Here is a 52764-nt window from a genome sequence, read left to right as displayed (position 1 = left end):
GATTATATTAAAAAGAATTCATCCTGAATATAACTCTACAGATAAATTAGTAGAATATTTAAAAGATAATTCTAATATAAAAATCATATATACTAAAAAAGAATTATTGAAATATAAAGAATCAAATTTACTATATTATAAATATGATGCCCATTGGAATAGACTTGGTGCATATATAGGTTATGTGGAATTAATGAAATCTATGAATAAATCCTACACTGATTTAAAAGATATTAATATTGTTAGAAATGATATGGGAACTCCTATTTACAGGTTAGCTGGTATGATAAGTTTGTCTGAGAGTCAATTATATAAGTATGATACAGAATATAGTATATCAAATTTTACTTCCAATAATTATGTATTAGTAAATATGTATAATACAAATTCAACTACTATTGAGCATTTTAATTCTGATTCTTCTGATAAGAGACGTGTTGTTGTACTTAGAGATTCTTTTTCTCAAGCAATGCTTGATTATATATCATCAAACTTTTATGAAGTAATTTTTATATCAATAGCGTATGATGATTTGAATGTATTGGATTATGCTATTAAATTAGATCCTGATATAGTAGTGTTTCAGACTGTTGAAAGATATTTGAAAGGTAGAGTTTTAAATATATTACCAAATTATAAAATAGAATAAATAAACAAATATTTATAAACTAATTCTACTAAATCTAATAATTAAATTGACAAATATTTTTATATTTAGTATTATATAATCATAGAATTTTTTATGGGGTTATAGATATTGAAAATAAGAGATATAGGTTTTGATGAATATTTTGAAAAATTGGTATTAGATAGTTTGAATATTAATTCTTTGGAAGAAATTGATAATGAAGAGCTTGTGCCTGCAAGAGTAATAAGAATTAATAAAAGATACTATACTCTTTTTTCCGATGAGGGTGAGTTTTTAGCTAGGATTAAGGGAAAAATTAGATATAATTCTGAAATACAAAGCGAACTTCCAGTTGTAGGTGATTGGGTGCTTATGAAAAAGTCGGATAACAATGCCTTTATTGATACAATACTCACTAGAAAAAATATTTTATACAGAAAAGCTAATATTAAAAAAAATGATATTCAAGCTATAGTAAGCAATATTGATTATGCATTTATCATAGTAGGTATTGATAATGAAATGCCTATGTCTGCTATAGCAAGATATTTGTCAGTGGTTCACACTTCTAATATAAAACCAATAATAGCCATAAGTAAAATTGATTTGTATGAAGATGAAGAATATAAAGAATTATTAGCAACTATAAAAGAAACTTATCCTAATGAAACAGTTTTTGCCTATAGTTCAAAGACTGGTAAGAATGCTGATATATTTTTAAAATATATTAAAAAATATACCTCATCAGTATTTATAGGAGCATCAGGAGCTGGAAAATCTACCATTATTAATTATCTATTGAAAGATGAAAAGATGAAAACTCAGGAAGTAAGAGAGTATGATTTTAAAGGAATGCATACTACAACTCACAGAGAGCTTTTAGTACTAGATAGCGGCGGAGTAGTAATAGATACTCCAGGATTAAGAAATTTAGGGCTTTGGGAAGATGATAAAGGTATAAAGAAAACTTTTGAAGATTTAGAAGAATATGCTAAAAGATGTAAGTTCAAAGACTGTACGCATCAGCATGAACCAGACTGCTATATATTAGAACTGCTTGAAAATGATGAGATACCATATGATAGATATGATGCTTATGTAACACTCCTTAATGAAAATAGACAATTGCAAAAAAGTTCTATAGAAATAAAGAAAGACAGAAAAGAGGCTTTAAAAAAAATAACAAAACATGGAAATAGGAATAAAAAAGTTAATAAGTAGTGTTTGCCTAATGCTATAAACGATTAGTTTACAACTGACAAATGAAGTTGTAAGCTATTTTTTGGCGAGTTTATAGGTAGTAATAATAAAAAATGGCATTAAAGAAAATTACGAAACATAAAAACCAATAGCTAGTTTTTATATTTTGAAGCTATACAAATTTTATATTAATTGAATTATTTTTCTTTAATATAAATATTACTATTGATTAATATGTAGTTAGTTATATAATATTAGCGTTTAAAAAAATAATAACTATACGTACTATATATAAAGAGGATAAAATATATGACTACTGCAGAAAATGATATATCATTTCATAAACAAAATAGAAATTTTATAATAAGCGGAGAATTAGCTTTAATTATTGTTGTTATTATCAATAGTTTTGGTGTAGTATTAATGCTCTATTCAGGTTCTGGTATATCAGCTATTTCAAGCGTACCTTATGCTTTTTCTGAAGTAATAACAAATATATCTCTTGGTACTTTCACATATATTTTTCAGGGTATATTGGTATTAGTGCTTATGATACTTAGAAAAAAGTTTGTGGGTGAATATTTGTTTAGTTTTATAGTAGGGTTTTGTTTCGGTAAATTTATTGATATACATGAATTATGGATAAGTCATCTGCCATTAACTATTACATATAGAATAATATATTTTGTAATAAGTTATTTTATCCTATGTTTCGGTATAGCGTTATCAAATAGATGTAAACTTCCTATTATACCTACTGATTTATTTCCTAGGGAGCTTTCAAATATAATAAGTATTCCATATTCCAAAATAAAGATAATTTTTGATGTAACTTGTCTTTTTACTACAGCGGTAATTACATTTATATTTTTAGGTCATATAAAAGGACTTGGAATAGGTACTGTACTTGCTGCTTTTACAATGGGAAAGGTTATAGGAATTATGGGGCAGTATATGGATAAAAGAATAGAATTTGTATCTTTAATAAAACAAAAATTTAATATTGATAAATAGAATTAATTTAATAATTCTTATCATATAAAAATTATTTATCTTTATTTATCTTTATAATTTTAGGAGATTTGCTTCTTCTAACATAAGTTCTTTTTTTACTGCTTTTATTATTTTTGAAATTGGCTTCTGTAATGCTCATATTATTTTGATTATTCTCATTTTTTATATCTTCATTATTTTCTATTTCATTAATTTTATCGCTTTCTATTTCTAGTATAGTATTTTTTATTTTTCTATTTTCCAATCAAGATCATTTTCTTTTTCATGTATAACTGGTATTATTAACTGATTGAGATTATCTTTATCAAAATATACTCCTGAGTTTTTTGTGTTTATAAGCTCTATAAGTTTATTAGTGTCTATTTTAGAATATTTATCAAGTTTTAAATATATATTATACTGACCTTCCATTACTGATAATACTCTTATTCTTTTTAATATTACTTTAAGTCTTGCTATATCAAAAATATCTTCCAATTCTTTAGGGAGTTTACCGTATTTATCAATCATATAATCTTTAGCATAGTCAATATCTTCATTATCCTGAGAACGCATTATAAGTTTGTATGCTGATATTTTCTCTTTTGAATCTGCTATATAGGAATCTGGTATAAAGAGATTATGTTTTAAATCTATTACTGTATCAAATGTAACTTCTTTTATTTCACCTTTATATTCATTTGTAGCCTCTTCAAGCATTTGAGTATAAAGTTCATAACCAACTTGATATATCATACCAGACTGTTCTTTTCCTAATATATTACCCGCTCCTCTAATTTCTAAATCACGCATAGCTATTTTAAAACCAGCTCCTAAATCTGTGTGTTCTGATATAGCTTCTAGCCTTTTATAAGCAACTTCTGTTAATGCCAAATCGCTAGGATAAAACATATAAGCATAAGCCTCTCTGTCACTTCTTCCTACACGTCCCCTTAATTGATAAAGCTCTGACAAACCTAATCTATTGGCATTATCTATTAATATGGTGTTGGCATTAGGTATATCTATCCCGTTTTCTATTATTGTAGTTGAAACTAAAATATCATATTTATGATTAATAAAATCTTCCATTATTTTTTCTAACTGATGCCCTGTCATTCTTCCATGTGCTACACATATACGTGCTTTAGGACATAGTTTTTTTATCATCAATGCAAATGATTCTATAGTATCTATTCTATTGTATAAATAAAATACCTGACCATCTCTTTTAAGCTCTCTTTCTATTGCATTTACAACAGCCTCTTCGCTGAACTCTGTAACAAAAGTTTTTACTGGTATTCTGTTTAGTGGAGGAGTTTCTATTATGCTTATATCTCTTATTCCAGTTAAAGCCATATTTAGTGTTCTAGGTATAGGAGTAGCTGAGAGAGTAAGAACATCTGTTTCTAATCTTAATCTTTTTAAAGCCTCTTTATGCTTAACTCCAAAACGCTGCTCTTCATCTATAACTATAAGCCCTAAATTTTTAAACTCTATGTCGTCGGATAAAAGCATATGAGTACCTACTATCAAATCACAGGAACCATTTTTTAATAATTCCTTGTTTCTTTTAGCCTGCTTACTTGTAACAAATCTGTTTAAAACTTCTATACGTATAGGAAAATCTTCAAATCTTTTTTTGGCATTGTTATAATGCTGCTGTGAAAGTATAGTAGTAGGACATAGTATAGCACATTGTTTGCCAGCCATTATAGCTTTAAAAACCGCTCTAAATGCCACCTCTGTTTTACCAAATCCCACATCTCCGCATACAAGCCTATCCATCATCTTTCCGCTTTCCATATCTTCTTTTATATCATTTATAGCCCTTAATTGATCAACTGTTTCTTCATATTTAAATGAAGCCTCAAAATCGTCCTGCCACTGAGTATCCGCACCATAAACATTTCCCTGAATATTAGACCTTATGGCATAAAGTTTTATCAATTCTCTTGCAGTAGCTAGTGCATCTTCTCTTGCCTTACTTTTTATCTTATCCCAAGCACTTCCGCCAAGCTGAGTTAATTTAGGCGCTTCTCCATGACCTGATATGTATTTCTGTACAAAGTTCATCTGCTCAACAGGTATATATAATTTATCACCCTTAGCATATTCCAAAGTGATATAGTCTTTTTCTTTTCCGTTGGATAATTTTCTTGTTAGTCCTAAATACTTTCCTATACCGTAATTTACATGCACAGCATAATCGCCTACATTCAAATCAACAAATGTTTCTATTAGATTTTTATTTACTTTAGGTATTTTTCTAACCTTTTTTCTTTTTCTTCCAAATACTTCCCAGTCTGCTATAAATATAGTTTTTATGTTATCTTTTACAAATCCTGAAGATGCCTGAGCCGTTATAATATAAAAATTGTTTTCATTTTTTGAATAGTCTTCTTTTTCTTCTGCTATGTTTTCTTCTGATATGCTGCTTTTATCTTCTAAAACTATCTCTTTATGATTTTCTTCTGTGTTTTTTATTTTTTCTTTATTTTCTTTGTTCTCATCATCATTTTCTTTTTTATCAATATCTTCTTTGGCTTCTTTAACACTTTCTTTCTTATTCTCCTCTTCTTCTGGTGCTGCAATTATAGGAGATAAATCCTGCATTATTTTATAGAATCTTAAAGCCTGATCATAATGTCCAGTAGAGAGAACTATTAAATAGTCTTTTTTCCTATATTCTTTAACATAATCAAGAAAGTCTGTTAATCTTGATTTGAAAGAAATACCCTCTAAAAAATTAAATTTGTATATATCAATGTCAGTTATAAAAGGTGATATATTAATTGATTTTTTTACTATTTCATTAAAATAATCATTGTTAATATATAGTTTTTCAATATCACCTATAAGAGAAAATATATTATCTATATCGTTAAAATTTTCTCTTATAGTATCAAGTATTGTTATTAATTTTGTCTTTAATTTTAAGGCATCGTCTATAAATACATATCCGTAATCAAAATAATCAAATATAGTTTCTAAATTTGAATAAAACATAGGAAGCAGATTTTCACTTCCAGCAAAATATTTTCTTTTGATTATATTATCTTTAATTTCATCTTCTGTACTATTTTTATTTAAAAAAACTTCTACATCTTCATCGCTGTAAACAACTTCACGTACTGGATAAATTATTATATTATCAATACTTTTAAATGATCTTCCGTCTTCTATATTAAATAACCTTATACTTTCAATCTCATCATCAAACATTTCTATTCTTATAGGGTTATCATATTCTACAGAAAATACATCTACAATACTTCCTCTGACAGATGCGGTACCTTTTTCAGCAACTTCTCTCTCTATAACATATCCTAAATCATATAATTTTAATCTTAAATTATCCAAATCTAATTTGTTGCCTACATAAAGTTCTATATAAAGTTTTTTTAAGTCTTTTCTGTTTGCTATTTTTCTTGTTACGGCATTTATGGTTGTTATTATAATGCAGTGTTCTTTATTTATTAATCTGTATAAAATATTTATTCTCTCCTGAGCTATATCGGTTATAGGAGACATTTTTGTAAAAGGCACTGTATCATAATCTGGAAAATAATAATTAGGTATGTTATAAAAGTTTAATGACTGGCTAAGGAGCATTGCTTCACTTTCATTTTCTTTTATTATCAAAATACTGTTTTTCTGAAAAAGTGCTGCAAATAATAATGCATCGCTTCCGCCTTTAATGCCTGTTATACTTTTTGTGTTTTCTATATCAAAATTTAAATACTCTTCGCTTTTAGTAAATCTTTCTATTAATATGTCTGATATGATTTCGCTACTGTACATGATGTTTTTACCGCTTATAAAAGGTATAAAATATTTTCGTATAAATATAAATAATATTCTATTAAATAGCAATAGCTTATAATAAAAGATTATACAAACTTTTATATATATATTTGTTTCAAAAACTATTGAATTACAATTTTTATAAATTTCTTATTTTATATTGAAAATTTTTAAGTTTGTCAATTTTTTATTTAACTTTTTTGGAATCCAGCCGTACACCATACTTAACAGTATTTCCTTAGGTCGCAGGCGTACCCTCAAATATCAAAATTTAAAAAATTAATTTTTGACAAACTATAGTTGTTTATGTATATATGAAATTATTAATTATTTTTAATAGAAATGTTTTATATGTTAAATAATTTATATATAATATAGGCATTTCAATTTTGAATTTTTAGAATATATAATGTTCTTTCGTACATACCAAAAAGTGTTAATTATAAATAATTTTTTAATCTATTTATTATTAATGTCGAGAATTTGTCAAAGAGGTGCCTTATGATAAGACTATATAGTATATCAATTTTTTTATTTTTAATAACAGCATGTGCTTCTAATGATAAAGTGGCAGACAGCAATTATAATAATGTTTGGATAAAAAAAGTTCGCGGAAAAAGTGTAATGGCACCAAACGGATATTTGTATACTTTTAAAGAAAATGGAAATGTTGAATACAAAATTAATGGTATGGTAAGAGGTAAGGGGGTATTTTTGTATGCAGAAACTGCTACAAATGCATATTATTATGAAAAAATGCCTTTGAGCTATGTTGCTTATAGTGTAAGAGATTCAATACCAAATACTAATGTAAATATGTTTGTTGGTTTTGTACTTGACGATAACGGGAAAATAAAAATGACTTCTGGATATACTAAAGAATATCAAAACAGATTAGCTGATTGGAAAAAGAGTAATTTAACTATATATAATACTTTACGTGAAGGTAAAGATATGTCGGAGTATCCAATACCTTATGTAGAAGAAGTTAATACTTTAAATTTAATAGAGTTTGGAGTATTAAGATAATATATTAAATTAATATAAATATTTTTTATTAATAAATAAATCATAAAATAAAATTCTAAATACTTATATTTATTATTTTACCCTATATAAAAATTCCTTTTGACAATTATCATTATTTGTTTTATATTATAAAAAGATATTTATAAATAATTATAGTGGGATTTAGTTATGTTTTATTTACAAAAAGAAACTGAATTTAGAGATGAATATAAAGACATTGCCTTTATAATAGGCTCTCCAGACTTTTTAGGGGCAAAAACAGAAGATGATGATAAAATAAATGTTCTTATTATATGTATTGCATATAAAGATATGGAGACTAACTATATAGAAAAAATAAAAAAATACTTGTCAGAATGAAAATAGATGAAAAAGAAATGGATTATTATAAATCTATTCTTAAAAGGGAGTCTGTTGTAAAATTAAAGGTGAGATACGAAAAAGAGCAGGGAGAGGAATTAGCAGAGTTTTTACTTGCAGACATTATAGATAGTAATTACAAAGATGAAGATTTAACTCCTATGCTTAAGGAATATTTAGAGCCTATTTATTATAAAGATGAAGTTTTGGGTGATTTTTTGTATAACAGAATGGTAGGTTCTTTTGATAAAGAGTTTGATTGGGTTAATAATAGAAAGATACTTGTAGCCTTTGACGATGCAGATGAATACTATAAAGAAAGGGCTGTTAATTTTATTAGAAATATATTTTCTGATATAGAATATTGGGATAATAAAATTAAGGATTACTCAGCAAGAAGTATAATTAATCAAGGCAATAAGGCGGCTTCAAAGAGGGGGGAGAATAGAGTTGATGAAAGAGAATTTGTCAAAGAGTTTGCTAATAAAATAGATCTTATTGAGATTATAATACATGAAAAAGAAAATTATGTTAATTACAGATTGGGCAATAAAAGAGTTTTTCCTTTAGATGTTATTGTTGAAGGTGATTTAACAGCTAAATTCACAAATGCATTCGTAAGCCAATTCTAATAATTAAGTTATAAATGTATAAAATGTATAATATATTTAATAATAGTTATAGTATATAATAACTATTATTAATAAATATCTTTAATTATAATATTGACATTTTTTTGTCATATAAGTAAAATATTTGTAAAAATAAGTTAATAATATAATAAGAAAAGATTATTTTTTGGATTTATTATTATTATGATGAGAAGTATTATAAAGTCTAAGATACACAGACTTACGGTAACAAGAACTGATTTAAATTTTAAAGACTCAATAACAATAGATGAAGCCTTGATGGATAAAGCTAATATACTAGAAGGGGATAGGGTATCTATTATTAATTTGAGTAATGATAAAAGGTTTGAAACAGTTGCAGTTAAAGGCATACGCGGAACAGGAGTTATAGGTATTAATGGAGACAATGTTCATTATGCCAAAAAAGATGATACTATAATAATACTTTCTTATGGACATGCAGCTGAGGATAGTATAAATAACTTTAAAACTAAAGTAATATTTGTAAATATGAAAAATTTTATAATAGATTGAAATACTTAATATTTAGGAGAGATATTATGGAAAAAATTTTCAAAGCGGGTATTGATATAGGATCAACTACTGCTAAAATGGTTGTATATGATGATAAAAATAATATGATATTTAAAACTTATGTAAGACATAATGCTGACATAAAAGATACATTATTATCCATACTAGAAAATCTTCAGGCTATGCATGGAGATTTAACTCTTGCTTTATCTATGACAGGTACTGCAGGTATGGGGGTATGTGAAAAGACTGGCATTAGTTTTGTACAGGAAGTAATTGCTTCTTCAACTGCTATTAGAAAGATTTATCCTTATGGAAGGACATTGATTGATATAGGAGGAGAAGACGCAAAGATTATAGTATTTGATGATAATTTCAAAGCTGATATTAGAATGAACGGCAACTGTGCAGGCGGTACTGGAGCTTTTATAGACCAAATGGCTACACTTCTTAATGTTCAGCCTTCTGAGCTTTCTACATTGGCAGAAAAATCAACTTCTATTTATCCTATGGCAAGCAGATGCGGAGTATTCGCTAAAACAGATGTACAGACACTTATAAGCCGTGATATTCCAAAAGCTGATATTGCTAAGAGTATATTCCAAGCTGTAGCGGTTCAGACAGTTAATACTTTAGCTAAAGGTTTTGAAATAAAGCCTAAAATATTATTTACTGGAGGTCCTTTAACTTTCCTTCCAGAATTAAGAAGAACATTCCTAGCACTTTTAAATGCCACCGAAGAAGATATGTATACAGTTGAACACCCAGAATTAACTGCTGCAATAGGTGCTGCTTTCGGAGAAAAGGAAGATCAAACTATAATAAAAGTTTCTGAGTTTACAAGATTAGTTGAAAATATTTCTGCTGAAGTAAAAATAACTAATTCTAAAACAAGAGAAGCATTATTTACAAGTCAGGAAGAATATGATGATTGGAAAGAAGAGCATAGCAAAGATAAAGTAAGATCTGCTGATGTATCTACAGTTAATGGAAAAAATACATTTTTAGGTATAGATTCAGGCTCTACTACTACTAAAATAGTTATTATTGATGAAGACGGACAGGTAGTTTTAAGACATTACAGAAACAATAATGGTAATCCAGTAGGTGCTGTTACTGAAGGTCTTACAGAGATAAAAAAAGAACTAGATGAAAAAAATATTAAAATAAATATAGCAAGAACTGCTGTTACAGGATACGGTGAAGATTTAATAAAAGCAGCATTCAATATGGATGAGGGTATAGTAGAAACTATGGCTCATTACAGAGGTGCTAAGGCTTTTGATAAAGATGTAAGCTTTATACTTGATATAGGCGGACAGGATATGAAAGCTATATTTATTAAAGACGGTATTATAGAAAATATTGAAATTAATGAGGCTTGTTCTTCGGGCTGCGGTTCATTTATAGAAACATTTGCAAGAGGAATGGGGTATAAAGTAGCTGATTTTGCCAATATAGCATGCGAATCTGCAAGTCCTTGCGATTTGGGAAGCCGCTGTACAGTATTTATGAATAGTAAAGTTAAACAGTCTTTGAGAGAAGGCTCTTCTGTTGCGGATATTTCTGCAGGACTAGCTAAAAGTGTTACATTAAACTGTTTCACTAAAGTATTAAAAATTACTGATACTTCTATTTTAGGAGATCATATAGTTGTTCAGGGAGGTACTTTCAAAAACTCTGCTGTTCTTCGTTCTGTAGAAAAGTTCTTAAATAAAAAAGTTATTCGTCCAGATATATCCGAGCTTATGGGAGCATACGGCTGTGCATTGCTTGCTTTGGATACTTATAACACTAAAGAAGAAGATACCACTTTTATAGGTTTGGATAATTTACAGGAAGCTAATGATTATGAAAGAAAACAGCTTACTTGTAAAGGCTGCGAAAACCTTTGTACTGTTACAAGATTAAAATTCAAAGATAATAAATCATTCTATACTGGAAATAAATGTGAGAGAATATTCACCAATAAAGGAAACAAAGAAAGAAATTATGGAATGGATATTACTCAGAAAAAACTTTCTCTTCTTTTTGACAGACCTTTAGCTCCAGCATCAGATGAAATAAAAGGTACTATTGGTATACCTCGTGTACTTAATATGTATCAAAATTTCCCATTCTGGGCTACTATACTTGTAGAATGCGGATATAGAGTACAGTTATCTTCACCTTCTAGTATGGCTATAGCAGAAAAAGGTTCTGGTACTGTTATGAGTGATAATATATGTTTCCCTGCTAAAATAGCTAACGGACATATATATGATTTGATAGAATCTAAAGTAGACAGAATATTCTATCCTTCAGTTGTACTTGAAAAAAGTGAAGATGACGGAAGTGCCAATAGCTATAACTGTCCTGTAGTAACAGGATATCCAGATGTAATAGACAGTTCTATCAGCCCATTAACTAAATACGGCATACCTTTCGATGCTCCGACAATTTCTTTTTTGAATGAAGATTTATTATACAAAGGCTGTAAGGCATATTTTGTTAAAGGACTTGGCATAAACAAAAAAGATTTTGATAGAGCTTTCAAAATAGCTTTGCAGGAACAAGTAAGAGTAAAAAATGAATTAAAAGCTGAAGGCAAAAAGATAATAGAACATGCCAAAGAAACTCAGACACCTACTATACTTATAGTAAGCAGACCTTATCATATTGACCCATTAATTAATCATAAAATACCAGAAACTATTGCTTCATTTGGTATTAATGTACTTACAGAGGACGGACTTGATATCAATGATACTAGTCTTGGAGATGTACAGGTATTAACTCAATGGTCTTATCCTAATAAAATGTTTAAAGCTGCTTTATGGGCTTGCCAGCAAAAAGATATGAAACTTGAAGTAGTTCAGATTAACAGTTTCGGATGCGGTCCTGATGCTACTACTTCAGATGAGATAAAATCTATACTTAATGCTTATGGAAAAAATCCTACTTTGGTAAAAGTTGATGAAATTTCAAGCCCCGGAAGTATTAGATTAAGAATACGTTCTATGATAGAAAGTATGAGAATGAAAGGTGACTTTACAGTTACTGATAAACCAAATAGAACTATCATTAAAAGATATGAAAAAAATGACAGACGTGCAATACTTGTTCCTAAATTCGGTCAATTCTATGATCCTATGATTTTAACTCTATTAGAAAGAAGTGGGTATGATACAATTCCTCTTCCAGAACCAGATGTTGAATCAGTTGAACTTGGTTTAAGATATGCAAATCAGGATATATGTTACCCTGCTACTATTGTTATAGGAGATATTATAAGAGCTGTGCAAAGCGGCAAATATGATCCTAAAAATATAGCTGCTGGTATTACTCAGACAGGCGGACAATGCCGTGCTAGCAACTACGCTTCTCTTATAAAAAGAGGATTAATCAATGCAGGTTATCCAGATGTTCCAGTAGTAACTGTAGGGCTTACTGTTATTAATGATCAGCCAGGTTTTGAGCTTTCAAAAATTGATTTGATGAAAGAGGGTATTATAGCTATGCCTTATGCTGATGCTATATCTACAATGTATTATTACACAGCAGCACGCGAAGTAAAAAGAGGCGAATCTTTGGCACTTGCTAATAAATATATAGCTTTACACCCTAAAGATTTTGCTCTTAAAGCCACTGATAAATTATTAAAACAAGCAGTAGCTGAGTTTAATGCTATTGAAACTAATGATGATTTAGAGCTTCCTAAAGCTGGTTTGGTAGGCGAGATTTATGTAAAATATAATAAGTTTGCTAACGGTGATGTTTGTGATTGGCTAATGGCTAAAGGAGTAGAGGTAATAGTTCCTCCTGTATTTGACTTCTTCGTACAAAAAGTTATAAGCGAACAGGTAAACAAAGAAACTAATGCAAGAGATGTATCATTCCTTGGATATTACGGCTCTAAACTTTCAGAAAAAGTTATTGATGTAAGGGTAGATTCTATCAATCAGATAATGTCAAAATTCAAAGGTTTCAGACCTGCTCATCATATACGCCAAATAGCTGAGAATGCTGCTAAAGTTACTGCTATGACTAACCAATTTGGAGAGGCTTGGCTTTTACCTGGTGAAATAGCTACTTTTGCTGAAGAGGGTGTTAATAATGTACTTTGTTTGCAGCCTTTTGGTTGTATTGCTAATCATATCATAGCACGCGGTATTGAAACTAGACTTAAAACTAGATATCCTAATTTGAATCTTCTTTATTTGGATATGGATGCTGGTGCTAGTGAAGTTAATACTATAAACCGTTTAGAGTTCTTCGTACGTTCTGCTAAAGATAGTATGAATAGTGTAATGGTTGAAGATACTATAAAAGATGAAATAGGTGCTTATGCTAAATAATTAGTATAGTTGCTTAAAAATAAAAAAGATTAATAATGAAAGGCTTGCAGATTATGATAATTTGTGAGCCTTTTTTATTGCATACACTGAAATGATTTTATTTTATCAATTTGTGTATTTTTGTAAATGTATTATAATTTTTTTGTTGCAATAAAAAGATTACAATCTTATATTTTAAGTATATGCATTAAATGTAAAGTAATATTGCCACAACTGTATGCTTCAAGGAGATAATCCCAACAATTATAAATAAAATTACTTTTTAAACAAGTATATTTTCTAATTATATTTCTTTGTCTTAAATGTAGTATTCAGCAAAATTTTATTATAATAAATTTAAAATAATGTATAAAAATACATTATAGATACTTGTAATTAACTTAAATTTAGTATATATAGTATTCTTATACAGTATAAAAATATACTGTTTTAGGAGTTCTAAGATGAATAAATTTCAAAGCAATATCTATTACAAAAAAATAATAAAAAACATATTAGATAATATAGGGGAGGATGATTATTTCTACAATAAAAAAACTAATTGGGAGGAATGGGTTATAATGCGTGTTGATATTAATAGTGCTATAAGCAAATTAGATGATATTGACATTTCTAATTATAATCAGGAAGTTTTGGATAGTATATTAAATATATTAAAGGAGTATTGATAAGAATGTGTAATTTATGTCCTAAATACGACACCTGCAAAAAACTTTGTAATGATGTTTTGAAAGAGATTAATAAGAGTTTGGGTACTAGGAAAGTTAATTCTGATAGAACAGACAGCAGAGAAACAGTATTAACAAATGATGATTTGGATAATATACTTTATTCAAATGCTCTAACAGAAAGTGAGTACAGCAGAGTATCAAATTTAATAATAGCAATACTTACCCCAAAGCAGAAAAAGATAATGAAGCTTTTTTCTGAGGGCAGAACTCAGGAAGAGTTAGCAGTTATGCTTAATGTAACACAGTCTGCAGTATCTCAGTATTTAACAGCTATAAAAAAAGAGATATCAAAGCAGTTTAATATGGTTATTAATGCGTAGAAATAATTAAGAGTAAAAATTAAAAGGGAGGCACTCATTAAAGAGTGTCTCCCTTTATATGGTTAATATTACAAAACTAATAATTGAAGATTAATTATTGTAATAATCTAAGAGCACCTTGTGGTAACTGATTAGCTTGAGCAAGCATAGACAAGTTAGCTTGGTTAAGAATTTGGTCTTTAGCAAGTTTAACTGATGCTTCAGCCATATCTGTATCACGGATTCTGCTTTCAGAAGCCTGCATGTTTTCGAATCCAACCATTAAGCCTTGAGCTGTCATTTCTAATCTGTTTTGATAAGCACCTAAGTCAGATCTTTGTTTTAATACTTTAAGAAGAGCTTCGTCTACCATACCTATAACAGAGTTAGCTTTAGCTGGGCTAGAAACACTGATGAATGTAGCACTAGTAGCTGGACCAACTGGATTTTTAAGTCCAAGAGCTTGGCTGTTCATAGTACCTATATAAACACGTTTTCTTTCATCCATGTTAGCACCAATATGCAACCACATAGAAGCTGTAGGAGTGTTTTCACCTGTAGATCTAGCGAATCTACCAGTTAACATGTTAAGCTTGTTGAATTGAGCTTGTGAAGCAACTCTGTCGATTTCATCTACTAATTGAGAAACTTCAATTTGTACATAAAGTCTGTCTTCATCAGTATAGATACCGTTAGCAGCTTGTATAGCTAATTCACGGATTCTTTGAAGAATGTTAGTAGTTTCTTCTAAGTATCCTTCTGTAGTTTGTATGAAAGATATACCGTCTTGAGTATTTCTTTCAGCTTGGCGTAAACCACGAATTTGTGTACGCATTTTTTCAGATACTGCTAATCCACTAGCATCGTCTCCTGCTTGGTTGATTCTTAAACCGCTAGAAATCTGAGCAGCGTCTTTTCTTAAATCTACTTGGCGAAATTTAAGAGTGCGTTGTGCATTAATAGCACTTATATTATTGTTGATAACCATATGGTTCCTCCATGAATTAATTATATGTATTCTTCCTTGAACACATAATTATTATCGGTTAGTGCTTATTAATTATTAATTTTTTTTGTTAAAAATAAAATTTTTTTTCTTCAGCTTTACATAAAATATTAGTATAATATTATGTTAATTAAGTTATGTTAATATCTATTACCTGTCTTTAATTTATTTTTTACTATTATATTTTAATTGTATTAATAAATACTTATAGTTAATAAAAATTTTGGGGTAAATAATAGTTATAATTTCTTTTTAAAGTAATAAAAGAGCGGCGTATGTAGCTATATTTCATTATATAAAAATATTTATAATATTTATTTTAAAACATTTACACAATATAACATATCTTAATTTTCGATTGATTAATTATACAGTTTTTGATATACTTTATAAAATAAAAAATATTAGAGGTTTATGATGTTTACAAATAAAGAAAAGATTGAATTTTTCAATGCTGTAGAAGACGGCAATATTCAGCATATAAAATATTTATTAAATAAAAATGATTATATAAATATAAATATATTTTCAGTAGCAAAAATATTAATTGAAAATAAAAATAATAAAAAATGTTGCTTCAGAAAAAGATATTGAAATTGACTTTAAGAATAAAGACGGATATACCCCTTTAATGATTGCTTCTTACAAAGGAAATGTTGATATAGTAAAACTTTTATTAGAGTATAATGCTTCTGTAAATATAACTAATCATTATAATTATACTGCTTTGATATATGCATGTATTTATGGCAATGCAGATGTAGTTAAAATTCTTCTTGAACACAAAGCTGATATGTATATAGAGACTACATTAGAAAATAATTATTTAACTGCATTGATGATAGCTTGCAGCGGAAATCATGCTGAAATAGTGAGAATATTACTTGAAAACGGCTATGATCCTAATTATAAAAATCAAAAAGGAGAAACGGCATTAATATATTATGCCTTAATGGAAAATAATAAACCTAGTAGAGAAATAATAAAAATATTATTAGAGTATGGAGCAGATATAAACGCAAAGGATAATAGAGGCTTTACAGCATTAATAGGGGCTTCTTATGCTGGAAAAACTGATTTTGTAATAGCTTTATTAGAGAATAATGCTGATACAGAAATAAAAAATAATGATGAAGAAAATACCGCCTTAATATATGCATGTGAAAGTAGAAATATTGATATGGTTAAAGCTTTACTTGAATATAATGCAAGTCCTAATGTACAAGATAAATGGGGCAGAACTCCTTTGATAATTGCATGTGATGATAGTTCTTATGATATAGCAAAAATATTGTTAGAGCATAATGCTGATATTAATTTATCCGATCATAGAAAAGAAACCCCTCTGATGTATAGTGTAAATGGACATAATATAGAGATTGCTGAGCTTCTTTTGAAATATAATCCTGATTTGACATTAAAAAATAACTATGATGAAACTGCATTAGATATAGCACATAATAAAAATATTTATCAAGAGAAAATGGTAAAATTAATATTAGATGCTTCATCTAAGGAAATAAAATTTTTATATGCAGTTATTGAAAATAAAATAGATGATGTTTTAAAATATATTTCTGAAGGAGTTGATATTAATAATGCTGTATACGGGAAATTCGGATTTAATGCATTGCTTTTAGCTTCACGCAGTCATTATAAAGAAATAATAAAAATATTATTAGAACATAATGCTGATGTTAATTTTAGAAATTATTTAAATAATACAGCTTTAGAATATATTTCTAATAATGACAATAACTTTGATATAGCAGAAGAGTTTATAAAAAGAGGAGCCTATGTAAATGCTATGGACAATGACGGTATTAGTCCTTTAATGTGTGCTGCTTCTTATAATGCTGAAAAAATATTAAACTTATTAATAGCAAATAATGCTGATATTAATATTCAAAGTAAATTAGGTTCTAGTGCTTTAATTCTTGCTGCTATGCATAATCATATTAATATAGTAAAAATTTTAATAGAAAATAAAGCTGATGTATTTGCAAGAGATGTTTATGGAAGAAGAGCATTATATTATGCGAGTAAAAATGAAAATTATGATATGTTTAACATTTTTAAAAGTTATCATGATAAAGAATATAAGAGAAATTCCAAATTTCTTAATAGTGTTTCATATGGAGAAATTGAAAAAGTATCAAAATATATATCAAAAGGAATAGATGTTAATTTTCAAGATGATTTTGGAGATACGCCTTTAACTCTTGTTGAAAAGAGAAAAATTGCAAAAATATTATTAGATAATAATGCAGATATTAATAAAAGAGGAAAAGATGGATATACTCCTCTAATGGCTGCTATTAAGAAAGAACATGTAAAACTTGCAGAGTTTTTTATAAAAAATAATGCTGATATTAACATGACAGACCCTGAAGGAAATACTGCATTAGTTATAGCAGCCAAAAAGAAAAATGCTTACATATTTGAGCTTTTACTAAAAAATGGAGCAGATTTATCTATGAATAATGAATATATAAAGTGGTCAATAATCTTTGATGATGAAATAAAAAGCATATTCGAAAAATACAGCAAGTGATTTTTTTATTAGTGGTTATATAAATAGTTTTTTATTTCTTGTTTATTTATATTATACTTGTTTCAAAACTAATTTTTTATAATTTTGTGGGTACTAGCCCTGCGAAGCACACAGTCGTGCACCGCTCTGCTTACTACGTAACCCCCCCACTTCTTTTGTTGGCACAAAGAAGCATACGCTGTACACCTTCAGTGAAAGACTGCATATTTATATACTAGAATGATAAATGATACAACATATAAAACATTGCTTTTATAATTTATAAATTATAAAAATTTTATATATAATCTTGTCAAGTAGTTTTGAAACAAGTCTATTAGAAATTATAACTCCCACACAAGCTTTTTTAAATTTAGAGTATAGTTAATAAACTATTTGTGATTAATTATTATATTAAATTAATTTTTTATTAGATTAAATTATTTATAATGTAATTTTTCCTTATTAAAATAAAAATATTATTTTAATTATTTGATTTTTTGTAATTTTTATATTATATTATAATATATGAAAAAAAATTAGTTTTTTAAAAAATATCTAAATTTTTTTTAGTTTATTTTTTATGTGGTTTGTATATTATGAAAATAAATAATCTTTCATTTAGAATACCTTTTATAATTTCAATTACTTTTATATTATGTATGTTTGTTATAGTGCTTATAATTACAATAGTAAGTTCCAAGTCTATAGAAGATACTGCTATAAAGGGATTAAGAGTTGCTGCTAAGTCGTATTCAGATATGATTGATTTATATTTTTCAGAAAAGAGACTTGTTATGGATTTATACTCTAAAGATCCTAATTTATCAAGATATTTAGTTAATCCTACAGAAGAAAATAAACTTGCAGCTGAAGCTTCTTTGAAAGAGTTTACAAGAGAAGTAGCAGATACAGAAGTTTTTTATAATTATTCATTAGTAAACTTTAATGCCAATATAATACTTGATTCTATAGGAGGTAAACTTCTGCATATTAATTACGGAGCTAACTCATCAGACTGGACTAGATTTAAAGAAACAGGCTATGATTTTGCAGGAAGAGATTTGATACAGCCTTCTTCAGCTAATCCTCTTAATGCTATATGTGTTATATGGAAAGGTGTTAAAGATGAGAATGGTAATGTAGTAGGTGTATTAAATAGTTCTATTAATTGGATGAAGTTTATAGCAGATTATATTATGCCAAGTCAGTTGGGAAGTACAGGTTCTATAGCTATTATAGATAAAAATAAAAATATAATAGCACATAATGATACAAATAAACTCTACATATATGAAAGTAATATAATAGGAACATCAGCCTATGAGAGAAAACCAGAAACTATAAGAGAAAGAGAGGATGAATTTTTTCAGTATGTTTTGGATAATAAAGAAGGTATTTTAGAATATGTAGATGATAATAATGTGTCAGAGATATCTTTATTTAATCCTATAAATAATACACCTTGGTATTTGATAGTAAGCTACAGTCAAGATGAAATTTACGGTGATAAAAATAGACTTACAAAAATAGTTATAGTTATAGCTTTGATTATGTCTTTTATAATTTGTATAATAGGAAGATTAATAGCAAAATCAATAATAAAACCTTTAAATATTGTTGTAAAAGAGGCGGATAATATATCAAATGGTTATATAATAAATAGTGATGTTACCTGCGGTACTAGAAGAGATGAGATAGGTAATTTGATGTGCAGTTTTTATAATATGAAAGAGGCACTTACAGATGCAGTTAATGTAGTAAATGTTATTTCTGCAGAGGCAAAAAATAGGGCTGGAGAGATATCTTCAAAAAATGATAAACTTCATAGTGAAACAGAAAATAATTTTGATAAGATGCATACTGCTTTTGATATTACTAATAATATAGGCAATTCTGTATCAGAGACGGCAAATTATGCTAATGAACTTATAGATATAATGAAAGAAGCTAATGCTTATATAGATATGGCTGATAACAGTATAAGCGAGGCAGCAGATAATTCTAATTCAGTAAGTGAAGTAAGTAATAAAATAAAAGATATTACTAAAGTTATAGAACATATAGCTTTTCAGACTAATATATTAGCATTAAATGCTTCAGTAGAGGCAGCACGTGCTGGTGATAATGGTAGAGGATTTTCAGTAGTTGCTAATGAGGTTAGAAATTTAGCCCAAAATACATCAGGTTCAGTTAAAGATATATCTTCTCTTATAGAAGAAAGTCAGAAACGTATAGAACTTGCTGCACAGTCTGCTAATAAATCAAAAGAATTATTTTATGATATGAAAGAGAAAATAGAAAAAACATATTCACTTTTATCTAATTTTACTGAGGCTTTAAAACTTCAAAAAGAAGGCATAGATTCTATAAGTATGCATATAAGCGACATAGAAAAAAGTTCAAAAAGTAATACCAAATTGGCAGAAGATGTAAGTGAAATTTCTAAGGAACTTGAAGAATTATCCATAAATTTAGAGGAAGCAGTATCATTTTTTAAGTTAAAATAGGTTATCATTAATAAAAAGTACCTATAATGTGTATATATTTATGATATTACTTGAAAAATCTTGCAGTTTATGATATAATATATAAGTGTATAATCTTAATTAAATCAAGGTTAAATTATTATGAAAAATTCTCAAGTATTTATGGAAGGTGTATGGAAAAATAACCCAACCTTCGTTCAGGTTCTTGGTATGTGTCCCAGTTTAGCAGTAACCAGCAGTGTTATGAATGCTATAGGTATGTCAGCAGCTACTATCTTTGTATTAGTATGCTCATCTGCTTTAATTTCACTTATAAAAAAGATTTATGCTAATGAAGTTAGAATTATGGGATACATTGTAGTTATAGCAGCTTTTGTTACTTTAACTGATATAGTTATGAAAGCTAAGTTTTATACTTTGTCTTTAGCTTTAGGTCCTTATATTCCTCTTATAGTTGTAAATTGTATTATATTAGGAAGAGCTGAGGCTTTTGCAAATAAAAACGGTATTATACCTAGTATATTTGACGCTTTAGGCAACGGTGTAGGTTTCTTCTTTGCTTTGACACTTCTTGCATCTGTTAGAGAGATATTAGGAAATGGTACTTGGCTTGGTTTTGATATAGTAGGAAGCATAAGAGGTTTTGTAGAATCTGCTATGCCTTTTGCTTTGAATGCCTATAACGAAATTACAACTCCTTGGGTTGTTATGATTATGGCTCCTGGTGCTTTCTTTACTTTGGGTACTTTAATTGCTATAAAAAGGGCTATAGATGCTAGAGGAGGAAAAGCTAATGGTTAATTTAATTTTACTTTTTGTTGCTACTGTATTAGTTAATAATTTCGTACTAACTAAATTTTTGGGTATATGTCCTTTCTTGGGAGTATCAAATAAATTAGATTCTGCAATAAGTATGGGTATTGCTGTTACTTTTGTACTCGTACTTACTGCCGCTGTAAGCTGGATGATTCAATACTATATATTAGTTCCTTTTAAAATTGAATTTCTTCAAACTATATTATTTATTATAGTTATAGCAGCTTTGGTTCAGTTCGTTGAAATGGTTGTTAGAAAAACTAGTGAAAGTTTGTATTTATCTTTAGGTATTTATTTGCCTCTTATAACTACTAACTGCTGTGTATTAGGTTTGGCTTTATTTGGTGTATTATACAAATATAATTTTATACAGAATATAGTATTTGCTTTGGGAGCAGGAGTAGGATTTACATTGGCATTAGTTATAATGGCTAGCATAAGAGAGCGTTTATCTACTGCTGATATACCTCAGGCATTCAGAGGACCTGCTATGCCTTTCATAACTGCAGGAATACTTGCTCTTATATTCTATGGTTTTTCTGGTATAATCAAGATATGATTATTATTAGTGTGTTAGAAGTTATTTAAAAGGATAATAAAAATGATGACATCTGTTTTAGTAGCTTCAATATCTTCAGGCTTAATTGCTTTGATATTGGCTGTTTTATTGATATTTTCTTCTAAAATTTTTAAAGTTGAAGTTGATGAGAGAGTTACTCAATTAACCGAAATGCTTCCGGGTGCTAACTGCGGAGGATGCGGTTTTCCGGGCTGTGCTCAGTTTGCTAAGGCTTTAGTTGATGACAAAGCTCCTGTAGATGGCTGTTCTGTTGGAGGAGCTAATACTGCAGCTAAAGTTGCAGACTTTTTGGGTAAAGTAGCACCTCCTCAAAAAGAAAGAACAAGAGCTTATATTTTCTGTCATGGACATAATGGTATAGCCAAATCTGATAAAGTATATAATGGTGCTGATACTTGTGTTTCTGCTGTTATGGCTGGAGGAAATAAGAACTGTTCTTATGGCTGTGTTGGTTTTTATGATTGTATGAAGGCATGCGAGTTTGGTGCTATTATTAAAGATGAAAAGACTGGAATGCCTGTTATTGTTGAAGATAAATGTGTATCATGTAATGCATGTGTTAAGGCTTGTCCTCAAAAACTTATAGAAATACACCCTGTTTCTCAAGAATTCCATGTATATTGTAAGTCAAAAGATAAAGGTCCTATTGCTAAAAAGGCATGTGATAGAGCTTGTATAGGATGCAGTATCTGTGTTAAAGCTACTAAAGAGGGCGGTATGAAAATAGATAATTATCTTGCTATAGTTAATTATGATGATTATTCTATTACAAATGAAAGTATAGCTAAATGTCCTACTAAAGCTATTACTAATGAGAGAGTAAATTCTGTAAAAGATCTTTCAGAAGTTAAACAGGCATAAAATTAATTAATTTGTGAATATAAAAACAAGAGTTTATATAATTATAGGCTCTTGTTTTTTTATTGCATTTTTTTAATATTAATAATTTAATCCAATATCAAATCTATCATTAATTAATGGTATTATATTCATTACTGGCTCTTCATATGGGTGAACTTCTTTCATAACCTTAATAATATTTTCCACATTTTTTATATCAGTTGAAAACTCCACCTTATCTTCAGGAGCTTTTGATATTTTATCAACTTCTCCGTCAAAAGGATTAGCTCCTTTAAGAGGACGCCAATACCCAGTAATTTTTGTTACAGACATAACATTATCATAGTTGCCAACACCTAAAGCTCCTATATTATTTAAAGCCTCTCTTAATTTATCAGTATATTCTTCTGGTATATATATTTCTATTTTTACTTTTTTAAAATCCATAAAATGTTATCCTTTTTTATTAATAATAAATTATAAATCTATATAATAAAGTACAATATCTTCATATTCATTATTTTTATTAAGATATCCTTTTTTTACTATTCCTATTTTATTAAATCCAATCTTTTCATATAATTTATGAGCTGCATTATTGGATATTACAACGGCATTAAACTGTAGTATTTTATATCCAAGCTCAGCACCTTTTTTTATAGAATCTCTTACTAAAGCCTCTCCTATACCTTTACCCCTTGCATCTTTACTTACAGCATATGAGGCATTAGATATATGTCCGCATCTTCCTATATTATTTGGGTGAAGTATATAAACTCCGTAGATTTTATCATCTTCATATGCAATAGCAGTATAATCCTGTGAACTAAAGTATTTATGAGCCTCTTCTTCATTTTGAAGAGTTTCTATTTGAGGAAAATATATTCCTTCTTTTATTATTTCATTCCATATATTTAATGCTTCTTTAATATATTTCTTTTCGTATTTTATTATTTCCATTTTTTATTTCCTTTATTATTTTAAAATTTATTTAATATTGTTTTAGCCAATTTTTTCCTTTAAATATTCTAGCCATAATCATTCCAACTCCTACATCATTAGTGGCATTTATTGTAGTAGCTGGTGCGTCTGTTATTGTTCCTATTAATACCATTATAGGTATAGCCTCCTGTGGGAAATTGAATGCTGATATTATAAAAATCTCTCCTACATATCCTCCTGCAGGTATTGCTCCCATAACAGAAGCAGCAAGCACCGATACTAATACGGCAGTAATAATATTTTGAGGCTCTAATATATTAACATTAAACATGCTGCACATAAAAGTAATTTTTAGTACAGTTATCAATGCAGCTCCAGATTTATGAAGATTGCATCCCATAGGTATAGTTAAGTCATTAATATCATCTGGTATTCCTATATTTTTTCCAGCTATCAAATTGGTAGGTATTGTAGCTGCTGATGAGCAGGTTCCAAGTGACACTAAAGAAGGAGGTATAATATATTTCCAAAATAGTTTTACTCCTTTTATTCCAGCCCCAAGATATGCAAATATTGTATTTGATAAAAAATAAAATACAATAGCAGCTATAAAGTATATTATCAAAGCCCTAGATAAAGGTCCTGATAATGCAGCACCATTTTGTCCTACCAAAACAGCAAAAAAAGCACCTAGTCCTATAGGAGCTAAATACATAACATATGAAACTACTTTAGATATAATCACAGTTAAAGAACCAAATAATTTTATTACAGGTTTAGCAGTATCTCCTGATTTAACTGCAGCAATTCCAACAAACATAGCAAATACTATTAATGCCATTAAATTTTGTCTTGACCATAAAAGATTGAAATCACTCACAGTAAACATAGATAATATATTTGAATTGCTTTTAATATTATTTACAGTTTCATTCATCACTATATTATAACCTTCTGCAGGGTTAAAGATTATAGTTATTATTAGCATATAAATTGAGGCTATTATCTCTGCTAATAAAAAAATGATAAGCATAACAGATAGCACTTTTCCTAATTTGTTTGTATTTTCCATATTTGATATGGAATACACTAATGAAACAAATATCATAGGTACAACACAGCAGTATAGCAGATTTAAAAATACATCTGCTATAGGCTGAAGTACAGCTGCTTTTTCTCCAAACACTGCCCCTATAACTGTACCTAATATCATTGAAAAAATCAATATAAATGAAAACTTATAATTTTTTAAAATATTCATATATAATACTCCAAACCTATTATATTACTGTAATAGGTTACATGAAAAAAATTAATAAGTCAATATATTTTATATCTTTACATCAAATAAGGATTATACTGAAAATTTTTAAGTTTGTTAATTTTTTTGTTGTTATTTTCCAGCCTTTGCTCTGCGGGCTTCGCCAAAATAACCTTATATCCTCGACAAGCTCGGATACACTTCGAGAAAGTACAAGTATTGAAATTATTATAAAATCGTACTAATTATGTTTTATATGTAGGATAAATTGCTAAATTCAGCATAAAATGTAGCCTTTTTGCTTTTTTGTGGCACACCAAAGGCGGACAGCGTCACAAAAGAAGTAGGGTGCGGTACGGTAGTGAAGCCTTGAAAATATTTTGACAAACTGTATTAGGTATATATTGAAAATAATATATTATATGTTAATCTTATTGAAATAATAATTAGAGCATATATATGAAATTTAGCTTAAAAAATATAGAATTAATTAAATTTGAATGGGACTATACATATTTAAAAGCTGTATTAAATATAAAAAATAATTATCCTCTAAAAATTAAAGTAAAAAATGTTAAAGCAGATTTAATAAGTATAACAGAAAAGGTTTTTACCAATATTGAATGCGAAGACTTTTCTATAAAAGCTATGAATTTAGATGATATAGTTTTAAATATTACAATACATAATAAAGAATTATCAGCATTTATACATAATTTTATATATCATAAAAAATCTGTTTTTAATGTACAATTTATAAGCGGTAAATTATATCTATTTTCTTTAATACCAATAAATTTATCAAATAAGAAAAAAAATATCGATATACTTGATATTATCAAACATTTATATCATTCTTAAAAATATTACTATTTATATTTATATCTGTTATTATTAAATATAATATATAAAAGGTATAATACATGTTAAAAAACACACTATATTTTGCATTAATATTTAGTATAATGTTTTTTGTATTGTCTTGTGAAACATTACAAAAGTCAGCAACAGAAATTACAAGAAGTTATATAGAGGAGCATAAACCAGATATAAAAATAAAAAAAGCCTCTATTTCTGAAGTTAAATTAACAGATATGACTTTAACTACTCTTTTAGAAATAAAAAATAATCTCCCGCTTGAAGTTCCAATAGACAAAGTTCAGATAGATTTAGTTAATACATCTGGTAAAACATTTGCAACAGCAAGTTCTGTAGAAAATTTAACAATACCTGCAAATAAGTCTAAAGAAATTAATATTAATTTTAATGCCAAATATTTAGATGTATTTACTACAGCATTTAATGCCGTAAAAAGTAAAAGTTTCAAATGTACTGCTGCAACAACTTTGACATTTACAATATACGGAATGTCATTTAGTTTCCCTTATGATAAAGAAATAACATTTGTAGAATAAATTTTGTAATATACCTAAACAAGTATAATTTGTCAAATTTTAGTTATTTATAAATGTAATTATAATTTATAAATAATATGAAGTATTATTTAGTATTAATAAAATATGTTAAAAATGTATTACAATAACTATATTTTAGTAAAAAATGCAGTCTTTTTGCTTCTTTGTGCCACACCTACGGTACGCAGAGCGAGGCGGACAGCGTCAAAGAAGCTTATATCCTCAATAAGCTCGGATACGCTTCGCGAAAGTGCAAGTATTGAAATTATTATTAAATCGTACTAATTATGTTTTATATATTGTATAAATTATATATTTGAACTACAAAATGCAGTTCTTTTGGTTCTTTTATATCAATAAAAGAACTGGGGTTTGGGGCAAAGCCCCAACTATAATAAAAAATATTAGATTAAAAATTTATAAATATTAATAAATTTAGTTTTAAAACAAGTCTAATAAATTTTGTAAATAAATAACAAAAAAGAGTGCTTTTTTTAAGCACTCTTTTTTTGATACAATTAATTTTTTTAGCTCATTTTATTATTATCAAGCCAATTTTCATTAATTTTTATCACTTCTAAAACAGCATTTTCATTAGGGCTTCCCAACATAGTTTTATTAGCAATCTGTGCCTCTGGAGTTATAAAAGAATATATATCATCTTCAAATAGGCTGCATTCTTTTTTATATTCTTCTATACTTAGAGAAGAAAGATTTTTATTATTATTAATGCAGTATACAACAAGCCTTCCAGATATGCCATGAGCATCTCTGAAAGGAATACCTTTTCTTACAAGATAATCAGCGACCTCTGTAGCATTCAAAAATCCTTCATTAACAGAGTTAAGCATATTTTCTTTATTAATCTTCATAGTTTTTAATACATTAGGAAGTATAGATAAACAGTTTTCAACATTTTTTAAAGAGTCAAATATTCCCTCTTTATCCTCCTGCATATCTTTATTGTATGCCAAAGGAAGAGATTTCATTACTGTTAATATAGAAAATAAGTTTCCATATACTCTTCCAGTTTTTCCACGAATAAGTTCAAGTATATCTGGGTTTTTCTTTTGAGGCATAAGGCTTGAACCTGTTGTAAACTCATCATCAAACTCTATAAACTTAAACTCAGAAGTGGAATATAAAATAAGCTCTTCAGAAAATCGGCTTAAATGCATCATAATTATTGATAAATCAGCTTCAGTTTCAATAACAAAATCTCTGTCAGATACAGCGTCCAAAGAGTTAAGCATTACATTTTTGAAGTTTAATGTTTCAGCAGTTTTTTTATTGTCTATATTGTAAGTGGAACATGCCAAAGCACCAGCTCCAAGAGGCATTACATCTATACGTTTATAAGCGTCATTTAATCTTTCAAAATCTCTTTTAAACATCTCTACATAAGCCCCTAAATAATGTGCAAATGTAATAACCTGTGCTCTTTGAAGATGAGTATAGCCACTCATATATGTTTTTGTATTTTCTTTTTGAATGCTTATTAAAACAGAAATTAAATTTAGTAAAAGAGATTTTATATTTTCTGTTTCGTTTTTTAAATACATTCTAAGGTCAAGGGCTACCTGATCATTTCTGCTTCTTCCAGTATGTACTTTTTTACCAACTTCGCCTACTTTTTCTATAAGCCATTTCTCTATTTGAGTATGTATATCTTCAAGTTCAAAATCGAATTGAAGTTTATTATTTTCTATTTCTTCTAAAATTTGTTTTAAGCCGTTTATTATAGTTACGCTTTCATCAAGAGGTATAATAGAACATTCGCCAAGCATTTTTGCATGTGCTATGCTTCCTAATATATCCTCTTTATACATCTTACAGTCAAAAGATAATGATGAATTAAAATCATTAGCTTCTTTATTAAGAGCTTTTGAAAAACGTCCCCCCCATAATTTTTCTTTCATAAATTAATTATTTAACCTCATTTATTTTATTTTGTTCTTTCATTAAGGCATTAACTTTCAAAGGAAGTCCGTATAATGTTATAAAGCCTTCAGCATCTTTGTGATTGTATAATTCGCCTGTGGTAAAGCTAGCCAAACTCTGATTATAAAGAGAATAAGGAGAAGAAGCTCCTGCAGGTATAATATTTCCTTTATATAGTTTTAATTTTACTTTTCCAGTTACAGTTTCCTGAGTTTTATCAACAAAAGCACTCAAAGCCTCACGAAGAGGAGTAAACCATCTTCCGCTGTATACAAGGTCTGTTAATTTATTTGCAACTATAGCTTTGAATGATAAAGTTTCTCTGTCTAAACATAGATGTTCAAGCTCTCTATGTGCTGCATAAAGAATAGTTCCGCCCGGAGTTTCGTAAACACCTCTTGATTTTATACCTACTACACGGTTTTCTACCAAATCAACTATACCTACTGCATGTTTTCCGCCTATTTCATTTAAGTATTTTACCAAATCTGAAGGTGAAAACTCTTTACCATCTGCTTTAATAGGTATTCCTTTTTCAAACTCTAATTCTACAAATTGTGCCTCATTAGGAGCATTTTCAATAGTATTTGATAATTTCAAAAGTTTTTCGTAATTAGGCATATTAGCAGGATCTTCTAGCTCTAAACCCTCATGTGATAAATGCCAAAGGTTTTTATCTCTGGAATAAGAATCATCTTTTTTCATAGGTACTGGTATATTTCTTTCTTCCAAATACTTTATTTCATCTTCACGTGATGATATATCCCATATTCTCCAAGGGGCTATTATTTCAAGATTAGGTGCTAATGCTTTTACTGTTAATTCGAATCTTACTTGGTCATTTCCTTTTCCTGTAGCTCCATGTGCTATAGCAGAAGCTCCTTCCTTCAATGCTATTTCAACAAGTTTTTTTGCTATTAAAGGACGTGCTGCTGAAGTACCTAAAAGATATTTATCTTCATAAACTGCATCAGCTTTTAATATAGGGTAAATATAATCTGTAACGAATTCATCTTCGCATTTTACTAGATAATATTTTGAAGCTCCTGTTTTTATAGCTTTCTCTTCTAGTCCGTCTGTTTCTGTTCCCTGACCTACATCCACACATGCAGCAATGATATCATAGTCATAATTTTCTTTAAGCCATGGTATAATAACTGTAGTGTCTAATCCGCCTGAATAGGCTAGTACTAATTTCTTTTTCATAGTGAATTTCCTTTTTTTAATTAAATAAAATATTTATAAAATTGTTTAAATTACAATATTTCTATTATTATTTTTTATTATTCTTTTATTATGCTGCTCATTATAGCCATTTGGGCATGCATTCTGTTTTCTGCTTCAGTATAAATATATTCAGAGTTTATCTTAAATATATCTTCATTTATCTCTTCACCCTTATGAGCAGGAAGACAATGAAGGGCTATAGCATTTTTATTTGCAAGAGAAAATAATTCTTTAGTGAGTGTAAAACCTTTAAAATCATTAAATCTCTTTTCCTTTTCTTTTTCTTTTCCCATAGAAGCCCATACATCAGTATACACTATATTAGAGTTTTCTACTGCTTTTTTTACATCATTCATAATATCAACAGTGCATCCATTTTCTTTTGCATAATTTTTGGCTAGTTCTGTTATTTTTGAATCAGGTTCATAGCCTTTAGGAGTTGCTACTTTTATATTAAGCCCAAGCATAGAACAGCCTATTAAAAGACTATTGCATACATTATTACCGTCTCCTATAAATGAAAGAGTTAATCCTTTTAGCTTTCCGAAATGTTCTTTTATGGTAAATAAATCCCCCATAATTTGGCAAGGGTGCGAAAGGTCTGTCAATGCATTTATAACAGGTACTTTTGAATATTTAGCAAAATCTTCTACATCGCTGTGAGCAAACGTTCTTATCATAATCAAATCACAGTATCTTGAAATAACATTTGAACTGTCTTCAATGCTTTCTCTCTCTCCAAGTATAATTTCATCTTGTTTTAATACAAAAGCATCTCCGCCTAATTTTTTCATTCCTATTTCAAAACTTAAACGTGTTCTTAAACTAGGTTTTGAAAAATACATTACCATAGTTTTATTTTTCATTATATTCATTTCTTCATTATTTTTTATTTTTGCTTTAAGATCAAAAGTATAATCAATTAATGCTGATAACTCTTGAGGTGTGAAATCTTCTAAATTGATAAAATGTCTTCCAGATAAATTTACTTTTTTTGTATTATTCATAATTTTTACCCATAAATAAAATTTAAATGTTACTTTTTTAAGTAATACTATATACTGTTTTTGTAATATTGCAATAATTTATGATTAAAAAATAATAGAACTATTTTTACAAATTATAGTTGTTTAGGTATATACTGAAAACTTTTAAGTTTGTTAATTTTTTTGTTGTTATTTTCCAGCCTTTGCTCTGCGGGCTTCGCCAAAATAACCTTATATCCTAGACAAGCTCGGATACACTTCGAGAAAGTACAAGTATTGAAATTATTATAAAATCGTACTAATTATGTTTTATATGTAGGATAAATTGCTAAATTCAGCATAAAATGTAGCCTTTTTACTTTTTTGTGGCACACCAAAGGCGGACAGCGTCACAAAAGAAGTGGGGCACACAGAGTGGTGGGCAAAGCCCTGCAAATATTTCAAATTAAAAAAATTAATTTTTTGACAAACTATATTTGTTTAGGTATATACTAAACATATAAAAAAACTTATAATCAGTTATATTCAACTGCTATATAAAAAAGTTTTATATTTATATATCTATTATTAATAAGAAAAATATAAAAATGATTTAATAGAACTATTTATATATTTCATAAAAATTGTCATATTCTATATCATTTTCTTTTAATATATTAGTTAATTTATCTTTTAAATGTATTTCACTTTCCCAAGACATTCCGCATCCTGCTGATATTTCGCTTGGTATTGATATTATTTTTCCAAGAGGCTCATTAGTTTCTGACATAACATTTTTAAATGATTTTTCAGCCCTCATAACATCTGTTGTGGTATTAAAAGTTATTATTAATCTTTTGTCTTTTATCTCTTCTTTTTTTTCATTGTTTTTTATGTTTGAAGAGTTTTGTTTTATTTTATTTTTATTAGAGGCATTTTTCTCAAAACCAATAATAGCAGCCCCTATAGCACCTGCATATTGTCCTCTGCTGTCTGTAATAACTTTTCCGCCTAATGTTTTCTCTAAAGTTTTTATTAAATAATCAAATACACATAATCCCCCAGTAAGGAAGTACGTATCATCTTTAAACTTTCCACAAAGAGAAGCAACTTTATTTGCAACAGAGTTTACTATTGCATATGCTATTTCATTTTTTTGTTTTCCGCTTGCTTTAAGGCTTATAACTTCTGTTTCTGCAAATACTGTACACATAGAGCTTATAACAACATCAGTATCATTACATTTTTCAGCCTCTTCAAGAAGGGCAGGTATAGAACAGCCCAAAGAGTTTGCCATTAATTCTATGAATCTTCCAGTACCAGCTGAGCATTTATCATTCATAATAAAATTATCAACTTTTCCATTTTTTATGCTTATTATTTTTGTATCCTGTCCGCCTATATCAATTAAAGTTCCGTTTAAATTATTGAATAAAAAATTAGCACCTTTGGCATGACAAGTAATTTCAGTTATAGTTTTATTTGCATATTCTATTGATACTCTTCCGTAACCTGTACCTGTAAAATATGAATTCTCTTTATTTATATTTTTTTCTTTAAGCATTTCTAATATTTTTGAAGCAGCCTCTACTCCAGACCAGCCTGTAGGAATCATAAATAATTCTGTCAAATCATTTTTTTCATCGTCAAAAACCGCCACTTTTGAAGCAGTTGATCCTATATCTATACCAATATAATACATTTTATTTTTCCTTTATATTTTATTTATCATTTATTAATATTTTTTATTACAAATTTAAAAACGCCTGCTTATTTCTTTTACAGCATTAACTCCATTTTCTATTTCTTCTATTGTATTAAAGTAAGAAAAACTGAATCTTACAATCCCCTGATTAACAGTATTAAGAGAAGTATGCATAAGTGGGGCACAATGTCCTCCAGACCTAGTGGCTATATCGTATTTAGAGGAAAGTATATCAGATATTTTGGCAGAATCAATATCTGCAATATTTAAAGATACTATTGATGTTCTTTTATCAGTATTATAATTACCATAGAACTTTATATTTTCTATATTTTTTATTTCATCATAAAAATATTTTGCTAATTGTCTTTCATGATTTCTTATTTTTTCTATGCCTTCTTCTTCTATAAACTTTAATGCAGCATTAAGTCCCGCTATAGAATGACTATTTAAAGTACCTGCTTCAAGTCTTACTGGCATGTTTTCATGCTGAGTTTTTGAATAAGTTTTAATGCCAGAGCCTCCAGTTTTTAACGGTTTTATATCTATACCTTTTTTTATACATAGCCCTCCAGTTCCTTGAGGTCCCATAAGCCCTTTATGACCAGTAAAGCATACAATATCAATATTACTTTTTTTCATATCTATATCTATACTTCCTGCACTTTGAGAAGCATCCAGTATAAAAAGTATATTATGTTTTTTACATAAACTGCCTATAAAATCTATATCCAAAACATCGCCTATAACATTAGAGGCATGAGTACATATAATTGCTTTTGTATTTTGTTTTATATTTTTTTCTATATCATTATAATTTATCTCACCTTTGATATTGGTATTTATTATCGTAAGTTCCGTACCAAGTTCCTGCATTTCATAGAGAGGTCTTAAAACGCTGTTATGTTCTAATGATGTTGTTATAATATGAGTATCTTTATGATTTTGTATTATACCTTTAATTGCGGTATTTAATGCTTCTGTAGAATTACTTGTAAACACTGTATAGTTTGGAGTGTATCCATTAAAAAGTTTTACTATTCTTTCTCTTGTTTCAAGTATTATTCTTTCGCTGCTTAATGATGCTTCATAAGAGCCTCTTGATGCATTAGCAAAACTATTTATAGCTTTAAAAACTGCTTTTGCAACGGTATCAGGCTTTTTTAATGTAGTTGCCGCATTATCAAAATAAATCATAAAAGTATCCGATAATTTTTTATTCTAGGTAAACTAGTATATTAATTAATACTAGTTTACCTATTAAAAAATGTTTTTTTTATTATTATTTTATTATTATTTAATATTATTTAAATATTTTTTAATATCATCAAAGCATTTCAACAAACGCTTCTAATCTAGTTCTTAACTGAGGAGCATCGCTGTTTGAGTAGTTAGTTTCTATTGCCAAATATGATTTTCCTAATCCTTCTACTGTCCTTCTTACTTTTTCAGTTTCTATTGCATATGTGTGGCATGCTGTAAGCGTAACATCTACAACACCGTCAACTTTATAATCTTCTATATACTGTTTTATTCTCTCCATTCTTCCGTCATTAGGAGTCATAATAGAACAAGGTATATTTATGTATCTTTCTGCTATAGCTTCTATAGGGTCTTTATTTTCTTCATCAACAAGCATTTCAAAGTTTTTAGTTCCCACACAGTTTTCAATACATACAACACTTCCACCAATTTCTTCTATTTGTTTTATTACTTTATCAACAACACCTCCAGTAGGGCAGCCTGTGATAAGTATTCTAGGAGTATCTTCATTAAAAGGAGTTTCGCCTTTATCATATCTTTCTTTCATATTTTGTGTAGTTTTTCTTATTTCTTCAAAGAATTCTTTTTTATCAAATTTAAAATTAGAAGAGTTCATAACATCATGCATTTCAGTTCCTTTAACTGGGGAAGGTACTAATTTTGCAAGCGAGAAAAATTCTTTCATAACATTTCTCTCTTCATTGCATAATTTTATAGCATCTTTCAATTTTTCTTCTGTTATTTCTACATTAAACTTTTCTTCTAGTTTTTTAATAAGTTCTTTTATTTCATTTTTCCAAAGTTCAAAAGAATAGCTGTTTCTTGTATGAGGCAGCTGCATAACATGAGTATCTTTTACCTCTCCTAAAAGTTCATACATTTTCTTTTTACCGTCGCAGGTAGTTTCCCCTACTATTAAATCAGAAAAATACATATAAGGACATTTATCTGTAATAGCAAATCCATAACTCGATTTTATTAGAGGGCATAAATTTTTAGGCAGATGTTTTTCTGCTTCAGGTATAGTCTCTTCGCTTGTAGAACATAATGATACGCTTAAAGCATCAGCAGCATATATTATTTCTCTAGGCGTATAAGTACAAAAAATACCTACTACATTTTTTCCTTTGTCCTTTTCAGCTTTCATAGTAAGAAAGCCTTTTTTGCGTGCATCAGCAAATGTTTCAAAAATTTCTGGTAAATTGTTGTTAGACATATTATTACTCCCTAAATATATTTGTTTATAAAAATAGAAATGGATTCTATATCCTATAGAATTAAAAGATTATAATGTATGTTTTGTATATTTATTGGATAGGTAAGAAATGGCTACTATCAATTTGTTTATAGCAAAATCAGTAATCATAATTAAAATTATAATCAAAATAACTTTGTTTGTCAATCAAAATATACAAATAATTTATAACATTTCAACAAATGCTTCTAATCTAGTTCTTAGCTGAGGAGCATCACTATTTGAGTAATTAGTTTCTATCTGCAGATATGATTTTCCTAGCTCTTCTGTAGCTCTTCTTACTTTTTCAGTTTCTACAGCATATGTATGGCATGCTGTAAGAGTAACATCTACAACACCGTCTATTTTATATTCATCTATATATTGTTTTATTCTCTTTATTCTTTCATTATTAGGCGTCATCACAGAGCATGGAATATTTAAGTATCTATCTGCTATAGCTTCTATTGTATCCTTATTTTCTTCATCAATAAGCATTTCAAAACTTTTTGTCCCCACACAGTTTTCAAAGCATACTACACTTGCACCTGCTTCTTCTATTTGCTTTATTATTTTTTCAACAAGTCCTCCTGTAGGACAGCCTGTTATCAAAATTCTAGGAGTATTTTCATCAAAAGGATATTCTCCGTTATTATATTTTTCTTTTAAATTATCTATTAATTTTTTTATTTCTTTTACATAAAGTTTTCTATCAAATTTATAATTAGATGACTGCAAAGCTTCATGCATTTCACTTCCTTTAATAGGGGATGGTACTAATTTTCCTAAATCAAAAAACTCTTTTATTATTTTTCTCTCTTCATTGCATGATTTTATTGCTTCTCTTAATTTTTCTTCTGTAATTTTTATATTAAATTTTTCTTCCAATCTTTTTATAAGTTCTTTTATCTCATTTTTCCAAATTTCTAATGATAATTTATTTTGAGAATGCGGGAGCTGCATAATATGAGTATCTTTTATTTCACCTAAAAGCTCGTACATTTTCTTTTTACCGTCGCAAGTTGTTTCTCCTATTATAATATCAGAAAAATACATATAAGGGCATTTATCGCTGACAGCAAATCCGTAGCTTGATTTTATTAGCGGACATAAATTTTTAGGCAGATACTTTTCAGCTTCAGGTATAGTCTCATCATTGGTAGAGCATAATGATACACTTATGGCATCAGCAGCATATATTACTTCTTTAGGTGTATATGTACAAAATGTTCCTACTACTTTTCTTCCTTTATCTTTTTCTTCTTTCATAGTAAGAAAGCCTTTTTTGCGTGCTTCTGTAAATGTTTCAAAAATTTCTGGTAAATCATTATTATTAGACATAATTATATCCTTTAAAATAAAATTAAAAATTAATTATTATTCTATAGACTATAGAAAGAATATATTAATTATGTCTGGTATATTTCTTAGATAAATAACCTACAGCAGCTATTATTTTTGATTTAGAAAAATTGTTTATCATTATATAATTACTTTATAAGTATTTTTAGTATCTCCAAATTCCCCATACATCTATACCGCCTCCGAATGCATTATTAATTTCAAAGTCAGTACTTTTTCTCATTATTCCTTGACCTTCAGCATATGCGGTAAGACCAAATGTGAGATTTTCTATAAGTGTCATTCTCATTTCACCCTCTATACCATAATGCATATTATAATATCCGTCTGTTTTGAATATATTTCCTTCAAACATCAGCCTAGGCATAATATATGCATAAAAAGCACCAAGTTTTGTTTCAAATTTGGCAGGCACTAATACATAGAATCTCATACTGTCAGTGGCACGTTCACCATTATCATCATATAAATAATTGTTTAAAGCATCTTCAGCATATCCAGCATCTATACTAGCCCATCTGGCTCCTATACCATAGTAAAATGCTACTTTTAAAGGCATACTTATCTGTACTGGGAAATTATCAAATCTTGTAAGCATAATATTACCATATAAAGAACCACCTATGACCATAGGTGCTATATTAGTTCCTGTTACAGTAGTATTTGTAACTGAAGATAATTGAATACCATAATGAAGAGATATTGTAAACTCATCTAATAAGCCGCCTCTGAACATAAAACTAAATTTCGGAGTTGTACTTATAGATACTTTTCCTCCATAATAGTTTTTATCTCCAAAAGAAAATGATATAGGAAGAGAGAGTCTGTATCTTTCATTTGCAAATCCAAATGAAAAGGAATGGCTATGAGCAATAGGTCTGTTTTTATCTGTAAGATCATTATATAAATTAAACTGGTATCCGAAAGCAAACATTCCGTAACTTAAGCCGACAAATGCTTTAGGCAGAAACGCTAGTTTTCTTTTTCCGTCCTGATTTGTGTAACTGTTATCGACTATATGTGATAAATCTAATATAGATACTCCCAATTTTAAAGGTGTATTGCTGTTCATAAGCGGAGCAAAATCATATATTGTACTCACTCTATCAGAACCGAATCTTGTTGATGTTACTCCTTCTATCAAATTGTGCATATTATCTTTATCTACTATATCATCTATAGCGAATGCAAAAGAACTCAGTAATAACAGCATAAATACAATTTTTTTCATTTTTTCTCCACTTTTTATATTTTATGTTCTTAAAAACAGATATTATTCAATAATGTAATAGTTTTACAATTTTTTATAATATTACATAATAGTTTATAGTAGAAACCTTATTTTTTCAAGTGCCTATATCATATAAAAATATAGTTATTTAGTTTATTAAATTAAATACTGTTTTCTTCCGATATATTTGCAAATATTGGTATTTAGTTATGATAAGAGATTTTATTTATTTTGTAGTTATTATTTTATCCAAAACTGTAATAGATTTATTTAGGTTATTTGGAAGTATTATAATATTCGGATTTATACTTTATGTTCTTTCATCGGTAACAAGAAGGATATTTGCCAAAACATTAGGCTCTAAAACAGAGGTTTATATAACAGGCTGGATAGGTACTCCTATACATGAGCTTTCTCATGCCTTATTTTGCATTATTTTCAGACATAAAATAAATGATATAAAACTTTTTAACAGTAAATCTGATACTATAGGCTACGTGCTTCATAGCTATGATTCAAGAAGTTGGTATCAGCAAATGGGTAACTTCTTTATAGGGGTTGCCCCAATTATAATTGGTACTTTGATAGTATATTTGCTTTTTATGCTGTTAGCTCCAGAACTTAAAAATAATATATTTACTGTTCCTGAGCTTAAATATAAGCAGATGTTTAATTCAGAAATTTTATCTATCATATATTATAGTGTTTCTAATATATTTATTTATACATACAATATTTTTATGAATATAATAAAAAATTTTGCTGTTTATGCCCCTTTTAAAAGTATAACATTTTGGATATTTTTGTATTTATCTATTTCTATAGCTTCTCATATGGAATTAAGTCCTGCTGATATTTCACATGCTTGGAAGGGTATTATTGTTATATTTGCATTGTCTTTGATTATAAATACATTTTTAATTCTGATAAAAGTATTTTTGAAATTAGAAATTCCAGATTCTGTTTATATTTTTATAAATAGAATGCTTGAAACTTATAATATGCTTTTAATATTTTCAGCTATAATATCTTTATTTAATTTTATAATATCATATATCATTTTGACGCCTATTAATCTTATAAGAAATGGAAAACTAATAAATCCTTTTTAATAGTGTAGAATTTATATTGAATTAATTATAAGAATATAGATTAAAAATTATCAGCGTATAAAATAAATTCTAATACTTTTGGAATAAAACTTCAAATATAAAAATAAAAAATTAATTATTGAATAAGTTTAGAATATGATAAATAAAAATTATTTTTTGTTATTATTTCCAAATTTATTTTTAACAAAATTACTTAATATATTTAATTTATCAGCTGTAGCCTCTTTAGACGCCTCTAAGTTTTGGCTTTCTATCTCTTCATAAACTTCTTTTCTGAATATTTTTACATTTTTAGGGGCATTAATTCCTAATTTTATTTGATCGCCTCTTATATCTACCAGCATTATTTCTATATTGTCACCTATGACTATGCTTTGATTAATTTTCCTAGAAAGTACGAGCATATTATGAACTCCTTTCTGAAGAATCGTTATCTTCTAATAAAATAGAGTGTCTGGTAGTGTATTTATCTCCTGAAACAGTACATTGTTTTGCTTTATGATTTTTTATATTAAAAACTACAGGTGCTACTAAGTTAGCACTCATAGTTTTTAAATCACTGTTTGGAATGCTGACTATTGTAAGAAGGTATAAATCCTCTTTATTTTCTATTCCCAAATATTTTATATCATCGTCATGAACATCAGGTTCGTAATTTTTAAATACTAAAAATGGGTCTATGAGTATAAAGCATACATTTTTATCATCTTTAGACTGCAGTATTTTAAAAGTTCCCTCTTCGTCCATATTAACGAGATAGAACTCATCATAATCTTCAAATGCTAATATAGTACCATTAAGATGATATAATGAATTATCAGAAACCTCTATTTTTCCTAATATCCTAGATTCTATTTCTGGCATAAAATAATTTCCTTTTATACTTTTTGTACTTTCTTTAATAAAGAATAAACTTTTGCAATTGTCAGCATTTTTTATTTATATTTTAATTATCTTAAATAGTCCATCAATGTTCTGCCCAATAATCTTCCAGCTGTTTGAAGCGAAGCATTATGAGCATACTGCCACATATTGAAATTTACTATTTCTTCGGCATAATCAATATTTTCATTTTTAGCCAAAGCCTCTTCAATAGCTAATTTTTGATCCTCAAAGCTAGTGTAACCCATATCAAGTCTTGTTACTTTAGATGAAGCATTAGCCTGAACAGTTGCAACATTGTCTAAAGAACTGTCGATATATCCTAAAGCCTCACTGCCTATAGCTCTAACATCATCATTAAGCATAGCGTCTCTTAAATATATTAAACTTTCAAATACACTTTTTCCTGTTACCAAAGCACTAGGTTCATAGTTATTTTCAGGAGTATTAGCCGCTCCTACTCTTACCAAACCTATATCCTGTAAAACAGTACCGCCTGCCAAATCCTGTAATAATATTTTATGAGGAGTACCTGTTTTTAGCTGTATAACTTTTTGTCCGCCTTTTAAATCTCCAATACTTGCACTTACATTGCCGTTAGCGTCATTTATTCTTTGAACAATTGTTTCTATATTATCACCTTGTTTAATATTAATAACCATATCATCTATCATAATATCTTGATTTTCAGCAGCTACATAAGCAGAAGCATCAGTTGTAGATATTATTTCCATATCAGTTCCCCAAAATGCATAATTACCAGGGGTAGCAACATTTATAAGCTGACCGTTTTCTATTTCTCTGTTTTGAGGATTTCCATCACCTTCATACATAACAGATTTTATTATAGAGCGTCCTGCTTTTTCATCATGACCATAAAATGCTCTGAAAGGTGCTGTTTTTATACTTGTACCAGAAAATACAAATTCGCCTTTGCTTTGAGTTTTTGATATATCATATATTCTCTCTATCATCTCCTCAACTTCCATAGCCATTTTTGCTCTGTCATCAGCACCATATGTACTGTTTGCTCCCTGTACTGCTAAATCTCTAGCTCTGTTTAATGCCTCTGTTATTGCTGACATAGAGTCATGTGCTACGCTTAATCTTTCTTTACCATCAACTATATTATTCTGATATCTGTCTACTGATGACATTCTAGTTTTATAGTATATAGAATTGATAGTTGCAGTAACATTCTGGTGAGGGTACTGAACCCTTTGACCAGTAGATAATCTAGTTTGTGAAGCTTCCATCTCGCTATAGTTTCTTTTTATTGTACTAACTGTTCTATTAAATTGGGCTTGTTCAGTAACTCTCATAATTTTTATATCTCCTGTTTTTATATAGAAGTGATTATATCGTTTCTATTCTCGTAATAATTATAAATTCTTTTATTATTTTTTTATGATATAGTTTTTGGTATATCCTTTTATATTCCTTTTTATTATCGGAAAGTGTGATTATAAAAAATATTATGACTATTAAAAATTACATTATTATACTTGTTTCAAAATACTGGACAAAGATTATATATAAAATTTTTTATTACTTTTATTATATACCAAATATACAATTTTTATCTTGCCTATGGTATGCATAGCTTAGAGTAACACCTGATTATAAAATATAAAAGACTAATTAAAATAGTATGATTATCTGTTAGTTTTTGAAATAAGCCTATTTATATTATGATAACTTATTATAAAAAGAAGTATATTTATTAATTTTTTTGTTAACATATTTATATTTTTTTAAAATAGTATTATAATAATATACTTCTATTTAATAAGGTTTTTATTTTTATGAATTTTTCAATATTATTATCATCTATAATAATTATTCTTTGTATAATTGTAAGTAAAATTTCAACAAAAGTAGGAGTTCCCTCTCTTTTGCTTTTTCTTGTTTTGGGAATGGTATTTGGTACAGATGGAGTTTTAAAAATACGTTTTGATGATTATAAAATAGCAGAACAGCTTTGTACCATAACATTGATATTCATTATGTTTTACGGAGGATTTGGTACCAATTGGAAAGCGGCAAAACCTGTTGCAAGTAAGGCATTTTTACTTTCATTTATAGGTACTTTCATCACTTCTATGGTTACTGGAGTATTATGCTATTTTGTACTTAAATTCGGACTTTTTGAAAGTTTTTTGATAGGCTCTGTTATAGGTTCTACTGATGCAGCTTCAGTATTCTCTATACTTCGTTCAAGAAGTCTTAACCTTAAAGACGGTTTAGCTTCATTGCTTGAGCTTGAGAGCGGAAGTAACGACCCTATGTCTTATATGCTTACAGTTATATTTTTGGGACTTTTAGGAAAAACATTAACCAGTCCTTTAGCCATTATATACATGGTTTTTGCTCAGATTGTTTTTGCTTTGGCAGTGGCAGCTTTAGTATCATTTATGGCATATAATATGCTTAGGAGATTCAAATTCCCAGTTAATGGACTTGATACTATATTTGTACTTGCTGTAGCATTGCTTTCATATTCACTATCTTCTGTAATAGGAGGAAATGGATATTTAACTGTTTATATAGTTGGAATAGTGCTTGGAAACAGCAGCATAAAAAATAAAGTTACTTTGGTTCATTTCTTTGACGGAGTTACTGGACTTATGCAGATGGTTCTTTTCTTTTTGTTAGGACTTTTATCTTTTCCATCAAGAATATTTAATGTGGCACCTACTGCTATATATGTAGCTCTTTTTGTGACATTTGTGGCAAGACCTATAGCTGTATTTTCCATACTAACTCCTTTTAAGATATCATTCAAAAAGCAGCTGCTTGTTATGTGGGCAGGACTTAGAGGTGCTGCTTCGATAGTATTTGCTATATTTGTAATAGTTAATAATAATTCTATAAGTTATGATATATTTCATATAGTATTTTTCCTAGCTATAATATCAGTATTATTTCAAGGTACACTGCTTCCTATTATAGCTAAAAAGCTTGATTTGGTAGATTCAGATGAAAATGTACTTAAAACATTTAACGACTTTGTTGATGATTCTGATATGGAGCTTATACAGATAACTATACCTCCGCATCATCATTGGGTTGGAAGACCAATAATGGAGATAGAGCTTCCAGAAGACTCTATTATTGTAACTGTAGAGAGGGGAAATACCACTATTATACCTAATGGAAAAACTGTTATTGAGGCTGGAGATGTTGTTATACTCAATGCCAAAAGAACTAAATATTATGATATAAGTTTAAGAGAGATACATATAAATCTTCATCATCCTTGGAGAGACAAGGAATTGAAAGATTTAAATTTGCCTAAAAATAATTTGATAGTTATGATAAAAAGAGATGGCGGAACTGTAATACCAAGAGGTAATACAGTAATAAGAGATAAAGATATTGTATTATTAAGAGATGTATGATATTTTGATATTTATTTTTTACCATATCTTTTATAAATGGTTATAATAGATAAGTATTTTTCATAAATAATCTCCCACTTTTATTTAGCTTTTAACAAATAAAGCTAAATAAAAGTGACTTTTTATTTATATCTGCATTATAATTGACTTTTTTTACATTTTGTTAGTATACTCAAAATAAACATTTATTGGATACCTTGTTTATGTTAGATGATTTTTATACAGATGATATAAAAGCTATAGATGCCAGATTTGAAGCTCAGAAAATAGCTTTTGCTCCTATAGTGTTTCAAGCTGCAAAATGTATGATAGATTTTAATATATTAAATATTATCGAAAATAGCGGTGAAAATGGAATAACTGAAGAAGATATATTAAAAAATACAAATTTATCTTCTTATGCTCTTTCAGTTTTGCTTGAATTAAGTTTAGGACTTTGTCTGATAAAAATAGTTAAAAATTCTAACCCCTATAAATATATTTTGGGTAAAATAGGTTTTTTTCTTATTAATGATAATCTTACTAGAGTAAATATTAATTTTGTTAATGATATATGCTATAATGGCATGTTTTATTTGAAAGACAGTCTTATAAATTCTAAACCAGAAGGACTAAAAGTTTTTGGAGATTATGAAACAATATATAAAGGTCTCTCATCAATACCAGAAAAAAAGTAGAAAAAGTTGGATAGATTTTGATAATTATTACTCTGATAATTGTTATCATAGTTCTCTTCCTATAATATTTGAGAAAAAAAGAAAAAATATAATAGATATAGGTACTAATACAGCAAAATTTTCTATATCGGCACTTAAATATGATAATGATGTAAAATGTTCATTGATAGATTTAGAAGGACAAATAGAGCTTGCTAAACAAAATATAGAATATAATCATTTTTCAGATAGGGTAGACTATTTTTCTATGAATATATTAGATAATGATAGTAAATTGCCTGATAACTGCGATGTTGTATGGATGAGTCAGTTTTTGGATTGTTTTTCTATAGAACAGATTAAGTTTATAATGAGAAAAGTAAAAGCTGTATCAAATAAAGATACAGATATATTTATTTTAGAGCCTCTTTGGGATAAGCAGCAGCATTTATCAGCAGCTTTTTCTATACAGGCAACCTCATTATATTTTACAGCTATTGCTAACGGCAGCAGCAAAATGTATCCCTATAAACTTTTAATAGATACAATAGAAGGGGAAGGATTTAAACTTGTGAATGAATATCATAGAATAGGAAATACATATCATTCACTTCTTAATTTTAAAATGCTAGTATAACAGATTTATTTCTTCCAGTTTCTTTGGCATTATATAATGATTGATCGGCCTGATGTATAAAAGTTCTTAAATTTATATTCCCTTCTTTTACAGCACCGCCTAAAGAAGCAGTAGCTTTTAATGAGTATTCTTCATTAGAGAAATCGCTTTCCATTAGATTTATTCTTATTTTTTCCATAGCATTATAAAGTTCGTCTCTGTTGTTTATATCAAAGATTACAATAAACTCTTCTCCGCCATATCGTCCAAGTACAGATTTATGTACAATTTTTTTTAATGTTTCTTTCATCACTTTAGAAGCATTCTTTAATACATGATCACCTATATTATGTCCGTAGCTATCATTATAATGTTTGAATTTATCCAAGTCTATTATTACAATAGAATATATATGTCCGCTAATTTCTTTTTCATGAAGATATTTTAGTATATATCCTCTGTTATATAGACCTGTAAGTTTATCTCTATTTGCCAAAAAAGATAGCTTTTCACTGTAAAGTATTATAGATAAATAATTTATTAATATTTCAATTTTTTCTTTATCTTTTTCACTGTTAATTATTATAAAGCCGAAGTTATTTCCTCTTGCAAATAATTTATATTTTTTATTATTATCTTTATCATCTATTACGGATTTATTTGCAGATACATACCATAAATTAGCCTCAGCATTTTCTTCTTTATAAAAATAAACGGCAAAACTTTCTATTATATTTTTTGAACTTGCTTCAAATGTTTTTATTATTCCGTCTACAGAGAAAGGCTCTGGTATTTCATTTAATGTGTTAATAATTTTTATAATATCATTCATAAAGATGTATTATACTCAAATAGATATAATTGTAAATAGTAATATGTATAAAAAATCAAAAATATTAAAAAATAAAAAAGGACTCATAAAAATGAATCCTTTTTATATGTATATTTTTAATAATTATATTATTATCTTCTTCCTCTCAAAAACTTTTTAATAGGTATGAAGTCAGCAGGATTAAGTGCTACACCATTTCTTCTAACTTCAAAGTGTAAATGGCTTCCAGTAGATCTTCCTGTGCTTCCCATTCTTCCTATCATAACTCCAACACCTACATTTGCTCCTGCTTTTGTGGTTATAGAATTGAGGTGACCGTAATATGTAGTGTATCCCTTATCATGTCTTACTATTACCAAATTTCCGTATCCGCCGCTATATCCTGCGAATATAACTTTACCTTTTCTTGCTGCATATACTGGGGTATTAAGTCTTCCAGGTATATCAACACCCATATGTTTAGTTCTTACTCCAGTAATAGGGTGTACTCTGTATCCGAATACACTGCTTATTCTAGTTATAGTTGTAGGAAGACTGAACATCTGTCCGAATTTATCTATTCTCTCATCTAAAGTATATTTAGCACCAGGTAGGAATATATCGTCTCCTGCTTCTATATCGCTAACATCAGATATTTTATTGAAAGTAAGTACTCTTTTTAATGAAACATCATATCTTTCTGTAACATCTTCTAAAGATTCACCTTTTTTTATAGTATATAACAGTCCGTTTCTATTAGGCACTATAATTTTTTGTCCAGGTCTTAATCTATTTGCATTGCTTATTTTATTAACACTTACTAAAGTATCTAAATTAGCACCTATTTTTCTTGATATAACAGTGAGATTATCTCCTTCTTCTATGATATATTCATCGTATTTCATTCCTATAGTTCCGTCACCTACTAATGTATTATCAGAAGTTATAGTATTATAAAATATATCTGTGGCATTTTCTATTGTTACAGCAGAAGTTACTGTAGGTACGTCAGATAAGCTAGATTCAGGACTGCTGGATAATTGTTCTGGAGACATTTCATCTAATACTTTATTGTATGCGATATTTGAAGGCATTTTATCCTTTGGAAGTATTGCGGCATTAGAAGTTTGACGCATATTCATTATTAAAAAATTGGCAAGGAATAGAAATAGTGAGAATGATACAACAGTTAATGCAAATTTCTTAATTAAACTTGTAAATATTTTGTTTGGTTTATTTTCATTGTACCTTGTAGAATGTACAAAAGTAGTTCTTATTCTAGGGGCATTATTTTGAAATTTGGATTTGATACCTTCAAGTATATTTTCTATATGAAGAAATATACCTTTACTTTTTCTGATTTTTGTGTACTTAAATTTGTTATTTTTCATGTCTCTGTTAAATTAATACTAATTGTTTTATTTAAGAAATAATTTCTTCTAATATACAAACATTTTTTAGTATTGTCAATAGTTTAGTATTCTTTTTTTAAATTTACTTTCTTATAATACATAATCGGCAATTTCTCTAAATGAATTTAAATAATAATCATTATTATTTAAATTTATCAGAATATTTTTGTCAGTTATGCCGTATAATGCTAATATGCATTTTATTTTGGAATTAACGGCAAATTCATAGTCTGGTACACCATCTCCAACCATAATAGTTTCATCTTCTTTCAAGTTATAATCATCTTTTATACTATACCATATATTTACATTGGGCTTCCTGTATGGATAAACACCGTCTCCTATCACAGCTTTAAAAAATTTGATTATATTTAGTTTTTCTGCTGTTTTTTTTACCATTTTATTAGGCTTATTGCTTATAATAAACATTTTAATATTATGTTTGTATAATAACTCTAGAGTATCATAAACTCCGCTGTATAATTTTGTATTATCAACGCAATGCTCTTCATAATATTTTATATAAAAGCTGTATACTTCTTCTTCAATATTTTCATTATTATAGTATTTATTTACAGCACGTTTTATAAGCATTCTAGCACCATTACCTACAAAATTATGTGTATCTTCAATTGTTATATTTTTTAAGTTAAAATATGTAAGCGTTGTATTGACGCAATAGTAAATATCGTCTATAGAATCTGCTAAAGTACCATCCAAATCAAATATTATGTTTTTAATCATTTTTTGCCCATTTTTAATTAATTGTTAGTATTTTGCAGCTTTTCTCTGTTTTGTACCTTTTTTATTTCTCTTACAGTATTATTTCTAAGTTCTTTTAATTCTCTTTTTAATCTTCTTTTTTGATATGATTCAAGTCTGTCAATAAATGATATTCCGTTTGTATGATCTATTTCATGCTGTAGTACCTTTGCTATATAGCCTTCAGCTTCAAGTATCTGTTCATTTCCTTCTTTATCTAAATATTTCACTTTTATTTCTTTATATCTTGCTACATCGTCTCTTATTTCTGGAAATGACAAACAGCCCTCTTCTAATATCTCTTTTTCTTCTCCATGCCATATTATTTCTGGGTTTATAAGTGCTAATTTGAAGTCTGCTTTAGTTTCATCATCCAAATCTGGTACTGATATAACTATAAGTCTTTTTAATATTCCTATTTGAACAGCAGCAAGTCCTACACCACGCTCTTTATACATAGTTTCAAACATATCATCTATTAATGTAATTATTTCATCATCTATTTTTTCTATTTTTTCTGATACCTGCTGAAGTCTTTCATCTCCATATATAACTAACTCTCTAAGCATATTTATATTTTCTCCTAAAAAATTGTCTGTAAAAATTGTATATTCATTATTCTAATAATAATATTCATTATTAATTAATATTAAATTTCCTATATAATATTAAATTTTTTGCTTATAGTCAAGACATTTTTATAGTAAGTTTACATAATTTTTTTGTATAAATTGATTAAATTCCTTTGACAAATGATTATTTTGTAGTAGAATAACATTATTATGATGAAAGCGGCATATTTTGATTTGGATAAAACTATCTTGAAAAAAGATTCAATAGTTCCTTTTATGAAATTCTATTTAAAAAAGAATCCTTCAAGTTTTATATATTATATAGCTTTGCTTCCTTATTTTATCTTATTTTGCTTAAGAATAATAAATAATGAAAGTGTAAAGTATAGAATAGCACATATATTTAGAAATATAGATATAGAGTTTGGAAATAATATAGGAAAAGAGTTTGCCGATACTGTAGTACCATCTCTTTATTATCAAGATGCTTTAGAAGAAATAAAAAAATTAAAGAGCAAAGGGTATACATTAGTTTTAGTTACAGCCAGTTTTGAGATTTATGCCAAATATATAGCAGAAAATTTAGGTTTTGACAGATGTATGGGTACTGAGCTATGGACTTTTAGAGGAAAGTATACTGGTTATATGTACGGAAGAAACTGCTATGGTTCTGCTAAAAGATACAGACTATTTACCGAGCATTTTTTTCCTAAACATAGAGATAAAAATATAGCATACAGCGACTCTATAAGTGATTTACCTCTTTTTGAATTTGCCGACACTAAAATATGCGTTAATCCTGATAAGAGATTAAAAGAGCATGCTTTAAATAACAAAAATAAAGGCTTTATTATAGTTAATTGGAGATAAAATTATGTTAGCTAGTGAAAGTGTAAATAATATCAATGTAGATGATGATATTAAAGAGGTTATAAAAGAAAGTAATGATATTGTTATAGAAAAGATAAATAATTTAATAGATATAAATAATATTTCTTATGCTAAAAAACTAGCTTTAGAATTAATAAAAAAAGACAATAAATATAAATACGGATATTTAGTTTTAGCAGATATATATTATGAAGAAAATAATTTTAACTCCGTAATAGAATTAATGGATAAAGGTCTTAGTTTTATAAAAGATGATAAGGATTTGCTTGAAAACAAAATTGAGGCGCTTATAAATACTTATCAGTATGATAAAGCTAAAGATGTAATAGAAAAACTTATATCCATTGGAGATATTAATTCCAGTATTTATGGGCAGTATGGAATTATACTATCAATGGAAGGAAAGCATAATGAAGCCATAGAAAAGTATAAAAAGGCTGTATCTATAGATAATGATGATGTTTTATCTATGATTAATATGTCAGTAGCATACAGAGCTATGTATAAATATGATGAGGCTTTTGATATTTTAGAAAGAGCATTAACTATAAGTAAAAATGATGTTAATATTATAAACAGAATTAATAATATTAAATATTTGATAGATAATTCTAAATTTTATATGGATAAGTTTACATCAATTGAGGCAAATCCAGACAGATTTCATTTGCTTGTACCAGAAAATTTTAATGCATATATAGAAGGTTCTTTATTAAAAATAGAAAGCCCAGATAATAGAATATCAATCATAATAAGCTATAGCAATGAAAAATATGATGAAAAGGCTATAAAAGAGTTATTTGACGGCTTTAGAGATAGAAGGGGAGAGCTTTATTCTATTATTAAACCAATATCTACAAAAAACAGAGAAGATTATAATGATTTATTTGCAGAGTTTATTTTTACATCAAAGATAAATAAAAATGATTTTTTTAATGCTATAGCTGTTGTAAGTAAAGGAAGCGAATCTATAATACTTACAATTTCATCTACTGTCACTATAAGCAATAGTTTGATATCATTTGCCTGTGATGTAATGAATAGTTTATATTTTAAATGATTTTTAGGAATTATTTAAGAATCGATATCTTTGTTTTGTATATTGCTTAATAATTTTTCTACTAATAAAACCAAAGTTTCTTTTCTTTAGATGACATATTGTGAAACATCATTTCATTATTTTTATTAATATCTTCAAAGACAATTTCTTTGACCTTTTTGCTTTTAGGAGTTAAATATATTTCTTTATATCTTTTATCTTCACTGCTTATTTTTCTTTTTATAAACCCTTTTTTTTCTAGTCTATATAGAGTTCCAGCTATTGTAGGATTGCTTAAACCTAAAAAATTTTCTATATCCCTTTGATTAACAATTTTTTGCTCGTTATGATAAAGGAACATTAGTATATCCATTTGAGAAGATGTTAATTTATGTTTATCCAAAAATTTATTAAATCTGTTATCCAAAGCAGTATGAAGTTCTTTTATTAATTTTCCTATAAACACATCTTCCATATAGATATTACCTCTGTTCAAATTGTATTATTTATTATAATAATATATATAATATATAAATTTTTATACAAAAAACAAGATTATAAAATATTTAAATAATTTATAATTGACAAACTTAAAAATTAGTTTTTATGTTTTTATTATTTTTTTTGACTAACCCTGCAAATCACATAGTTATACCGCCACCTGCTTCTTTTGCATGCTTTAGACAATGCAGCATTTAATAATACAGGCTTATCTTCCAAACTAAGCTCTTTTAATGTATTATCTTTATTCTAATTAATATTTTTTAGTTTATCAATTTTTTTATATTTTATTATATTTATAAAGTAAAGAATAAATTTATAAAAATCATTTACTAAAAAATCATTTTATTGTATAATACTTGCAACAAATTTTTATAAGGAGTAATATTCATGAAGGTTGAAGATTTAAAACATGAGAAGCTAAAAGCTTGGATTAAAGAAGTAGCAGATATGTGTCAGCCAAAAGATATATATGTATGTGATGGAACTAAAGAAGAATATGACAGCTGCATGAACGGCTTAGTAGAATTAGGTTTAGCAAAACCTTTAACTAAAAGACCTCATAGCCACTCTTTCAGAAGTGATCCTTCTGACGTAGCACGCGTTGAAGATAGAACTTTTATCAGTTATCCAGATAAAGAAGATGCAGGTCCTACTAATCACTGGATGGCTCCAGATGAATTAAAAGGTACTATGAAAGAATTATACAAAGGCAGTATGAAAAACAGAACTATGTATGTAATTCCTTTTTCTATGGGTCCTGTAGGTTCGCCTATTGCTAAAATAGGTGTAGAAATTACTGACAGCCCTTATGTTGTTTGTAATATGCATATAATGACTAGAGTGGGTACTAAAGTATTAGAAGTATTAGGTTCTGATGGTGAGTTTATACCTTGCTTACACTCTGTAGGTGCTCCTCTTGCTGACGGTCAAAAAGATACTAAATGGCCTTGTGCTCCAATAGAGAAAAAATATATTTCTCACTTCCCTAATGAAAACTTAATTTGGTCTTATGGTTCTGGTTACGGCGGAAACGCTTTGCTTGGTAAAAAATGTTTCGCTCTTCGTATAGCTTCTGCTATGGCTAGAAGAGAAGGCTGGATGGCAGAACATATGCTTATCTTACGTCTTACTAATCCAGAAGGCAAAAGATTCCACATCGCTGCTGCATTCCCAAGTGCCTGCGGTAAAACTAACCTTGCAATGTTACAGCCAACAATACCTGGTTGGAAATGTGAAACTATAGGTGATGATATTGCTTGGATGAAAATTAATCCAGATGACGGAAGACTTTATGCTATCAACCCAGAAGCTGGTTTCTTCGGTGTAGCTCCTGGTACTTCTTATGATTCTAACCCTATGGCTATGGAATCTATCAAAGAAAACACAATATTTACTAACTGTGTAGAAACAGATGACGGCGATGTATGGTGGGAAGGTATGGGTCCTGCTCCTAAACATGGTATAGACTGGAAAGGTAATGACTGGACTCCAGAAAGCGGAGAAAAAGGTGCTCACCCTAATGCTAGATTTACTGCTCCTGCTAGACAATGTCCTGTAATTTGTCCAGACTGGGAAGATCCTAAAGGTGTACCTATAGATATATTCATCTTCGGCGGAAGAAGAGCTTCTGTTATGCCTTTAGTACATGAATCTTATAACTGGGATCATGGTGTATTTATGGGTTCTACTGCTGCTAGTGAAACTACTGCTGCTAATATCGGTGCAGTTGGTGCTTTAAGATTTGACCCATTTGCTATGCTTCCATTTGCTGGATACAACATGGGCGATTATATGAATCACTGGCTTGAAATGGGAGATAAATTAGGCGATAAAGCTCCTAGAATCTTCTATGTAAACTGGTTTAGAAAAAATGCTGACGGCAAATGGTTATGGCCTGGATTCGGTGATAACTCAAGAGTATTAAAATGGATGTGTGAAAGAGTTGAAGGTAAAATTGATGCTGTTGACACTCCTATAGGTAAAATGCCTAAAGAAGGCGATTTAGACCTTAAAGGTTTAGATATACCAGAAGCTGATTTCAAAGAACTTATGAGAGTTGATGTTGATGCTTGGAAAGATCAGGCTAATCAAATTGAAGCTCATTATGCTAAATTTGGTTCAAGACTTCCAGCTAGACTTAAAAAACAATTAGAAGAATTAAGAGCTAGATTAAGCAAATAATTTTAGTTAATAATTTTTCTTAGAAATAAAGCCAATAGTTTAATTTAATATTAAGCTATTGGTTTTTTTATTACTATTTTTATATTTAATTAAAAAGTTGAAAAAACTCTAAAAATAAATATAATCTATTTCTATAAATTTTATATTATAGTTTGTAATTATGAATAATTTTTTTAAAAAATTAAAAATATAACCCGCAAAAAAATATTATAATATTAGCATTAATTTCAATATTGCCTTTTACTATATATTTTTTATTTTTCGCTTTAAATATAAATTCTGATTATAGAATTACTGAAATAACATCATATTTTTTTGTTTTTAAGATTTTTTATTTATTTTGTTTTAATTTATTATTTAATAATAAGAAAAATATATTTATAACTTTTTTAATATTTTTGTTTATAGGTATTCTTAGTGTTCTTATACCTTCCTCGGAATTTACATTTAAAGATATAATGTCTGCTGATAATAATTTTATTTTTTTCGTTCATACTATTTTAAATAAAAATCTATTTTTTAGATATTATATTTTTTATAATGACTGCTTTATCATTTAACGAAT

At 28.0% G+C, this 52764-nt stretch carries 42 protein-coding genes and 3 pseudogenes; 24 read left to right on the top strand and 21 right to left on the bottom strand.

The window, feature by feature from the left end:
• The 3 genes and pseudogenes from KQ44_RS06820 to KQ44_RS06810 all read left to right on the top strand — a co-directional run.
• Nucleotides 1-649: pseudogene (locus KQ44_RS06820) on the top strand (hypothetical protein); the annotation flags it as partial.
• Nucleotides 650-757: 108 nt separating this feature from the next.
• The gene (gene rsgA / locus KQ44_RS06815) at nt 758-1849 is read left to right on the top strand and encodes a ribosome small subunit-dependent GTPase A (protein ID WP_096736785.1); all 1092 of its coding nucleotides are present in this window, start codon (nt 758-760) and stop codon (nt 1847-1849) included.
• Nucleotides 1850-2137: 288 nt separating this feature from the next.
• A complete protein-coding gene (locus KQ44_RS06810; protein ID WP_096736784.1) occupies nt 2138-2842 on the top strand; it encodes a DUF6198 family protein in 705 nt (234 codons plus the stop codon).
• Between the two features lie 31 nt (nt 2843-2873).
• On the opposite strand, the pseudogene mfd reads toward KQ44_RS06810, so the two are convergent.
• Nucleotides 2874-6625, bottom strand: a pseudogene (gene mfd, locus KQ44_RS06805) (transcription-repair coupling factor).
• A 504-nt stretch (nt 6626-7129) separates the two neighbouring features.
• Between mfd and KQ44_RS06800 the strand changes: the two are divergent.
• From KQ44_RS06800 to KQ44_RS06775, 7 genes are all read left to right on the top strand, one after another.
• Nucleotides 7130-7657, top strand: coding sequence for a hypothetical protein (locus KQ44_RS06800; protein ID WP_096736783.1), 528 nt, complete (start codon nt 7130-7132; stop codon nt 7655-7657).
• A gap of 168 nt (nt 7658-7825) precedes the next feature.
• The gene (locus KQ44_RS14905; RefSeq protein WP_240516521.1) at nt 7826-8017 is read left to right on the top strand and encodes a hypothetical protein; all 192 of its coding nucleotides are present in this window, start codon (nt 7826-7828) and stop codon (nt 8015-8017) included.
• Entirely contained in the window at nt 8014-8649 is a 636-nt protein-coding gene (locus KQ44_RS06795) for a DUF2262 domain-containing protein (RefSeq protein ID WP_240516520.1), read from the top strand. The genes KQ44_RS14905 and KQ44_RS06795 overlap by 4 nt, the downstream gene beginning before the upstream one ends.
• A 183-nt stretch (nt 8650-8832) precedes the next feature.
• Nucleotides 8833-9183, top strand: coding sequence for an aspartate 1-decarboxylase (panD, locus tag KQ44_RS06790; RefSeq protein WP_096736782.1), 351 nt, complete (start codon nt 8833-8835; stop codon nt 9181-9183).
• A 26-nt stretch (nt 9184-9209) separates the two neighbouring features.
• The gene (locus KQ44_RS06785) at nt 9210-13520 is read left to right on the top strand and encodes an acyl-CoA dehydratase activase-related protein (RefSeq protein ID WP_096736781.1); all 4311 of its coding nucleotides are present in this window, start codon (nt 9210-9212) and stop codon (nt 13518-13520) included.
• 443 nt (nt 13521-13963) lie between these two features.
• Complete coding sequence (locus KQ44_RS06780) at nt 13964-14188, top strand: hypothetical protein (protein WP_096736780.1); 225 nt, start codon at nt 13964-13966, stop codon at nt 14186-14188.
• 5 nt (nt 14189-14193) lie between these two features.
• Nucleotides 14194-14571 carry a sigma factor-like helix-turn-helix DNA-binding protein gene (locus KQ44_RS06775; RefSeq protein ID WP_096736779.1) on the top strand — a complete coding sequence of 126 codons (378 nt, stop codon included), beginning with the start codon at nt 14194-14196 and terminating at the stop codon, nt 14569-14571.
• Nucleotides 14572-14665: 94 nt separating this feature from the next.
• Here the strand turns inward: KQ44_RS06775 and KQ44_RS06770 are convergent, their stop codons facing one another.
• Complete coding sequence (locus KQ44_RS06770) at nt 14666-15538, bottom strand: flagellin (protein ID WP_096736778.1); 873 nt, start codon at nt 15536-15538, stop codon at nt 14666-14668.
• 435 nt (nt 15539-15973) lie between these two features.
• Between KQ44_RS06770 and KQ44_RS06765 the strand changes: the two are divergent.
• From KQ44_RS06765 to KQ44_RS06745, 5 genes and pseudogenes are all read left to right on the top strand, one after another.
• Nucleotides 15974-18110 (top strand): annotated as a pseudogene (locus KQ44_RS06765) (ankyrin repeat domain-containing protein).
• Between the two features lie 578 nt (nt 18111-18688).
• The gene (locus tag KQ44_RS06760) at nt 18689-20599 is read left to right on the top strand and encodes a methyl-accepting chemotaxis protein (RefSeq protein ID WP_096736777.1); all 1911 of its coding nucleotides are present in this window, start codon (nt 18689-18691) and stop codon (nt 20597-20599) included.
• Between the two features lie 120 nt (nt 20600-20719).
• On the top strand, nt 20720-21379 hold the full coding sequence (locus KQ44_RS06755; RefSeq protein ID WP_020004686.1) for an electron transport complex subunit E: 660 nt from the start codon (nt 20720-20722) through the stop codon (nt 21377-21379).
• A complete protein-coding gene (rsxA, locus tag KQ44_RS06750) occupies nt 21372-21953 on the top strand; it encodes an electron transport complex subunit RsxA (protein ID WP_020004685.1) in 582 nt (193 codons plus the stop codon). Before KQ44_RS06755 ends, rsxA begins: the two co-directional genes overlap by 8 nt.
• A gap of 42 nt (nt 21954-21995) precedes the next feature.
• Nucleotides 21996-22835 carry an RnfABCDGE type electron transport complex subunit B gene (locus KQ44_RS06745; protein WP_096736776.1) on the top strand — a complete coding sequence of 280 codons (840 nt, stop codon included), beginning with the start codon at nt 21996-21998 and terminating at the stop codon, nt 22833-22835.
• Between the two features lie 78 nt (nt 22836-22913).
• Here KQ44_RS06745 and KQ44_RS06740 read toward each other — a convergent pair whose 3' ends face one another.
• The 3 genes from KQ44_RS06740 to KQ44_RS06730 are packed head-to-tail and all read right to left on the bottom strand — an operon-like array spanning nt 22914 to nt 25017.
• Nucleotides 22914-23261: a cytochrome C biogenesis protein gene (locus tag KQ44_RS06740; protein ID WP_096736775.1), complete on the bottom strand. Its 348-nt coding sequence runs from the start codon at nt 23259-23261 to the stop codon at nt 22914-22916.
• A 30-nt stretch (nt 23262-23291) separates the two neighbouring features.
• Nucleotides 23292-23774, bottom strand: coding sequence for a GNAT family N-acetyltransferase (locus KQ44_RS06735; RefSeq protein WP_096736774.1), 483 nt, complete (start codon nt 23772-23774; stop codon nt 23292-23294).
• Nucleotides 23775-23805: 31 nt separating this feature from the next.
• Nucleotides 23806-25017, bottom strand: coding sequence for a dicarboxylate/amino acid:cation symporter (locus tag KQ44_RS06730; protein WP_096736773.1), 1212 nt, complete (start codon nt 25015-25017; stop codon nt 23806-23808).
• Nucleotides 25018-25476: 459 nt separating this feature from the next.
• On the opposite strand from KQ44_RS06730, the gene KQ44_RS06725 reads away from it, so the two are divergent.
• Both KQ44_RS06725 and KQ44_RS06720 read left to right on the top strand, forming a co-directional pair.
• Nucleotides 25477-25878, top strand: a complete 402-nt coding sequence (locus KQ44_RS06725) for a hypothetical protein (protein WP_096736772.1) — start codon at nt 25477-25479, stop codon at nt 25876-25878.
• 62 nt (nt 25879-25940) lie between these two features.
• Nucleotides 25941-26432 carry a hypothetical protein gene (locus tag KQ44_RS06720; protein ID WP_096736771.1) on the top strand — a complete coding sequence of 164 codons (492 nt, stop codon included), beginning with the start codon at nt 25941-25943 and terminating at the stop codon, nt 26430-26432.
• 527 nt (nt 26433-26959) lie between these two features.
• Here KQ44_RS06720 and argH read toward each other — a convergent pair.
• From argH to KQ44_RS06680, 8 genes are all read right to left on the bottom strand, one after another.
• Nucleotides 26960-28351, bottom strand: coding sequence for an argininosuccinate lyase (argH, locus tag KQ44_RS06715; RefSeq protein ID WP_096736770.1), 1392 nt, complete (start codon nt 28349-28351; stop codon nt 26960-26962).
• A 7-nt stretch (nt 28352-28358) separates the two neighbouring features.
• Nucleotides 28359-29579 carry an argininosuccinate synthase gene (locus KQ44_RS06710; protein WP_096736769.1) on the bottom strand — a complete coding sequence of 407 codons (1221 nt, stop codon included), beginning with the start codon at nt 29577-29579 and terminating at the stop codon, nt 28359-28361.
• A gap of 77 nt (nt 29580-29656) precedes the next feature.
• The gene (gene argF, locus KQ44_RS06705; RefSeq protein ID WP_096736768.1) at nt 29657-30607 is read right to left on the bottom strand and encodes an ornithine carbamoyltransferase; all 951 of its coding nucleotides are present in this window, start codon (nt 30605-30607) and stop codon (nt 29657-29659) included.
• A gap of 580 nt (nt 30608-31187) precedes the next feature.
• Nucleotides 31188-32267 (bottom strand): acyl-CoA dehydratase activase, encoded by a 1080-nt coding sequence (locus KQ44_RS06700; RefSeq protein WP_096736767.1) that lies wholly within the window; start codon nt 32265-32267, stop codon nt 31188-31190.
• Between the two features lie 54 nt (nt 32268-32321).
• Nucleotides 32322-33467: an aminotransferase class V-fold PLP-dependent enzyme gene (locus tag KQ44_RS06695; RefSeq protein WP_096736766.1), complete on the bottom strand. Its 1146-nt coding sequence runs from the start codon at nt 33465-33467 to the stop codon at nt 32322-32324.
• A 130-nt stretch (nt 33468-33597) separates the two neighbouring features.
• Nucleotides 33598-34749, bottom strand: coding sequence for a double-cubane-cluster-containing anaerobic reductase (locus KQ44_RS06690; RefSeq protein WP_096736765.1), 1152 nt, complete (start codon nt 34747-34749; stop codon nt 33598-33600).
• Between the two features lie 204 nt (nt 34750-34953).
• Nucleotides 34954-36108 (bottom strand): double-cubane-cluster-containing anaerobic reductase, encoded by a 1155-nt coding sequence (locus tag KQ44_RS06685; protein ID WP_096736764.1) that lies wholly within the window; start codon nt 36106-36108, stop codon nt 34954-34956.
• Between the two features lie 166 nt (nt 36109-36274).
• Entirely contained in the window at nt 36275-37360 is a 1086-nt protein-coding gene (locus KQ44_RS06680; RefSeq protein ID WP_096736763.1) for a cell surface protein, read from the bottom strand.
• A gap of 209 nt (nt 37361-37569) precedes the next feature.
• Between KQ44_RS06680 and KQ44_RS06675 the strand changes: the two genes are divergently transcribed.
• Nucleotides 37570-38472 carry a hypothetical protein gene (locus tag KQ44_RS06675; RefSeq protein ID WP_096736762.1) on the top strand — a complete coding sequence of 301 codons (903 nt, stop codon included), beginning with the start codon at nt 37570-37572 and terminating at the stop codon, nt 38470-38472.
• 149 nt (nt 38473-38621) lie between these two features.
• Here KQ44_RS06675 and csrA read toward each other — a convergent pair whose 3' ends face one another.
• The 3 genes from csrA to KQ44_RS06660 all read right to left on the bottom strand — a co-directional run bounded on the left by csrA (nt 38622) and on the right by KQ44_RS06660 (nt 40676).
• Complete coding sequence (csrA, locus tag KQ44_RS06670; protein ID WP_096736761.1) at nt 38622-38876, bottom strand: carbon storage regulator CsrA; 255 nt, start codon at nt 38874-38876, stop codon at nt 38622-38624.
• Between the two features lies 1 nt (nt 38877).
• Entirely contained in the window at nt 38878-39336 is a 459-nt protein-coding gene (gene fliW, locus KQ44_RS06665; protein ID WP_096736760.1) for a flagellar assembly protein FliW, read from the bottom strand.
• A gap of 86 nt (nt 39337-39422) precedes the next feature.
• Nucleotides 39423-40676, bottom strand: a complete 1254-nt coding sequence (locus tag KQ44_RS06660; RefSeq protein WP_096736759.1) for a flagellar hook-associated protein 3 — start codon at nt 40674-40676, stop codon at nt 39423-39425.
• A 483-nt stretch (nt 40677-41159) separates the two neighbouring features.
• On the opposite strand from KQ44_RS06660, the gene KQ44_RS06655 reads away from it, so the two are divergent.
• The 3 genes from KQ44_RS06655 (at nt 41160) to KQ44_RS14560 (ending at nt 44048) form a co-directional block, all read left to right on the top strand.
• Nucleotides 41160-42755, top strand: a complete 1596-nt coding sequence (locus tag KQ44_RS06655; protein WP_096736758.1) for a potassium/proton antiporter — start codon at nt 41160-41162, stop codon at nt 42753-42755.
• A 203-nt stretch (nt 42756-42958) separates the two neighbouring features.
• Nucleotides 42959-43432, top strand: coding sequence for a hypothetical protein (locus tag KQ44_RS14565; RefSeq protein ID WP_205676553.1), 474 nt, complete (start codon nt 42959-42961; stop codon nt 43430-43432).
• Complete coding sequence (locus KQ44_RS14560; RefSeq protein WP_205676552.1) at nt 43386-44048, top strand: methyltransferase; 663 nt, start codon at nt 43386-43388, stop codon at nt 44046-44048. Before KQ44_RS14565 ends, KQ44_RS14560 begins: the two co-directional genes overlap by 47 nt.
• Here KQ44_RS14560 and KQ44_RS06645 read toward each other — a convergent pair.
• The 4 genes from KQ44_RS06645 to def all read right to left on the bottom strand — a co-directional run bounded on the left by KQ44_RS06645 (nt 44032) and on the right by def (nt 47581).
• Complete coding sequence (locus KQ44_RS06645; protein WP_096736757.1) at nt 44032-44859, bottom strand: GGDEF domain-containing protein; 828 nt, start codon at nt 44857-44859, stop codon at nt 44032-44034. The genes KQ44_RS14560 and KQ44_RS06645 overlap by 17 nt on opposite strands.
• A gap of 131 nt (nt 44860-44990) precedes the next feature.
• Nucleotides 44991-46229, bottom strand: a complete 1239-nt coding sequence (locus KQ44_RS06640; RefSeq protein ID WP_096736756.1) for a M23 family metallopeptidase — start codon at nt 46227-46229, stop codon at nt 44991-44993.
• A gap of 111 nt (nt 46230-46340) precedes the next feature.
• A complete protein-coding gene (locus KQ44_RS06635) occupies nt 46341-46994 on the bottom strand; it encodes an HAD family hydrolase (RefSeq protein WP_096736755.1) in 654 nt (217 codons plus the stop codon).
• 17 nt (nt 46995-47011) lie between these two features.
• Nucleotides 47012-47581, bottom strand: a complete 570-nt coding sequence (gene def / locus KQ44_RS06630) for a peptide deformylase (protein ID WP_096736754.1) — start codon at nt 47579-47581, stop codon at nt 47012-47014.
• A 213-nt stretch (nt 47582-47794) separates the two neighbouring features.
• Between def and KQ44_RS06625 the strand changes: the two genes are divergently transcribed.
• The gene (locus KQ44_RS06625) at nt 47795-48454 is read left to right on the top strand and encodes an HAD-IB family hydrolase (RefSeq protein ID WP_096736753.1); all 660 of its coding nucleotides are present in this window, start codon (nt 47795-47797) and stop codon (nt 48452-48454) included.
• Nucleotides 48455-48458: 4 nt separating this feature from the next.
• Nucleotides 48459-49535 carry a tetratricopeptide repeat protein gene (locus KQ44_RS06620; RefSeq protein WP_096736752.1) on the top strand — a complete coding sequence of 359 codons (1077 nt, stop codon included), beginning with the start codon at nt 48459-48461 and terminating at the stop codon, nt 49533-49535.
• A gap of 61 nt (nt 49536-49596) precedes the next feature.
• On the opposite strand, the gene KQ44_RS06615 is transcribed toward KQ44_RS06620, so the two are convergent.
• On the bottom strand, nt 49597-49989 hold the full coding sequence (locus tag KQ44_RS06615; RefSeq protein WP_240516519.1) for a MarR family transcriptional regulator: 393 nt from the start codon (nt 49987-49989) through the stop codon (nt 49597-49599).
• Between the two features lie 416 nt (nt 49990-50405).
• On the opposite strand from KQ44_RS06615, the gene KQ44_RS06610 reads away from it, so the two are divergent.
• Nucleotides 50406-52199, top strand: a complete 1794-nt coding sequence (locus KQ44_RS06610) for a phosphoenolpyruvate carboxykinase (GTP) (RefSeq protein WP_096736751.1) — start codon at nt 50406-50408, stop codon at nt 52197-52199.
• Nucleotides 52200-52764: the final 565 nt, after the last annotated feature.

Origin of the sequence: Brachyspira sp. G79, assembly GCF_002379365.1 — a bacterium.
Lineage (GTDB): Bacteria > Spirochaetota > Brachyspiria > Brachyspirales > Brachyspiraceae > Brachyspira.
Note: the sequence above shows the minus strand (reverse complement) of the source record. Positions and strands in the feature narration are given on the sequence as shown.

Coding starts and splice junctions, on each gene's coding strand:
- KQ44_RS06710 (WP_096736769.1), bottom strand. CDS start 29,579: ATGAAAAAGAAATTAGTACTAGCCTATTCAGGCGGATTAGACACTACA.
- KQ44_RS06730 (WP_096736773.1), bottom strand. CDS start 25,017: ATGAATATTTTAAAAAATTATAAGTTTTCATTTATATTGATTTTTTCA.
- KQ44_RS06640 (WP_096736756.1), bottom strand. CDS start 46,229: ATGAAAAATAACAAATTTAAGTACACAAAAATCAGAAAAAGTAAAGGT.
- argH (WP_096736770.1), bottom strand. CDS start 28,351: ATGAAAGAAAAATTATGGGGGGGACGTTTTTCAAAAGCTCTTAATAAA.
- KQ44_RS14560 (WP_205676552.1), top strand. CDS start 43,386: ATGAAACAATATATAAAGGTCTCTCATCAATACCAGAAAAAAAGTAGA.
- KQ44_RS06610 (WP_096736751.1), top strand. CDS start 50,406: ATGAAGGTTGAAGATTTAAAACATGAGAAGCTAAAAGCTTGGATTAAA.
- KQ44_RS06740 (WP_096736775.1), bottom strand. CDS start 23,261: ATGGATTTTAAAAAAGTAAAAATAGAAATATATATACCAGAAGAATAT.
- KQ44_RS06755 (WP_020004686.1), top strand. CDS start 20,720: ATGAAAAATTCTCAAGTATTTATGGAAGGTGTATGGAAAAATAACCCA.
- KQ44_RS06795 (WP_240516520.1), top strand. CDS start 8,014: ATGAAAATAGATGAAAAAGAAATGGATTATTATAAATCTATTCTTAAA.
- argF (WP_096736768.1), bottom strand. CDS start 30,607: ATGAATAATACAAAAAAAGTAAATTTATCTGGAAGACATTTTATCAAT.
- KQ44_RS06685 (WP_096736764.1), bottom strand. CDS start 36,108: ATGTCTAATAATAATGATTTACCAGAAATTTTTGAAACATTTACAGAA.
- KQ44_RS06760 (WP_096736777.1), top strand. CDS start 18,689: ATGAAAATAAATAATCTTTCATTTAGAATACCTTTTATAATTTCAATT.
- KQ44_RS06785 (WP_096736781.1), top strand. CDS start 9,210: ATGGAAAAAATTTTCAAAGCGGGTATTGATATAGGATCAACTACTGCT.
- KQ44_RS06775 (WP_096736779.1), top strand. CDS start 14,194: ATGTGTAATTTATGTCCTAAATACGACACCTGCAAAAAACTTTGTAAT.
- KQ44_RS06780 (WP_096736780.1), top strand. CDS start 13,964: ATGAATAAATTTCAAAGCAATATCTATTACAAAAAAATAATAAAAAAC.
- KQ44_RS06680 (WP_096736763.1), bottom strand. CDS start 37,360: ATGAAAAAAATTGTATTTATGCTGTTATTACTGAGTTCTTTTGCATTC.
- KQ44_RS14565 (WP_205676553.1), top strand. CDS start 42,959: ATGTTAGATGATTTTTATACAGATGATATAAAAGCTATAGATGCCAGA.
- KQ44_RS06690 (WP_096736765.1), bottom strand. CDS start 34,749: ATGTCTAACAACAATTTACCAGAAATTTTTGAAACATTTGCTGATGCA.
- panD (WP_096736782.1), top strand. CDS start 8,833: ATGATGAGAAGTATTATAAAGTCTAAGATACACAGACTTACGGTAACA.
- KQ44_RS06695 (WP_096736766.1), bottom strand. CDS start 33,467: ATGATTTATTTTGATAATGCGGCAACTACATTAAAAAAGCCTGATACC.
- def (WP_096736754.1), bottom strand. CDS start 47,581: ATGCTTAGAGAGTTAGTTATATATGGAGATGAAAGACTTCAGCAGGTA.
- KQ44_RS06745 (WP_096736776.1), top strand. CDS start 21,996: ATGATGACATCTGTTTTAGTAGCTTCAATATCTTCAGGCTTAATTGCT.
- fliW (WP_096736760.1), bottom strand. CDS start 39,336: ATGCCAGAAATAGAATCTAGGATATTAGGAAAAATAGAGGTTTCTGAT.
- KQ44_RS06620 (WP_096736752.1), top strand. CDS start 48,459: ATGTTAGCTAGTGAAAGTGTAAATAATATCAATGTAGATGATGATATT.
- KQ44_RS06615 (WP_240516519.1), bottom strand. CDS start 49,989: ATGGAAGATGTGTTTATAGGAAAATTAATAAAAGAACTTCATACTGCT.
- KQ44_RS06735 (WP_096736774.1), bottom strand. CDS start 23,774: ATGGAAATAATAAAATACGAAAAGAAATATATTAAAGAAGCATTAAAT.
- KQ44_RS06655 (WP_096736758.1), top strand. CDS start 41,160: ATGAATTTTTCAATATTATTATCATCTATAATAATTATTCTTTGTATA.
- KQ44_RS06645 (WP_096736757.1), bottom strand. CDS start 44,859: ATGAATGATATTATAAAAATTATTAACACATTAAATGAAATACCAGAG.
- KQ44_RS06720 (WP_096736771.1), top strand. CDS start 25,941: ATGTTAAAAAACACACTATATTTTGCATTAATATTTAGTATAATGTTT.
- KQ44_RS06675 (WP_096736762.1), top strand. CDS start 37,570: ATGATAAGAGATTTTATTTATTTTGTAGTTATTATTTTATCCAAAACT.
- KQ44_RS06800 (WP_096736783.1), top strand. CDS start 7,130: ATGATAAGACTATATAGTATATCAATTTTTTTATTTTTAATAACAGCA.
- KQ44_RS06725 (WP_096736772.1), top strand. CDS start 25,477: ATGAAATTTAGCTTAAAAAATATAGAATTAATTAAATTTGAATGGGAC.
- rsxA (WP_020004685.1), top strand. CDS start 21,372: ATGGTTAATTTAATTTTACTTTTTGTTGCTACTGTATTAGTTAATAAT.
- KQ44_RS14905 (WP_240516521.1), top strand. CDS start 7,826: ATGTTTTATTTACAAAAAGAAACTGAATTTAGAGATGAATATAAAGAC.
- KQ44_RS06660 (WP_096736759.1), bottom strand. CDS start 40,676: ATGAGAGTTACTGAACAAGCCCAATTTAATAGAACAGTTAGTACAATA.
- KQ44_RS06810 (WP_096736784.1), top strand. CDS start 2,138: ATGACTACTGCAGAAAATGATATATCATTTCATAAACAAAATAGAAAT.
- KQ44_RS06635 (WP_096736755.1), bottom strand. CDS start 46,994: ATGATTAAAAACATAATATTTGATTTGGATGGTACTTTAGCAGATTCT.
- csrA (WP_096736761.1), bottom strand. CDS start 38,876: ATGCTCGTACTTTCTAGGAAAATTAATCAAAGCATAGTCATAGGTGAC.
- KQ44_RS06700 (WP_096736767.1), bottom strand. CDS start 32,267: ATGTATTATATTGGTATAGATATAGGATCAACTGCTTCAAAAGTGGCG.
- KQ44_RS06770 (WP_096736778.1), bottom strand. CDS start 15,538: ATGGTTATCAACAATAATATAAGTGCTATTAATGCACAACGCACTCTT.
- KQ44_RS06625 (WP_096736753.1), top strand. CDS start 47,795: ATGATGAAAGCGGCATATTTTGATTTGGATAAAACTATCTTGAAAAAA.